The organism is Streptomyces sp. NPDC054770 (genome assembly GCF_053611985.1).
Window position 1 is genome coordinate 1 of record NZ_JBSHBL010000088.1, and the last position, 40,746, is coordinate 40,746.

The window sequence follows — 40,746 nt, forward strand, 5'->3', positions numbered from 1 at the left end:
CTCTACGGCCGCCGGACCGGACCCGGTGCTTCGTCGTGGGGTAATCGGCAGTCGGGCGGGAAATGGCAGGAGACGGTGTGGCCGGCGGCCGGTCCGGCCGGCCGCCCGCGGGGTGTCTCCTCCGCGCAGCGCCGCCGTTGCGCGGCGGAGAGCAGGGCCTGCACGGGACAGCGGGCCCGGAACCCGCACCCGGCGGCGCCGGGCGGGCCCGGCCCGGGATCACCGGGCAGCACGATCCGGCGCCGGGCGCGCTCGGCGACCGGGTCCGGCAGCGGGACGGCCGAGAGCAGGGCCCGGGTGTAGGGGTGGCGCGGCCGGCCGTACACCTCGGCCACGCCGCCCGTCTCCACCGTCCGGCCCGCGTACATCACCGACACCCGGTCGGCGAGCTGCCGGACCACCGCGAGGTCGTGCGAGACCAGCAGATACGCCGGGCCCTGCTGCCGCTTCAGCCGCAGCAGCAGGTCCAGGATCCCGGCCTGCACCGACACGTCCAGCGCGGACACCGGCTCGTCGAGCAGCAGCAGTGCGGGGCCGACCGCCAGGGCCCGGGCGATGGCGATGCGCTGCCGCTGGCCCCCGGAGAACTGGTGCGGGTAGCCGTCCGCGTCCGCGGGGCGCAGCCCCACCTGGGACAGCAGCCGCGGCACCCGCGCCGCCACGACGGCCGCCGGCACCCGCGCGGCGTGCAGCGGCTCGGCCACGATGTCGCCCACCGGCATCCGCGGATCGAGGCTCGACATCGGATCCTGCGGCACCAGCTGCACGGCCGTGCGCAGCTCACGTGCCGCGCGGCGGGACAGCAGCGCGGTGTCCTGCCCCAGCACCTCCACCCGCCCGGCCTGCGGCGCCGCCAGCGAGGCGATCTCCCGCAGCGTCGTACTCTTCCCGGCCCCGGACTCCCCGACGAGCGCCAGCGTCTGCCCGCGCCGCACCTCCAGATCCACCTGCTCGACGGCACGCACCACGGGACCCCGTCGCCGCGGTCCCGCCGCCGGGTACGACCGGCCGAGCCCGGAGACCCGCAGCACGACGTCGGCGGCCGGGCCGCCCGGGGTGCGGTCCCGGTCCGGGGGCAGCGCCGGCGGCCCGAACAGCTCGGCCGCGGTCCAGTGCCGGACCTCCGGGATCCGCCGGCAGGCCGCCTCGTGGGCGTCGGGTGCCGAGGCGTCGGCGCGGGAGGGGCTGTCCACCCCGGTGAGCGGGGGCTCGGCCGCCTGGCACTCCGGCTCCGCCAGCGGGCAGCGCGGGGCGAAGGCGCAGCCCGGGCCCGCGGTGCCCGGGGCGGGGGCGGTGCCCGGGACCGGTACCGGCGGGACCCGGGCGTCCAGGCGTGGCACGGAGCCGACGAGCCCGAGGGTGTACGGCATCCGGGGACGGCACAGCACCGCCTCCGCCGGGCCCGTCTCCACCACCCGCCCCGCGTACAGCACGGCGACCCGGTCCGCGGCGCCCGCGACCACCCCGAGGTCGTGGGTGACGAGGAGCAGCGCCGCCCCCGTCTCCCGCCGGGCGGCCCCGAGCGCCTCAAGGACCTGGGCCTGCACAGTAACGTCCAGCGCGCTGGTCGGCTCGTCCGCGACCAGGACCGCGGGCCGGTTCGCCACCGCCATCGCGATCATGGCCCGCTGGAGCATCCCGCCGGACAGCTGGTGGGGCAGGGCGCGGGCGGCGCGGGACGGCTGCGGCACCCCCACGAAGTCCAGCAGCTCCACGGCCCGCCGCAGGGCCGTCTCGCGGCGCGGGCGCGGGCGTTCGTGGATGCGCAGCGCCTCCGCGAGCTGGTCGCCGACGCGCAGTACGGGAGTGAAGGCGTGCAGCGGGTCCTGGAAGACCATGGCGATCCGGCGGCCCCGGAGGCCGGCCAGCTCCCGCTCCGGCCGCCCCAGCACCTCCTCGCCCAGCAGCCGTACCGAACCGCCCACCTGGGCGCCGGGCGGTGCCAGGCCGAGCAGCGACAGCGCGGTCAGCGACTTGCCCGCGCCCGACTCGCCCACCAGGCCCAGGACTTCACCGGGGCGCAGCACGAGGTCCACGCCGCGCACCACGGGGACGGCCGGCCGCCGTCGCCCGCCCCCGAAGGCGACCGTCAGACCGCGCACCTCCAGGACCGGGCCCGCCGGTCCGCGCGCCGCCGGACCCGCGCCCATCAGGCGAGCCCCGACACGGCACCGCGGGGCGGGCCGGCCTGCCGCAGCGTCGTGGGGTCCAGGGCGTCGCGCAGGGCGTTGCCGAGGAGGCTGACCGCCAGCACGAACGCGGTCAGCAGACCCGCCGGGAAGAAGAACATCCACGGATACACCAGGGCCACGTCGGACGCGTCCGCGATCAGCGTGCCCAGGGAGACGTCCGGCGGCTGGACGCCGAAGCCGAAGTAGGAAAGACCGGCCTCGCTGACCACCGCCCCGGCCACCGTGACCGTCGCGTCGGTGATCAGGAACGAGGCCAGGTGCGGCAGCACGTGCCGCCAGATGATCCGCACCGGCCCCACCCCCATCAGCTGCGCCATCACCACGAACTGACGCTCCTTCAGCGAGCGGGTCATGCCGCGCACCGCCCGCGCGGTGACCATCCAGCCCAGCAGGGCGAGCAGCCCGGCCAGCGCCAGCCAGCCCCACCGCCGCAGCCGCGGGGCGAGCACCACGAGCACCAGGAAGCCGGGGAGCACCAGCAGCAGGTCCGCCACGAACATCAGCGAACGGTCCGTCCAGCCGCCGAAGTACCCGGCGCAGGCCCCCACCGCCGCCGCAAGAAAGGTGGCGACCGCGGCCACCAGCAATCCGATCAGCAGCGACTTCCGCAGCCCGTGCGCGACCTGGGCGAACACGTCCTGCCCGATCCGGTTGGTGCCCATCCAGTGCCGGGCGTCCGGCGGCTGCCGCAGCGCCGTGTAGTCGACGTCCGTGTAGGACCACCGGCACACGTACGGCCCCGCGACCGCGAGCACCACCAGGGCCAGCAGCAGCGCGAGCCCGTACAGCGCCCCCGGGTGCCCGGCCAGCCGCCGCAGCACCGCCCGCCCGCGCCGCCCCGCTCTCACGGCTGCCGCACCCGGGGATCGAGCAGCGCGTGCAGGACGTCCGCGACCAGCCCCGCCAGCAGGACGACGGCCGCGGCGAAGCCGTCGACCGCCACGACCGAGTTCACGTCCCCTTTCTCCACCGAGTCGATCAGCCAGCTGCCCATGCCGGGCCAGCCGAAGACCCGCTCGGTGAACACCGCCCCGGTGACCAGGGTGAGGACGCCGAAGGAGAAGAAGACCGTCATCGGCACCAGCGAGATCCGCAGCCCGTGCCGCAGCAGCGCGCGGCCCGGGGTCAGCCCCTTGGCACGGGCGGTGCGCAGATGGTCCGCGCCGAGCACGTCCAGGGTGGCGGCCCGCTGGTAGCGGCTGTACAGGGCGATCGCCGCGAGCGCCACGCAGAGCGCCGGGAGCACCAGATGGGCCGCCGTGTCCCGCAGGTGGACGCTCCAGTCGCCCTGCAGCCCGGGGGTGTGCTCGCCGGTGTACTTGACGACGTTGCCGCCCGCGGCCCGGTTGACCGCGAGCGCCCCGGTCTTCAGGAGCAGCGCCAGCACGAAGGTGGGCACGCACAGCACCGCGAAGGAGAACCCGGCCAGCGCCCGGTCGCCGAGCCCGCCGCGCCGGACCGCCGCCCACATCCCGGCCAGCGTGCCGACCGCCGTACCGGCCAGCGTGCCCACCAGCAGCAGCCGTACCGACACACCGATCCGGCGGCCGAACTCGGCGCTCACGGACTGGTCGTCGATGGTGCGGCCCAGGTCGCCGTGGACGGCGCGGTCCGCCCAGTGCGCGAAGCGCTCCGGCAGCGGGGCCCGGTCGTCCATGCCGAGCCGGGCCAGCTCGCGGTCGACGACCCGGGCCGGCGGCGGGGGCGTGCGGTCCTCGAAATACGCGCGTGGATCGAGCGCGGTCGAGGCGAGTGCGTAGGACAGGACCAGGGAGACGAGGAACAGGACCATGCAGCGGACCAGGCGCCTGGCGATCAGGAAGACCATGGAACTCCTGACGGGGCACGGACGGTGACGGCCCGGGCGGAGCGCGGGCGTCCGCCCGGGGAGGGAGTCTGCCTTCTCTTCATTTGAGGGAAACATCGTGATGTTAAGCTCCGGCGCCACAATTCGCAGGAAAGTCAAGGCAGTTGGCGGTTCCGCGACGCCGGAGAGGCTGGCAGGTGGAGCGATTACGGGGATGGCCCGGGTGGCTGGCCGTCTGGGCGCTCATCGTCCTCACGGCCACCGGATGCACCGCGTCCGACGGGCACGACGATTCCCGGCGCCAGGCACTGCCGACGTACGGCACCTACGACATCAACGCCCTGCCGTCCGGGGACCTCCGCTCCGGAGGGACCCTGACCCTGCCGATCACGCAGATGATCACCCAGTTCAACTTCAACCACGTCGACGGCGCCCTGGACGACGTGTGGACGATCGACACGATGACGGAGCCGCGGCTCTTCACCCGGGACGCCCAGGGCGTCCCCCGCATCGTCCGGGACTACCTGGTCTCCGCCACCGTCTCCACCGCCGGCTCGCGCCAGGTCGTCACCTACCGGCTGAACCCGAAGGCCCGCTGGTCCGACGGCCGGGCCCTGAGCTGGCGGGACTTCGCCGCCCAGTGGCACGCGGTGGGCGGCGGCGACGACCGGTACCTGGTCGCCGACCCGAGCGGCTACGACCGTATCGCCGACGTCCGCCAGGGCGCCGACGCCCATCAGATCGAGGTCACCTTCAAGAAGCCGTACGCCGACTGGCGCCGGCTCTTCACCCCGCTCTTCCCGGCCGTCGCCTACGACAGCCCGCGCCACTTCGACTCCGACTGGCAGGGGCGGCTCCCGGTCACCGCGGGCCCCTTCGAGCTCGCCTCCGTCGACCGTACGGCGCAGACCCTCACCCTCGTCCGCGACAACGCGTGGTGGGGCACCCGGCCCCGGCTCGACCGGATCGTCTTCCGCGTCCTGGACCCCGACGCCGCCCTCCAGGCCTTCCTCAACGGCGAGGTCGACGTCGTCAACGCGGCCACCAGCGAGGCCTACGCCCAGCTGGCGAAGGCGCCGGACACCGCCGTCCGGATCGGCTCCGCCTGGGACGAGGTGCACATCACGCTGAACGGCGCGAGCGGGCCGCTGGCCGACCGGGCGGTGCGAAGCGCCCTCCAGCAGGCCGTGGACCGCCCGGCGCTGGCCGAGGTCGCGGCCGCGGGCCTGCCGGTGAAGGTGCCGCTGCTCGGCAACCACTTCTACATGACCAACCAGCCCGGCTACGCCGACGACTCCGGCGCCTACGGCCGCTTCGACCTCAAGGCCGCCGAGCGCGCCCTCGACCGCGCGGGCTGGCACAGCCGGGGCGCCGGGCAGCCGCGGGTCAGGAACGGCCGCAGTCTCACCCTCCGCCTGGTGCTGAGCGAGGGCACCAACCGGCTCGGCGAGGACCTGGCCCAGCTCGTCCAGCAGATGCTCGCCCGGGCCGGCGTCCGCGTCGACATCGAGAAGGTGCCCGCCTCCGCCTACGGCCCGCAGTACCTGGACAAGGGCAACTTCGACCTCGCGATCTTCCGCTTCACCGGTCTGACGTACCCGAGCTCCGCCTACGCCATCTACCGGCGCCCGGCCGGCGGCCAGGTCTTCGAGAACTACGGCCGGGTCGGCTCGGCGAAGGTGGACCAACTCCTGGACGAGGCCGCGGGCACCCTCGACACCCGGACCGCCCAGCGCCTCTACAACGAGGCGGACACCGAGATCTGGCGCCTCGGCCACGACATCGAGCTCTACCAGCGCCCCCAGATCCTCGCCGTCCGCAAGGGCCTGGCCAACTACGGCGTCCCGGGCCTCGGCGACATCGACTTCACGAAGGTCGGCTGGCAGAAGTAAGCGTGGGGTGGCCGGGGGCGGGAGCGGGGGCCCGGAGCGCCTGCGCGGGAGGGGAGAGCCGACGGGGGGTGTGTGAGGCCGGGGACAGGGGTTGTCGCGAGGGGGCATCCAGGGGCGGCTATCGCTTTCTTTGGGGGTGGTGGCGGGTTGCAGGACCTGCGCGGGTGAGTGGGGGCTGATCGCGCAGTTCCCCGCGGCCCTGACGGAGCGCTGTCCGGCCGTGGCTCTCATCCAGCCGCGGGCAGTCGTGCCGCTGTGGCGGCACGGGTGGGCGCGGGCGGCACCCTGCCGGCGCCGGTAAGCGTCCCCCCAGCCCCCACCTTCGGCGCCCACCGGCGGAAGCGCGCGCACGGCGGCCCCGTGCGGAGCTGTCCGCACGGGGCCGTTTCGGTCGGGACGGTGGTGCCGGTCAGGCATGCGGTGTGCTCAGGGCTCTCTCGGCCGCCTGCTGGCGGACCATGTCGAAGCCGAGGGCGGCCGAGGCCAGGGTCACGTGGTGGTGCCAGCCGCGGAAGGAGCGGCCCTCGAAGTCGCCGAGGCCGAACTCCTCGTGCATCCGGCCCAGCGCCTCCCCGGCGAACCTGCGCAGCCGGGCCAGCAGCACCAGCTCCGCCAGCCGGCGGACCGGCAGGTTGGTCAGCCAGTAGGCCCGCGGCTGCGGCCGGCCGTAGGGCCAGTCCGCGAGGAGCATCCGCGGCCGCGGCGCCGTGGCCGGGCAGCCCTCGGGCGAGCGCTCGGCCCGCAGCAGCACCGGAACGGTCAGGAACTCCGAGTGCCACATGCGTTCGGTCACCGGGTCGTGCCAGGTCACCGACGTCCGCTCGGTGTGCCGGACGGCGTGCGCGGCGAGTTCGGCCAGGGTGCCGCCGGCGCCCCGGGCGGCGGCCCGGCCGCGGGGGAGGAGTACCGGCGTGTGCGGCGATGCCTGGACCACATAGCCGAGCCCGCGGGCCTCCAGGCCCCGTAACAGGGGGTCCGGGTCCCCGTCGCCGCGCCAGTCGGCCAGCACCGGCAGCGGTTCCAGGGACCACTCGTCGAGCATCTCGTCGAGTGCTTCCAGTACGTAGCTCCACCGCGGACGGCAGCGCTCCTGGTCCGGTAAGTGCGCCTGGCCGCGCAGGCCCTCGTCGCGGTCCCAGCGGGTCGGCAGCACCAGCCGCCAGTTCACCGGGACCCCGCCGGCGTGCCCCACCAGCGAGGTCGCCAGCGCCAGCTGGCAGTTGACGGTGCGTTCCTGGGAGGCCGCGTACTGGCGGGCCACGCCGACCGAGCGGTCGCCGTTCTTGGCGAAGACGACCTCGTCGACCGACCAGGCCTCGGCCCGGAAGGCCCGGACCATCTGTCCGGCCAGCCGGCCGCGCACCGGCGCGGACGCCCAGGGGCTCTGGTTCACGAACTGCTGGATCTGCTGCACCGCCCGCCGCCCCAGCACCTGTTCGGTGATCCGGGCGGGCGTCTTGCGGCCGGGCACGGCCAGCAGGCCGCGCAGGTACACCTCGCCCCAGCGCCGCTGGTCGGCCCGGGTGAACTGGCCGAACAGCTCGCCGCAGTAGGCAGGCAGGTCGTGGGCACCGGGCGGGGCACCCGGCGTACGGACGGACGGTAACGGGAGGGTGATGGTCGCGAGATCACTCATGGTTGCAGTCGTCACCACCATCCAACAGGAAGGCGTCCGTGGCGAGCAGCGCGTCCGCGACCTCCGGCAGGGCACAGCCCACGATCACGAAGTCGACGTCGAGCCCCGCCTTGGTGCGCTGGAACAGCAGCTCGTTGATGGCCGAGCGGCACATCTCGCTGGTCTCGCACAGGTGGAACTCCACCCGCGCCGGAGCGGCCGCCATGACCTCGGCCAGGATCCTGCGGAACTTGCCCAGTTCGGCGGCGTCGATCACACCGCGGCAACTGATGTGGGCGGTGCCGCCGTCGAACTCGCTGCGCATCCGCAGCCGCATCTGCGCGGGCTCCAGCTCCACCCGCACCCGCACCGGTTCGGTGCCCTGGGGCAGCCGTACGGTCAGGTCCTTGGCGTCGAAGTTCTGGTACGGCTGCCCGTCCACCCACACCCGGGTCAGCTCCGCGGAACCGGCCGGCAGCAGGTCCGGCGCCACCCGCAGCAGCCGCTCCGGGAGGTCGTCCGGGCACGGCCGGAAGTGCAGGGTCACCGGGTCGTTGCCGAGCAGCAGGCCGGTGTAGGTCGCCGACAGGTAGCACAGCTCCAGCGCGTGGTAACCCGCCATCGCGTGGCTGCCCTTGAGCCGCTCGGTGCCCAGCAGGTACGGGATGCCGTTGGCCAGGACGTTGAAGTAGACGCCGCCGTCCTCGTAGTCGAGGAAGTACGCGTTGTAGAACGACGCCGCCTCCCGGGCCAGCCGCAGGTGCTCGGGGTCGTCGGTGGTGCCGGCCAGGATGAGGTAGGCGAGGATCGCCTGCTCCTGCTGCCACCAGGCCTTGCGGTCGTGCCAGACCATGCGGTGGATGCCGCTGTCCGGGTCGGGCTGCCGCTCCACCACGTCGTACCAGCCGCTGCGCAGCCCGTCGCTGCCCACCGAGGGCATCAGCTCGGCGATCCGCTCCGCCGTGGTGCCGTACTCGGGCTTGTCGTGCAGGGCCTTGATGCGGGTCAGGTTCCAGGTGATCTTGAGGTTGTGGCCGACCACCGCGCGGTCCTGCTGCCAGCCCCAGGTGCGGTCCGGGCTCCAGTCGGCGTGGAACCGTTCCTGCACGAACGGGGAGTTGGGCTCGTCCGGGAACCGCTTGACGATCGTGTCCGCGGTCTCCTCCAGGAAGGCCGCGAAGTCCGAACGGCCGGTCGCCAGATAGGCGTTGATCAGGTACGCCGGGGCGTGGTCGCCGACGGAGTTCCAGTTCTTGCGGGACCGGTTGCGGCCCAGCGAGTCGGCGCCCGGGTCGAGGGCGATCGGGTCCAGGTGCGAGAAGAACCCGCCCTCGACCGGGTCGCGGAAGTACTTCTGGAACAGGGCGACCGTGCGGTCGATGTCGTTCAGGATCTTCGGGTCGCCGGTGATCCGGAAGGTCTGGGTGGGGCCGGCCAGCGCGTAGATCTGCTCGTACATCGGGATCGCGTCGTAGTCGTCCCCGAACTCCGAGGCGAAGACCGGCCGGTGGCCGTTCGGCGTGATGTCGATGCCGTGGTACCAGTAGGTGATCCCGTCCGCCTGGTCGTCCACCCGCATGTGCTCGCGCAGGTACTCGGTGCCGGACTGGGCCGCCTCCAGGAAGCGGTCCTCGCCGGTCAGCAGGTAGGCGGTGGCCAGCCCGTACACCAGCCGGGAGATGGTGTCGGTCTCCTGGCGCACGTCCTTGCCGTGGAACTCCGGTAAGTGGGTGCCGCTCAGGGTGAGGTGGGTGCGGAAGTTCCGCCAGTCGTACACCCCGTCCGGGAACTGCCCGCGCAGGTAGAAGTCGGCGATCGCGGCGGCCTGCTGCACCCACCAGTTCGGGTGCTCGAAGACGTACTGGCCGCGGCTCTCCTCCGGGAAGGTGATCTCCTTGGCGTCGAAGCGGGCGCCGCCCTCCCACTCGTAGAGGATCCCGTACGCGAACAGGAACCGGCCCTCGGCCAGCATGTCGACGGTGTCGGCCGTGGTGTCGTGGTAGGAGTCGCCGAGGTTGCGGACGATGCGGGAGACGGCGTTGTGGGTCAGGTGGACCGTGAACTCACGCCCGTCCGGGCTGCGCAGACCGAACATGCGCCTGGTGGGGCTGTAGTGGGTCACGTATCCCGCCAGGGTGTCGGAGGTGATACGTCGTCGGGAGAGTGCGCTCATCGTCGCGTGCCCTTCTCGTCGGGCAGGGCCGCCAGCAGCACGACGCTGCGGCCCTGGGCGTGATAGGTGGGACCGTCGACCGGCTCCTCCGCTCCGGGCGGGAGGATCTCGTAGGGGGCCGGCCGGGCCGTGTCCAGGACGCGGTGCCAGCGGTGGCCGGCGAGGACGGGCAGCTCGAAGTCGAGGCCCAGGTGGTACATGTTCAGGACCAGGTGCAGGTCCGGGTCACCGTCGAAACCGCCGTACGTGCAGGCCAGTACATGGGCGTCGGCGTTCTCCCAGCCCGGCTGGTGCAGTCGCGTGCCGTGCCAGGTGATGTCCGGCAGGAAGCGGGGGTTGAGCCGCTCCGAGAAGAACTGCGGCTCCCGGAAGGTGCGGTAGCGCTTGCGCAGCCCGATGACACCCCGGGTGAAATCGAGCGTCTCCCGCTCCGTGCCGGCCTGGTCCCAGTCCAGCCAGGAGAGCGGGCCGTCCTGGCAGTAGCCGTTGTTGTTGCCGGCCTGGCTGTTGCGGAACTCGTCACCGGCCAGCAGCATCGGCACGCCGCGGCTGAGCATCAGGATCGACAGCAGGTTCTTGACCTGCCGCACCCGCCGCGCCTCGACCTCGGGATCGTCCGTGGGCCCCTCGAAGCCGCAGTTCCAGCTGTAGTTCTCGTTCGCCCCGTCGGCGTTCGCCTCACCGTTGGCGTGGTTGTGCTTGGTGTCGTAGCTGACCAGGTCGTTGAGGGTGAAGCCGTCGTGGCAGGTCACGAAGTTGATGCTGTTGGTGGGCAGTTCCTCCTGCGGGGCGAACAGGTCGGCCGAGCCGCCGAGCCGGGAGGCGACCTCACCGGAGATGCCCGCGTCACCGCGCACGAACCGCCGTACGTCGTCCCGGAACGGGCCGTTCCACTGCGCCCAGCGCTTTCCGGGGAACCGGCCCACCTGGTAGAGCCCGCCGCCGTCCCACGGCTCCGCGATGATCTTCGTCTCGGCCAGGATCTGCGACAGCTCGATCGCCCACAGCGCGGGCGGCACCGCCATCTCGTAGCCCATCGGACCGCGGGACAGCTCCGAGGCGAGGTCGAAGCGGAAGCCGTCGACGTGGTGCTCGGAGACCCAGTACTCCAGCGACTCCAGGATGAACTTGGTGACGATGGGGTGGTTGGCGTTGACCGCGTTGCCGCACCCGGTGAAGTCCATGTAGTGGGAGCGGTCCTGCGGCCACAGGTGGTAGTAGGCCTCGTTCGCGGCGCCCCGGAAACTGATCGTCGGCCCGAACTCGTTGCCCTCGCTGGTGTGGTTGAAGACCACGTCGAGGATGACCTCGATGCCGGCCTTGTGGAACGCCTTCACCATGTCGCGGAACTCGGTGATGTGGGTGGCCAGATGGGGGCTCGCGCAGTAGCCGGTGTGCGGGGCGAAGAACCCGTACGGGTCGTAGCCCCAGTAGTTGCGCAGCGGGGTCCCGTCCGGTCCGGTACGCAGCACCTGGGTCTCGTCGAAGTCGAAGACCGGCAGCAACTCCACCGCGGTGACGCCGAGTTCCTTCAGGTGCGGGATCTTGTCGATGACGGCCGAGAAGGTCCCCGGGTGGTCCGCACCGGAGGTCGGCGAGGCGGTGAAGCCGCGGACGTGCATCTCGTAGACGACGGTGTCGGCCATCGGGGTGCGCAGCGGGGTGTCGCCCTCCCAGTCGTAGTCGTCCAGGTCGACCACCAGGCTGCGCATGGAGTGCTCGACGTTGTCCCCGGGGCCGATCGCGCGGGTCCGCTCCCAGCGGCTGTTGACGTTGGCGCGGGCGTAGGGGTCGAGCAGCACCTTGCGCTGGTCGAAGCGGCTGCCTCCGGAGACCGGGTCGCGCGGCCCCTCCATGCGGTAGGCGTAGACCTGGCCGGCGCCGAGGCCCTGCACATGGCAGTGCCAGAAGTGGAAGCTGCGGTGCCGCTCGGGGTGCAGCCGGATGGTCCGGTAGGGCTGCGGGCTGTCGCAGTGCTCGAACAGCAGCAGGTCGACACGGGTGGCGTGCTCGGAGAAGACCGAGAAGTTGACCCCGTCGGCGTCGACGGTGCTGCCCAGCGGCTGCGGGTGGCCCGGGGTGACGCCGGGCTGGGGGACGTCGGAGGCGTCGGCCCCGGTGTCGTGGTCGGCGGGCAGGGGCATGTACGTGTTCGTGGCATCCGTCGTCGTGGCGTCGGCCGGTGTGGCATCGGCCGGTGCGGTGGCGGTCGTCGTGGTGACGGCCGGCTGGTCCTGGGCCTCGGTCGAGACGCTCATACGAACACCGCCCTCGTCCCGGCCGGGGCGTCGGCGCGCAGCCCGGCGAAGAGCTCGTCCCAGGGCACGGGGCCGGAGGCCGGACCGGACTCGCTGCGCATCTCGAACGTCACGCCGCGCGCCGCGGGCGAGTCGATCGCCCGCACGCAGGCCTCGGCGACGTGCGCGCGGGCCACGTATCCGTCGCCCACGTCGCCCTGCTCCAGGTGCAGCACGCCGTGTCCGGGCTCGTCGGTCAGCCAGCCCGGCCGGATCACCGTGTAGGGCAGGCCGGAGGAGCGGACCGCGTCCTCGCCGGCCAGCCGCCAGTCCAGCATCCGGCCGTAGGCGTTCATGGGGTGGTCGCGGCGGGTGACGTGCCGCTGGCTGACCAGCACGAAGTGCCGGTCGGTCAAGGTGTCGCCCAGGACGTCCAGGACGTGCCGGACACCGCCGTGCAGGGTCGACTCCGGGCTGTCCGGGCCGGCGGCGTCGGTGCCCGGCTCCACGGCGTAGACGACGGCGCCGCACCCGTGCAGGGGAATGCGGAGCGTGGCCGGGTCGCGTACGTCGGCCGTGAAGTACTGCGCCTGCGCGGGCATGTGCCGCCGGGCGCGCTGGGTGCTGCGGCCGATGACCCGGACGGTCTCGCCCCGGGCCAGCAACTGCCGGGTGACGAGCCGGCCGACGCGGCCGGTCCCTCCTATGACTGCGATCGGGCTGTCCATCGTGTCCATCGAGAAAACTCCCCAGGGCGGTAGCCGAGCCGGACGTATGGGGTGCGGGAAGGAGCGTGGGCGGATGCGCAGGTGCCTAGGTGTGTGCCGGGTCCGGTCAGATCCAGCGCAGGATGTCGTCGGAGCTGGTCAGATGGGTGCCGGTGGGCAGACCGGTGACGGCTGGCACCCGCAGCCGCGGATAGACGCTCACCCCCGAGAGCCGGGTGCCGGGACGCAGGTCGGCGGCCTCCCCGATCGCGGAGTGGACGAGCCGGACGGGGTTGTCGCGCGCGGAGTGCACCTGCGCCATGGGCCCCACGTACGAGTCGGTGATCCGGGCGTACGGTCCGACGACGGCGCCGTCGCCGATCGCCGTCCGGCTGAGCCGGGCCCCCTCGTCGATGTCGACGTCGTCACCGACGTCCGTGTACCGCAGCTTCACCCCGGGGCCGATCTCGGCGTTGCGCCCGATGCGCACGGCGGGTCCCACCACCACGCTGCCCTCGGCGATCTTCTGGGCGAGGGTGGTGCCGGTCGCGCTGTCCTTGGTGCGCAGGCTCGACTCGTGGATCCAGTACGGCGGGTCGGTGCTCACCGGCGCGCCCATGGCCCGGCTCATCCAGCGGTAGTGGCCGCGCAGCACGTCGCCGAGGGTGGTCAGGTAGTCCGGGATGCTGCCGAGGTCGCCGAGCCGGTCGATGGGCGCGGCCGCGACCGGCAGCCCCCGCCGGACCAGCCAGGGCAGCAGGTCGCCGCCCCAGTCGAGGCGCTGCTGGGCGAGCCGGATCATCTCGGGGGTGCGGGCCGCCAGCCGCAGGCGGCCGCAGTCGACCAGGTACATGCCCGCGTTGGTCGGCAGGGTGAAGCCGGTGCCCGGCAACGATGTCTCGGGGAAGAGACGGTGGACGTGGTCGAGGTCGGGTTTCTCCAGGAAGCCCGAGACGGTGCCGTCCGCGGCCGTCCGCATCACCCCGTACTTGCCGGCGATCTCCTCGGCCGTACGGCCGACCGACGCGACGGTCACCACGGCGTCGGCGGCGTGGTGCGCGTCGGTCAGCCGGGGGAGCGAGAACTCGAAGACGGAGTCGACCGGCAGCACCAGGGCGCGGCCGGTGAGGTCCCACCGTTCGAGGTTGTGCAGGGTGGCGGCGCCCGAGCCGACGTTGTAGCGGTCCAGCCGGGCCCGGGAGTAGTGGATCTCGACGCCGAACCGCTCGCCGGTGCCGAGCACGAGCTTGATCTGGCTGTGGTTCTCGGCGCCCTGGGCGACCACGTAGAAGCGGCGGATGCCCTGGTCCCGGCAGTTCTCGACGAGCCATTCGATGACCGGCCGGCCGGCGAACGGGATCAGCGCCTTGCTGCGGATGTAGTCCGAGGAGGCGAGGGTGAGCGGCTTGGCACGTTCGCCCCGGCCTCCGGCCAGGATTATCCCTAACGTCTCGTCCCCCATGACTGCGCTGCCTCCTCGGCCGACGAATCAACGCCATTCAGTCAACTGAGGCTGTCATTGGGAGTCAAGTAAAATGTAAAGAAAATGGGCGGGGAAGAGCCGTGCCGGACCCTGACGGACCTTTGGATCATGGCTCTGAGCTGGGAATGTATGAGTCGGGTATCGATTGACTCACGGAGTCAATGGGCTAGTCATCCCGACAGTCATGTCACTCGCGTGGGCGGGTCACTTCAGCTCGTCGGGGCAGGGTGTGCCCCGCGGCAGCTGGTACGGCGCGGCCAGCCGGTACGTCCCGGCCCGCGGGGCCAGCAGCATCGTCCACTGGTCCCCCTTGGCGTCCTCCGGCGTCTCCGCCAGGCAGCCGTTGACGTTGGTGTACGTCTTCGGACTGCCGTCGGACCGGTGCTTGGAGGCCTCGGTCTCCTGCGGCGGCTTCAGGCTCTTGCCGTCCGCGTCGACGATGCTCAGCCAGGGCGAGTACGGGATCCGGATCAGGATGCGGCCGGCCTTGCGGACCTCGATGGTCAGCTCGCCCTGCTCGGCGCTGTCCACCACCGCGTTGGGCTCCGCAAGGGGCACCGGATCGGTCACCCGGAACAGCTGCCAGTTGGCGTCGCCCCAGATCTGCTTCAGGTACGGCATCCCGCGCTGCACCAGCGCCCGCTCCCGCTCCCCGCCGTCGCCGTCGGGCTCGTCCTTCGGCAGCACCACGAAGTGCACGGCCCAGCGCTGGAGCCACTCGTGGTAGTTCGCGGAGTTCAGGGTGTCGTCGTAGAAGAGCGGGTTGCGCTCCATGTCGGCCTGGCGGTTCCAGCCGCGGGCCAGGTTGACGTACGGCGCGAGCGCGGAGGCCTCGCGGTGCGAGCGGGCCGGGACCACCTCGACGCGGCCCTTCTCGGCGCCGACCTGCTGGAGCTGGTGGACGAGCGGGGCGAGCTCACGGGCCCAGGACGCGGCCGGGGTCGTGTGGAGGATGTCGTCGACCGACTTGAAGCCGATCCAGCCGACGAAACCGAGGAAGGCGAGGACCGTGACGTAGTACTTGCGCGAGCGCGGGACCGTGTACGGCAGGGCCGCGATCAGCGTCGCGCCGGCGAACAGCATCGGCAGCCGCGAGATGTTGGAGCCGATCTGCGAGCTGACCAGCCACACCAGCACCACGCTGAGGCTGTACACGGCGGCCGTCAGCCGGACCGTCTTCCACTCCTTGGGGACCAGGAAGAGGCAGAGCAGCCCGTACGCCAGCGGCATGATCACCGAGCCGAAGCCCATCGGCTGGGTGCCGGAGAACGGGAACAGCCAGGCGGAGACCGCCACCACGGCCGCGGGCGCCAGGCCGAGCGCCCAGGCGCCCGGCCGCCGCTTCTGGAGGAACAGCGCGACCGCGACGAAGCCGACGAAGAGCCCGGCCACCGGGGACGACATCGTGGCGAGGGCCGCGAACGGGGACGCGACCAGTGCCTTCGCCCACCGTTTGTGGCGCCAGCGGTACGGCCAGCAGAACACCGCCCCGACCGAGGCCAGCGCGAACACCGTGCCGAGACCGAAGGTGACCCGCCCGGAGATGGCGTTGCACAGCAGCGCGAAGACCCCGGCGAGCGCGGCCCACAGGGGGTTCTTCACCGCGCGGCTGCGGATCAGGAGCAGGGTCAGCAGACCGGCCGAGACCGTGCCGGCGATCATCATCGTGGTGCGGACGCCGAGCACCGACATCAGATACGGCGACACCATGCTGTACGACACCGGGTGCATCCCGCCGTACCAGGCGAGGTTGTACGCCGAGTCCGGGTGCCGGCCGACGAACTCGGCCCAGGCGTCCTGCGCCGCGAGATCGCCGCCGCTGTTCGCGAACGTGAAGAACCAGAGGATGTGCAGGAGGCCGGCCAGGGCCGTGACCGACAGCACCGGGTGACGCAGCAGCCGCAGCCGCAGCGGCTCGGCGGCCCGCCGCAGCCGGTCGCCGACCTTGCGCTCGGTACCGTCGCCGCCCTTACGCTCCGTGCGGTCGGCCTCTGCCGGCGGCAGGGCTATTCGCGGCCCGGATACCGGGCCCGGATCGGCGTTGTCGGCGCGTGTCGGCTCCGCTGTGGCCACCTGAAGGCACTCCCCGTGTCCCGTCTTCTGTTCTCGGCCGTGTTCCACGGTGTTACCGGCCGCTTCTCGTCCAGTTCGCGGTCGTGTCCCGGCGACCGGCGACCTGCCCCGATTCGCGACGCTAGCACGCACCCCGCCGCGGGGCCCTGGGGTGGGCCGCCATCGGCGGGGTGCAGTGACGGAATGCCGGTTATGGGTCAGCCGATGCGGGTCAGCTTGGCCGCGAACCCGGGCTCGGCGAGGTCCTTCTCCAGGGCGACCGGAATCTGGACGGCGGAACCGGAACCGTCACCCACGGTGAGGGTGCCGACCTTGGTGCCGGCCTTCGCGGTGTGCGGCACGTCGTCCGCCTGGAACGACAGCTTCACCCTCAGCTTCGACCAGCCGACGGCCGTGACGTCCTTCGTCGCCACCACCGGGGTGCGGCCGCCGAGCCCGTCGTCCACGTACCCGACGACTTCGCCCTTCTTGTAGATCGTCGCCGACTTCAGCGCGCCCTGGGCGGCCCGGATCAGCGCGTCGCCGGCGTTGAGGGCGGCCTTGAGGATGCTGTTGCCGTTGCTGGCGTCGGCCGGCTGCCGGATCACCGCGCCGATGATCGTGCGGGTCTCGCCGTTCACGTCCTTCTTCGCGGCGAAGACCAGGTTGCCGAGGGCGGAGGTGGTGGTGCCGGTCTTGATGCCGACGACGTTGTTCTGGCCGACCAGCTGGTTCCAGTTGCCGTGGTTGACGCCCTTGTAGTCGTCGTACGACATCATCGCGGCGACCTCGCGGAAGGCCGGCTCGCTCGCCATGGCGGCCTTCGCCAGCTTCACCTGGTCCACGGCGGTGGACACCGTGGAGTTCGTGAGCCCCGACGGGTCCGTGTACGTCGTGTTGGTCATGCCGAGCTTCTTCGCGGTGGCGTTCATCTTCGCCACGAACGACTTCTCGGAACCCGCGTCCCAGCGCGCCAGCAGCCGCGCCACGTTGTTGGCGGAGGCGATCAGGATGCTCTCCAGCGCCTCGCGCTGGGTGATCGAGTCGCCGGCCGTCACGTCGACGGTCGACTCCTGGCCGGCGTTCGCCTGGTCCTGGGCCGCCTGGTCGATCTTGATCTTCGGGCCGGCGGCGCCGCTCTTCAGGGGGTGGTCGCGCAGGATGATGTACGCGGTCATCACCTTGGCGACGCTCGCGATCGGCACCGGCTTCTGGTCGCCGGAGGAGCCGAACGTGCCGATGCCCTGGACGTCGAGGGCCGCCTGGCCGTCGGCCGGCCAGGGGATGTCCACCGCGCTGCCGTCGAAGGTGTACGTGTCCTTCGCGGAGAGGGAGAGGGTGGGCTGGGGGAGCGGACGCAGGGTCTGTATGACCGCAAAGATGATCAGGACGAGGATGACCAGGGGCGTCCAGATCTTGACCCGGCGGAAGAGGGTCCGGACCGGGGTCTCCGGCGGCGGGGGCGTGTTGGTCAGCTCGGCGAGCAGGTCCAGCGGGGGCTTCGGGGGGAGCGGCTGCTGGGTGGTGCGCTCGGGGCCGATCTGGGGCAGGACGGTGGTGCGGGTGGTGGAGGCGGCCTCGGGCTTGGGGCCCTTCCCTATGTCCGACTTGAGAGCGACGAACCTGCTGGTGCGCTCGGCGTCGGCCTCGGGGGTCTTGGGCTTCGGCTGCGACTCGGGCTGCGGCTTGGGCTGCGGCTTGGGCTGCGGCTTGGGCTTGGTGTCGCCGCCCAGCTTGAGCATGGTGGTGGGCTGGTCGACCTGCGGGGGGCGGGGGGCCTTGAGCATGGTCGTGGGCTGATCGACGGCAGCCGCGGGCTCGGCCTCGGCTTCGCCTTCGGCACCACCCGATTTCCCACCCGCACCACCCGTGCGGCCATCGTCGTCGGCCGCGGGTGGCCCCTGCGGTCCCTCCCCGCCGTCGGCGTCCGCGGGTCCGCCCGCCGCCTTCGGTTCGTCCTCGGGCGCTGCGTCTTCGGGTTCGGCAGTCGCCTTCGGCTTGTCCTCGGGCGCTGCGTCTTCGGGTTCGGCAGTCGCCTTCGGCTTGTCCTCGGGTGAGGCGTCTTCGGGTTCGGCCGTCGCCTTCGGCTTGTCCTCGGGTGAGGCGTCCTCGGGTTCGGCTGTGTTGGCCTCGGGTTCGGGCTTGGTGTCCTCGGGTTCGGTGGCGGGTGCCGACTCGGCCTGGGGGGTGGTGTCTTGGGGGTCGGCGGTCGCCTCGGGCTGCTCGGCGGGCTTGGCGTCCTCGGGCTCGGTTGTCGCCTTCGGTTCGTCTTCCGGCGCTGCGTCCTCGGGTTCGGGCTTGGAGTCCTCGGGCTCGGCGGAGGGCGCCGACTCGCCCTGGGGCGTGGCGTCTTGGGGTTCGGCGGGCTCGTCCGCCGGCTCCGGGTCGTCCTCGGGGTCCGGGATGGTCGTTGCCTCAGGCGCCGTAGCGGTCCTGGGGGCGTCCTCCGGGGGTTCCGGGGTCTCCTGCCGCTCCTCGGGCGTCTCAGGGCCCTCCTCGGGCTCCGTAGCCGCCTCGGGGGCCTCCGGGGCGGCGTCCTGCTCGGCGTCGCCCGTGCGTACCCACGCCGCCACCGCGTCGCGGAGCTTCGCGTCGTCCTTGTCGGTCCCGTCGGCCGGCGCCGTCTTCCGGTCCCGTACCGAGAAGATCCGGGTCGCGGTGTCCACGCCGCCGGCGGTCTCCTTCTCGGCGGCCACCGCCACTCGCGGGTCGCGTGCTTCGGGAACCGTTCCCTCGTTCCCCGACGTCGGTTCTTCCGACGACTCGCGCTGCTTCGACCTGTCGGGGGACTCGCCCGCCACCGATGCCTCCTCCACGCTTCGCACGTTTCCGTGCGCTGTCCGAACCATGTACCAGTGTCCTGTGTGCGGGCTTAGCCCCTGCGGTAGACGAGAACGACATACCTACCGGTTCCCTTACGAACCGGTCACGCACCCTCGACAGACCAATGTGAGAGGGGTCACCCTGTCATTCATCCACGCGGGGAGGCATGGATGGGCAGGAGCCGCAGAACACTTCCGGAGGAGCTTCTGCTGCTGGCACTGGACCCGGCCACGGGTACCACTGCACAGCCGCAGTCGCTCGACCTCGGTCTGGCCGGAGCACAGCTAGTAGAGCTGGCGCTGGCCGGACGGATAGCCCCAGACGGGGATCGTATCGCCGTGGTGCAGCCACGGCCGACTGGAGATCCGACTTTGGACTGTGCGTTGGAGTTGCTGCGACGGCGTGGCGCTCCCGTACGGGCTGTTCACTGGATCGGCGGGCCGCGTCTGGGCCTTCGCCAGATCTATCTCGCGCATCTGGAGCGGTGCGGCATGGTTGCCGCCGTAGCGGGCCAGATGTGCGGGGTGCTGCCGACCACTCGGTACCAGGCGACGGACAACGCCGTCACCCGGGAGATCCGTGGCCGGCTGGATTCGGCGATCCGTACCGGCGTACCGCCGGACCCGCGGACCGCAGCGCTCGCCGCCCTGGCCCACGCGGTCGGTCTCGGCAAGCACCTGTATCCGGGCAACGAGGGACGGTCCTCTCGTTCCCGGCTGCGGGACCTGATCCGGCACGACCCGATGGGCGGGCTCGTGGCCCACGCCGTCATGGACGTGCAGAGCGGTGCGGCTGCCCAGCCGCGCCGCAACCCCGCCGCCCCCGCCGGGCGGCAGGCCGGACCAGGCGCCAGGCCCGGTGCGCCGGAACCCGCACGCGGTGTTCCGATGCAGCCGCGCCGCGGCGCGATGGCACGCGCCGTGGTGCACTGAGCCGCAGTTCCACGGCGGCGACAGCCGACGGCAACACAGCACCCCTGAGACCCGGTTCGGGAGCCGCTGGTCCGAGCGGGGCGGTGAAGGCGTACGCAGTACGCGCCTCCACCGCCCCGCTCGGCATTTCCGTCCGGAGAATCCGGAACGCGCCCGAACTGACGCGTACGCGCCGCATATCCGCTGTTTCCCAGCGGTAGGAAGCACCTTGGTGGCAGTCTGCTCAACAGCAGATACGCAAAGTGGTAGTTACAGGCAGGCAGCCGGAGGTGCACGTCCCGTGGCGTCCAATGTCAATCCCACCGTCAGGCGACGCCGGCTGGGCCAGGAGCTGCGCAGGCTCCGCGAGCTCAAGGGCATGACGGCGGAGGAAGTGGCGGAGCGGTTGCTCGTTTCGCAGTCGAAGATCAGCCGGCTGGAGAACGGGCGCCGGAGCATCAGCCAGCGCGACGTCCGCGACCTGTGCGGGGTGTACGAGGTCGAGGACCAGCGGGTCGTCGAGTCCCTGATGGAGATGGCCAGGGATTCGCGGCAGCAAGGATGGTGGCACGCGTTCGGGGACATCCCGTACAGCGTCTACATCGGTCTGGAGACGGACGCCGAGTCGCTGCGGGTGTACGAACCCCAGCTGGTCACCGGCCTGTTGCAGACCCGGGCGTACGCCGAGGCCCTGGTGCAGGGCGCGTTGCCGGAGACCTCCGCCGCCGACATCGAGAAGCGGGTCCAGGTCCGGATGCGGCGACAGGAACGTATCACCGCCGAGCACAACCCCCTTCGGCTCTGGGTGGTGCTCGACGAGGCCGCGCTGCGCCGGCTCGTCGGCAACCGGCTCGTGATGCGCGAGCAGCTGGAGTACCTCCTCGAGATGTCCCAGCAGCCGCACATCACCGTCCAGGTGCTGCCCTTCGAGTGCGGCGCCCATCCCGGCCTCAACGGGCAGTACGCGATCCTGGAGTTCGCCGACGCGGCCGACTCCAGCGTCGTCTACCTGGAGGGCGTGACCAGCGACCTCTACCTGGAGAAGGCCCACGACGTGCAGAAGTACGCCGTGATGTACGAGCACCTGCGCGCCCAGTCGCTGAACGTCGAGCAGTCCCGGCAGTTCATCGCCGACGCGGCGAAGGAGTACGCCCGCTGAGGAAGTGGCGGACTGTACACCGGTGCCACGGTCCAGGGGAAGTCTCCAGGGGAATATGCCATCCGGACGAGTGAACGGGTACTCCAGGCGAGGAAGTTGGCTAGTAGCGTCGATCACGCCAACCGGTCAGCAAGGTTGGCGTGATTCGCACTACAGCAAGCACCACAGCAATCTCGCAACAGGAGTGGACATGGCACTGCTTCAGGGCGCCACGGAGACGTGGACGAAGTCCTCCTATTCCGCAGGGAACGGGGCGTGCGTCGAGGTCAAGTCGCCGACGACCGCGGGACTCGCCGTACGCGACTCCAAGGTCGAGGAGGGCCCGGTCCTCGCATTCCCGGCCGGCGCGTGGAACGCCTTCGTGACCTCGGTCAAGGCGTAAGGGGGCATTCGCTGACCCACGCCCACGCTCCCGACTACGACAACTGCACAAGCGTTACCCAGAGCCCTCTCGACCAGCCCGCCGTCCTTGCCGAGGGGGCTCGGCTTGTGCCCGTCGGCGGTCACCTCACGGGGAAGGCCACATCGCAGACCGGGTCCTCGGGTCCGGCCGCGTCCCAGTCCGCGAAGTAGACCTCCCGGCACGGGCCGTCGTACTCCAGGCTCTCCCGCCCCTCCAGACCCTCCCGGCCGGCGATCCACCGCTCCACCGCCTCGAAGGCCGCCAGGATCTGCGGATGCGCCACCTGCGCCTTGCTGATCCGCGTGTACGCCAGCGTGCGCGCCGGCTCCACCCGCACCGCCGTCTCCCAGGCCCGCCCGTGCCGCCCGGCCCAGGCCCGGGCCGCCGCCTCGTCCGCCACCGGGACACAGGCCTCGGCCGGTCCGTCGCTCTCCATGGACACCTCGGCGTGGTACACCACGAAGGGCGCCCCGGCCACGCCCCCGCACTCCCGGGCCGCCGCCTCCAGCCGCCCCAGCGAGGCGCCGATCCAGGCCGGCAACTCGTCCGCCAGCGTGTGCCGGGTCTCGGTGATCACCACCTGCGCCGGCACCTCGACCGTCTCCACCACGAACGTCCCGTACATCTGCGTACTCCCTCCGGACAGCCGGTCACGGAGGTATGCGGCGAGCGTCCGCTGCCCGGCGACCCGCGCCTCGACGTCCGCCCAGTAGCCGGTCAGCAGCCCGGCGGCGGTGTCACCGTCGGCCGCCTCCGCCGCCTCGACCACCTCGGCGATCCGGGCCAGCGGCATGTCCAGCTGGCGCAGCAGCGCCACCAGCCGGGCGCGCTCGACCTGGCCGGCGCGGTAGTAGCGGTAACCGCTCGCCTCGTCGACGTGCGCCGGGGCCAGCAGCCCCAGGCGGTCGTAGATGCGCAGCGCCTTCGCCGAGAGCCGGGACCGCGCGGCGAACGCGCCGATCGTGAGCAGCTCCTCGTCCACGATGTCCACGGCGTCCTCCACGGCCACATCCTCCGTCACCGGGCGGAACCGTTCCGCCCGGTGACCAGGAGGTTCGTCCCTGCCCCAGGGGCAAGGTCAACCCGCGACCGGCCCCGCGGTCAGGCGAGGGCGGCCTCCACCGCGGCCACGACCTCCGCCGACTCCGGCTCGGTCTGCGGCGCGAACCGGGCGACGACCTGCCCGTCCCGGCCGATCAGGAACTTCTCGAAGTTCCAGCGGATGTCCCCGGTGTGCCCCTCGCCGTCGGCGAACCCGACCAGACGGTCGTAGAGCGGGTGCCGGCCCTCCCCGTTCACCTCGACCTTCTCGGTCAGCGGGAAGGTCACGCCGTACGTCGCCGAGCAGAACTCGGCGATCTCCTCGGCGCTGCCGGGCTCCTGGCCCATGAACTGGTTGCAGGGCACCCCGAGCACGGTGAAGCCCTGCGCCGCGTACCGCTCCTGGAGCTTCTCCAGGCCGTTGTACTGCGGGGTCAGACCGCACTTGGAGGCCACGTTGACAATGAGCACGGCCTTGCCGCCGTAGCCCGGCAGATCGGCCGAGCCGCCCTGCAGCGCATCGATCTCCACGTCGAGCACGGACCCGTTGTTCTCAGAAGTCGTCATAAGCGGATGCTAACGCCGCTCGGTGGCGGACCGGGTTCCGGCCTCGACCAGCACGTCCCCGGCCGCCGTCCGCACGTACAGCACCGACCGCCCGGCCCGCCGCCGCTCCACCAGACCGGCATCGAGAAGGACCTTGAGGTGACGCCCGACGGAACCGAGGCCCTGGCCGGTCACCGCCGTCAGATGGGTGGTGCTCATGGGGGCGTCCAGCAGCACCAGCACCCCGGCGCGCGCGCCGCCCAGCAGCGCGCTGAGGCCGGTCGGAACCGTCCGCCCTGCGGGGTCCGCGAGCGCGCCGGCGCACGGGTAGACCAGCGCGTAGCGGTCCGGCTCCTCCCAGGAGACCCAGCCGTTCTTCGGCGTGACCGGGACGAGGAGGAGGTCGGCGCCGGAGATCTCGCGGGGCGGGTACTCGTGCAGATTGACCTGGAGCCGGTTGTCCCCGAGCCAGCGGGTCCGCCCCGGCCGCACCGAGTCCAGCACCTCGGCCCAGCCGCCCCGGCTCACCCGCGTGGTCCGGGCCACGACATCCGCCTCCAGGATCCGCCGCCGGCGCGCCCAGTACGGCCGTACGGTCTCCTCCCACACGTACGTCAGCAGATCCGCCGCCCGCCCGGGCAGGTCGTCGCGGTCCAGGGCGGCGGGGAGCGGACCGTCGCGGGCCACCCGCAGCTGCGCCCGGGCCGGGGCGGGCGGCGCCGACCGCACCCGGGCGATGCCCTCCGCGGCGCTCTCGCCGTCCCGGGGTGTGGGGGTGAGGAAGTCCGCGGTCCAGACCCGGCCGAGCCCGGCGCGGACGAGCAGCGCGGTGACGGGGTCGGCGGCGAGGCGGGCGCGGTAGCCGGGGAGGTGGTCGTCCAGCCAGCGGCGCTCACCGGGGTGGGCGGCGGTGCCGGCGTGCAGCAGCCGCAGACTCGCGAAGGTCTCGGCGAAGGGGGAGACCACGAACCGGCTACGGGCCAACGTGTCGGCGTTGAGCTGCCACCAGCCCAAGAGGGTCTCCCTGTTGTTAGAGCTTCTCGCGCCGGTTAAGGCATCGTGCGGGCGCGGGCGGCCTCGCGCCGGTTAGAGCATCTCGCGGCTGCTGGGGGCTTCGCGCCGGTGAGAGCATCGCGCGACTGCTGGGGGCTTCGCGTCCGTTAGAACGTCTCGCGCCCGCAAGGACCCCCGCCCCCGCGACAACCTTTCGCGCACCCGAGAAACAATAACGCCGGCCGCCCCGCCCCCCGAGACTCCCGACCATGCCCAGCTACCAAGCCCTCTTCCGCACCCCGGAGTTCACCCCGCTCTTCCTCGGCGCGGCCGCCCAGAACGCGGCCGGGACCGTCGGCGGGCTCGCCCTCGGCACGCTCGTCTACCGCAGCACCGGCTCGCCCCTCCTCTCCGCGCTGAGCATGTTCGGCCCCTCGCTCGCCCAGGTGCTGGGCGCGACCTTCCTGCTCTCCGGCGCCGACCGGCTGCCCCCGCGCACCACCCTCGCCGTGATCTCCCTCGCCTTCGCCGTCGGCACGGCCGGCATGGCGCTGCCCGGCCTCCCGGCGGGCGCGCTGCTCACCCTCGTCCTCCTCCTCGGCCTGGTGTCCGCGCTCGGCGGCGGGGTCCGCTGGGGGCTGCTGAACGAGATCCTCACCAAGGACGGCTATCTGCCCGGGCGTTCGCTGTTCAACATGATGAGCGGGCTGGTGCAGATCGCCGGTTACGCCACCGGCGGTGCCCTGCTGGCCGCCGTGTCCCCGCGCACCTGTCTGCTGCTCGCCGCGGCCCTGTACCTGGCCTCCGCCCTGGCCCTCCGCCTCGGCCTGAGCGCCCGCCCGCCCCGCTCCGCCGGCCGCCCCTCCGTCGCCGCGACCTGGCACACCAACGCCCTGCTGTGGTCCGCCCGCCCGCGCCGCCTCACCTACCTCGGCCTGTGGCTGCCCAACGGCCTGGTCGTCGGCTGCGAGTCGCTGTACGTGTCGTACGCCCCGAACGCGGCCGGCACCCTCTTCGCCTGCGCGGCGCTCGGCATGCTGGCCGGTGACGTGACGGTCGGCCGGCTGCTCCCGCCCGCCGTCCGCAGCCGGATGGCGACCCCGCTCCTGCTGCTCCTGGCCACCCCCTACCTGCTGTTCGCCGCGCAGCCGCCGCTCGCCCTGGCGGCCGGCTGCGCCGCCGTCGCCTCGGTCGGCTTCGGAGCGAGCCTGGTCCAGCAGGAGCGGCTGATGAACCTGACCCCCGACGAACTCAGCGGCCACGCCCTGGGGTTGCACTCGGCGGGCATGCTCACCATGCAGGGCGTCGGCGCCGTGCTGGCGGGCTCGGTGGCTCAACTCACCTCGCCCGCCCGCGCGATGACCCTGGTCGCGGCCGCGTCCCTCGCGGTGACGCTGTCACTGGCTACGGCCGCTCGACGGGGGCGGAAGGCGCCGGCGCCGGCTCCGGCGCGGCCGTGAGCTCCGCGGCCGGCCCGAACTTGTCGGCGACGGCGGCGATCTGCTCGATCCCGGCCTTCAGGCCCGTGCCGAGCTCGTCCGCCGCCGTCCGCTCGTTCTTCTCGACCTCCTGGTCGAGCCGCTTGGTCGCCCGCTCGAAGTAGCGCAGCAGCTCCACCGGGAAGGGCATGACGAGCGTGGAGTTCTTCTCGGCGGCGACCTCGACGACGGTCTGCAGGAGGCGCAGCTGCATCGCCTCCGGGGTCTCCGACATGATCTTGGAGGCGTTGGCGAGCTGCTGCGCGGCCTGGAACTCACCGTCCGCGGTGATGACCCGGGCCCGCCGCTCCCGCTCGGCCTCGGCCTGCCGGGACATGGACCGCTTCAGCGACTCCGGGAGCTGTACGTCCTTGATCTCGACGCGGTCGATGTGGATGCCCCACTGCGCGGCCGGGCTGTCGATCATCAGGGCGAGCCCCTCGTGCAGCCGCTCCCGGTCGGTCAGCAGGTCGTCCAGGTCGCTCTTTCCGATGATGGAACGGAGCGAGGACTGGGCGACCTGCCCGACGGCGAAGACGTAGTCCTGCACCTCGATGGCCGCGCGGATCGGGTCGGTGACCCGGAAGTAGACGACGGCGTCCACCTTCACCGACACGTTGTCCTTGGTGATGCCCTCCTGCGTCGGCACCGGCATGGTGACCACCTGCGTGTTCACCTTGCGCATCCGGTCGACGAAGGGGATGAGGAAGGTGATCCCCGGCCGCCGGAACTCCGGCAGCGCCCTGCCCAGGCGGAACACCACCCCACGCTCGACCTGGTTGACCACCCGCATCCCGCTGCGCAGCACGAGCAGGGCCGCCACGACCACCAGTACGACCCCTACAACGGCGCCGTCCATGGGCACACTCCATTCTCGACGTGATCCGGACAAGAAACCGGACAAGGATGAGGACACGTCCCGGCCTTCCGGGGATGCGGGTGCCGGCGTCAGGAGTGCGTAAAGAAACCGGTGCCCGGGAGAGTTGGGGAATCATGGGGGGGGCGAGGCGACGGCGGGGGAGGCAGCGTGAGCGCGACGGGCGAGTCGGTCTTCATCAGTTACGCCGGACCGGACCGGGTCTGGGCGGAGTGGGTGGCCTGGCATCTGCATGACGCCGGGCTCCGGGTCGTGCTGGACGTGTGGGACTGGTCGGCCGGCGACAACTTCGTGGCGCGCACGGACGAGGCGCTGGACGGCGCCGCCGCGGTGGTGGCCCTGTTCTCCCGGCACTACTTCGACGCGTCGCGGTGGACCCGGCAGGAGTGGGCGTCGGTCGTGGCCCGGCGCGAGCGTCTGGTCCCGCTGGTGATCGAGCCGCTCGACGACACCGACGTCCCCGCCCTGCTGGCCCCGCTGATCCGCAGGAACCTCCACGGCCTGGACGAGCAGCAGGCCCGCGCCGCCCTGCTCGACGCGGTCGCCGGCGCCAGGGGCCCGCGCAGCAGACCCACCTTCCCCGGCGGCCCCTCGTCCCAGTCCCAGTCCCAGTCCCAGTCCCAGTCCCCGGCTCCCGGCGTCCCCGGCCACCGCCCGCCCCTGCCGGGCACCTCACGGCTCCCCGAGCCACCCCTGTTCTCCTCCCCCGAGGAAAGAGCGCGGGCCCGCGACCTGGCCAGGGCGCCCCGCTCCCACCCGCATGGGCTATGATCAATACAGAGCTGGCCGATCCAATCGGGGTCGCCCGGTACTGCGTTGGTGGTCCAAGGAAAGACGCTCCGCTTCCTGCGGGGAAATGCAGGTGCAAGGCCTGCCCGGCGCTCCGAAGACGAGGCCCGTCCACCCGGTGGACGGGCCTCGCGCTTTCCCCGTCAGCTCTCCGGTCCCCACCGCTCCGGCCCCCCGCCCCGCCAGTCGATCCACGGCGCCTCCGCGACATCCGCCGGGTCGATCTCCAGCCCGGCACGGCGAAGGAACTCGGCGACGTCGGCCACGTTGTGGGCCAGCCCGAGGATCTCGCCGTCCACCCGCACCCGCCGGCCGCCCGTCGGCGACGGCGGATGCACGATCACCCGTATCGGTCCGGACATGCCTTCAGGATCATCCGGGACGTACGGTCCCGCACTCCAGCCCGTCATCCGAGGCCTCTCAGTTCCCTGCCCTGTCCGATCGTCCGAGGGCACGCAGCTCCCACCACGCGGCGGAGCTCGGGCGCCGTTGCTGCCAGTAGGGATGGAAGAACACCTCGGCCGACAGCCGGTACAGCCGCCGGCGCAGCTCGGTACGCCCGGGCCGCGCGGCGAGCTGCCGGTAGGTGGCGCTCCATTCCTGCTGCGCCCGGGCCAGGTCCGCGGGAAACGATCGCATGACCGGATTCAATCACGTGTTCGATTTTTGGGTCGAGCCCGTCGAGCCCGTCGGAGCCGTCGAAGAGGGACCGGCCGCCGAACGACAGACGGCGCGTCCACCCCCGCAAGGGTGAACGCGCCGGTCTGTCGTGCCTAGTCGACGTCGACCGGGCCGTCGTCCGACTTCCGGCTCTTGCTGGTGGGCAGCTGGAGCAGGCCGCTGCCCTCGCTGTCCCCGGAGCGGCGGCCGTCGGGGCGCTGCCCGTCGGAGTCCGAGCCGCTCAGGTTCTGCCGCACCGAGTCGAGGATCGTCAGCCCCTGGGAGACCAGGCCGGCGGCGATCTCGCCCAGGCCGTCCGCGCCGTTGAGGACGTTGACGTTGGCACCGGCGAGGCCGCCGGCGGCCTCCTTGACGATCTGCGGGAGCTGGTCGATCAGCATCCGGTCGAGCGCGACCCGGTCGTACGAGGCGGCCGCCTCCGCCTGGATCTTCATCCGCTGCGCCTCGGCGGCCGCGAGGATCCTGACCCGCTCGGCCTCGGCCTCGGCGGGCTTCACGACCTCGGCCACCAGCTGCTGCTGGCGCAGCTTGGCCTGGCGCAGGGCCAGCTCCGTCTGGGCGGCGAGCACCTCCTGCTGGGCGTGCGCCTGTGCCAGCGGTCCGGCCTGCGCGGCCTGCGCCTGCGCGCGGTCCACCTCGGCCGAGTACTCGGCCCTGACGATCGCGGTCTGGCGGGCGTACTCGGCCTGGTTGCGGGCCGCCACCTGCTCCGCCTCGACCGAGGCCTGGGTGGCCTGCGCCTGGGCGATCTGGGCCTGCCGCTGGATGGCCGCCTTGTGCGGGGCGGACATCGCGTCGATGTAGCCGGTGTCGCCGTCGTCGATGGACTGGATCTGCAGCGAGTCGACGATCAGGCCGATCTTCGCCATCTCCGTCTTCGAGGTGTCCAGCACCTCCGCGGCGAGCTTCTGCCGCTCCGTGACGATCTCCTCGACCGTCATCGAGCCGATGATGGCCCGCAGGTGACCGGCGAAGATCCGGCCGGTGAGCACCGACATCTGCTCCTGGTCGGAGAGGAAGCGCTGACCGGCGTTGATGATGCTCTCGTGGTCGTTGCCGACCTTGAAGGCGATGACCGCGCGGACGTGCAACGCGATGCCCTGCTTGGTCACGCAGGTCTCGGTGACCTCGGACTCGCACATGGAAAGGGTGAGGAACCGGACCTTCCGGAAGACCGGCAGCACGAACTTCCCGTGCCCCGTGACCACTCGGAACGGCGCGCCCCCCAGTCCCCGCCTGCCCCCCGAGATCAACATCGCCTCGTCGGGAGCGGGTACGCGGTATCCGAACATTCCTGTTACTCCTCAGCCGGCCTCGGCACTGTCGCCGAGCGCGTCCAATGGATCCACCCACTCGATGACGCCGACCTCGCGGCATCCCCGTGATTCGATCACGAGCACCGTCGCACCGACGGGCAGGGGCTCCTCCGACCAGGCGAGGAACGTCTCCGAGCCGCCTCTGACCCGCACCAGGACTTCGCCGGGGCCGGTGGCACCGCGGGTTCCTATGATCACTGTCCCCATGCAGCCGATCACGGCCTCGTCCTGCGGCATCACCGGCCGTCCCCTTCCTCCACCTGGCCCCATGATTCCGACGATAGACCCGTTCTGTGCGGGACCCAACGGTCAGGGGAGGTCGTCCTGCACCACGGCCGGCCACTGAGCCGCGCTCCGGGGCCCGTACGCCCGTAGGTCCGTAGGTCCGTAGGTCCGAGGCGCCCTCGGCCGGGGGCGCCTCGGAATCGGATCGGAAGCGGTTGGCGGGTACCGGCGGAAGCGGCCGGGGTGGTGTCGTGGACAGCGGTGAGGCCGGGCGAAGCGGCGCGCGGCGCGGCCGGCGGGATGATGCCGCGAAGGGGGAGCCGAGAGATGCGGAGCAGCCCGCCGGTCCGGGGGACACGTCCGAGCCGCCGCCCGGCCCCACCTTCGCCGTCAGTCCGCCGCGGGCAGCCCGAGCACCAGGTCCTCGAAGCGCCTCTCCACCGGGGCCAGATCGGTCCGGGCCAGCTCCTGGGGCAGGATGACGATCCGGAGCTCGGGCGTCAGGGCGGGGTGGTGACGGCAGGCGTCGATGAACGAGTCCACGATCAGGGCGGCCAGCTGGCCCCGGTCCAGGTCGGTGACGCGGGCGAGGCCGGAGCCGATCAGCGGCACGGCGACCGGCTTGAACAGGCCGTTCACCGCCACCGAGGCCCACAGGTGCGCCAGGCTCAGCCGCAGGTCGTGGTGGCTGGACCTGGCCACCAGGTCGTTGCCGAGCCGCGAGTAGGCGGTGGCGAACACCCGCCGGCCGTCGACCGGTACGACCACGGTCGTACCCACCGGATACCGGACCCGCCGGCCCAGCGGCTTGGTCCGTACGCTCTCGGTGCCCGCTGCCTTCACTGCCCGCAGCCCCGCCCGCAGCCGGTCGTCCAGCAGCCGTCGCCGCCCGGCGAACAGCCGGTCCACGAGCTGGCTCTGCAGGCTCTCGCGGCTGATCACCAGGTCTTCGGCGGTCTCCGTGTCGAAGGTGTCGGAGAACCCGACCACCAGGTTGCAGTCCACCTGGTCGAACAGGTCGCCGCGGACCAGCACCACATCGGCCCGCTGGTCGGGCAACGGCACCCGGTGCCGCAGCAGTTCGGCCCCGTGCCGGGCGCGCAGCTCCGCGCGCAGCGCGTCCAGGACCCGCGCGGCCTCGGCGTCGTCGGGATGCTCGTGGGCGATCAGCTCGGCGACCGGCAGGGCGAGTTCGGGCCGCCCCAAGTCGGTCTGCACGCGGACCAGTTCACGGCGGGCGGTGTCCTGGAGGGTGGTCAGGCGGCGCACGGAGGGCATCGCGAACCCCTCGCCGTCGACCTCGGCCAGCGGCCGGCCGCGCACCAGGGACAGCGCCTCGGCCAGCCGGTGCGCCGCGGTGGCCGGCGGTGCGAGCAGGGCGCCGCTGACGATCGCGGTGAACCTCGCGCTGTCCAGTTCCTCGGGCCGCAGCACCAGGCGGTAGGCGGTCTCCGGGCCCTGCACGGTGACCCGCTGCTCGGTGCGCAGGACCTGCGTGCCCACGCTGTCCTGGCCGGGGGCCAGCGCCCGCCGCAGTTCCAGGACCCGTTTCTGGACCTCGTTGCGGTTGCGCTGGTCCAGGTGGCGCGGCTCGTCCGCGAGCCCCCACACGTCGCGGCGCAGCTGCCGTACCGGGACCGCCTCGCCCTCGGCCGCCACCAGGCGGACCAGCAGCCGTACCGTCAGCGGCGTCAGCCGGACCGGGACCCCGTCGACCTCGAGCTGGACCGGGCCCAGTACCTTCACCCGGATTCTTGCTCTCGCACCGGCCATCCGCGTCGCCCCCCGGCGGTTCTGCGTCACTCTGCGTCAGCCATAAGTGACTGAAAGATTATCATGATGCCTTGGGGAATCCATGAGTTCGGGTGATTCCGGTGGACTGGACCCGATACGGCACCCGCGGGGCGCGCGGCGGGCCCGGCAGGTCTTCGTGCGCGACACGATGGTGGCGTTCGGCGGGCTGTCCGCCGTGTCCCAGGTGGTGGGCCCGTTCGTGCCGCACAGCGCCTCCGGCGCGGTCGTCGGTCTGTCGGTGGGAGCCTGCCTGGGCTGGGGGCTGCTGCGGTCCCGCCCGGCGGCCCGGGTACGGCAGGTGTTCCGGCGGCCCGACATGACGGTGGTCGTCGAGACCGGCGACGTGTTCGACCAGCCGGCCCATCTCGTCGTCGGGTTCTGCGACACCTTCGACACCCTGTCGGCCGGCGGCCGGGTCATCAACGGCGACAGCGTGCAGGCACAACTCCTCGACCGCCGGTACGGCGGCGACGTCGACCGCCTGGACGCGGAGCTGGGCGCGGCGCTCGCCGCCGCCCGGCCGGTGGCGCGGGAGGAGCGGGCGGACAAGCCGCTCGGCAAGCTCGACCGCTACCCGGTCGGCACGGTGGCGGTGCTGGGCACCCGGCCGCGGCTGGTGTTCGGCGTGGCCTACAGCCGGATCGGCAACGACTACGTGGCCGCCTCCGGCGTGGAGGACCTGTGGCGGGGCCTGGGCGGGCTGTGGGACGCGCTGCGGGTCCACGCCCAACTGGAGCGGGTGGCCATGCCGTTGGTCGGCTCCGGGCTCGCGCGGCTCGGCCACCTCGACCGGGACAGCCTGCTCCGGCTGATCCTGATGTCCTTCGTGGCCCGCTCCCGCGAGGCCGCGATCTGCCGTGAACTGCACCTGGTCGTACGGCCCGGGGAACTGGACGGCATCGACATGCGCGAACTGGCCGCGTTCCTGGCGGCCCTGGCCTCGGACCCGGAGCGGTAGCGCACCGGTAGGCAGAGGGAAGGGCGGAAGGCCCGCGGCCCCCCGCCCCCCTGCCGTGCCGTCCGTCCGTCAGGCCAGTCGGCGGTAGGCCGCCAGATTCTCGAAGTGCGAGGTGTCACGCCAGTCCGGCCGGGTGTCGTCGAGATCGCACTCGGCGCCCTTGAGCCGTTCGACGATCTTCGAGACGGCGGTCTCGGAACCGTCGAAGCGGATCACGTTGCGGCCCCCGAGGTCCGCGGCCGGCCGCACCTGGCCGACCTCCACGATGATCGTCCGCTCCGGGTAGGCCATCAGCGCCATGCCGAGCTCGATCAGCACGTTCTGGCGCGGTTGACCGGTCAACTGGGTCTCGTACGAAGGCTCGTTGTCGCCCAGCAGGCGCGGATGGAGCTTGGCGACGTCGTCCGGGGTGAGCAGCACGAGCGCCGCCTGCGCCTGCGACAGTGCCTTCTCGATGACCTCGCCGAGGAACGGCGCGGTCCCCCCGGTGGCCCGGACCAGCCGCTCCCACTCCAGCGGGCGCAGGTCGAGCCGGCGCAGCAGCCCGAACATCGCCGTGCGGACCTCCTCGTCGCGGCCGTGCACGACGAAGACACTGCGACGGCGGCCGTGCTCCGCGCGCGCCGCCTCCCGCTCGGCGGACCGCTGTTCGGCGGACCGCTGCTCGGCGGACTGCCGGTCCTGCGGCGGGGTGTTGTGGACGTTGTACCCGAAGCCGCTGTTCTCGCCGCCGAAGACGTTCTGGTTGTTGTCGCCGAAGGTGTGGCCCTGGCTCATGGTCACTTCCCCGCCTTCCCCGATGAACCGCCCTCCGGCGGCTGGTAGTTGTACCCGAAGTTGCTGTTCTCGCCGCCGAAGACGTTCTGGCTGTTGTCGCCCAGCAGGATGTTGGTCTGCGCGCGGTCGTGCTCGACGAGGTCCACGTCGTGCTCGTCGAGGAACGCGCGGACGTTCTGCAGCAGCCGGCGCTCGATGATCTGCATGTACTTCACCGCGTCGGACTGCTGGAAGAAGTGGTGGAACGTCTCGCTGGTGGCCAGCTCCCGGACGCTCGCCAGGGCACCGCAGTTGAGCCAGCGGTTGACGTAACGGCCGAGCCGGAACTCGCTGGTGTCCGCCGCCCGGTCCGCCAGCAGCACGGCCATCGCGGCCCGCTTGGCCCTGCGGTCCCGCCAGGGCCGGACCCAGCGGAGTGTCCACGTCGGCAGGAACCGCTCCGGGACCAGCCACAGCGGCCACACGCACAGCGCGATCCACCAGCGCACCAGGGCCGTGAACATGTCCCACGCCACCCGCACCGCCAGCCGCCGGTCGACGGCGGCGGGCAACTGGTCCACGAGGTGGAAGTCCTCCACGAGCGGCCCGAGCACATAGGTGTAGAACTCGGTGTGCAGCGTGTTGCCCTTGATGTCGAACCCGACGAAGACCGAGGTCACCAGCTCCTCGTTCCAGGACCCGACGCGCACGCACAGGTACTCGCGGGCCGCGTCGTAGTCCTCCCGCCAGTGGATGCCGGGCAGGTCGTCGACGCTGGGCAGCTGGGACCAGCCGGCGCCCCTGGAGCGGTCGTTGGTGCGGATCGCGGTGGTGAAGCGGCGCTGCTCGACGGTCAGTCCTTCGATCCGCTCGTCGGGCCGGGCCTCGTCGCGCAGGTCGGCGTTGAGCCGGGCGGCGACCTCGCTGGTGATCTCGTGCACGCTGAACGGGACGACCTGCCGGCGCTCGACGGTGTCGAGATCGGGCGGTTCGCCGTCCGCGCTCTTGCGCGCCATGATCCGGGTCTTCGGAGCGCCGAGCAGCAACTGCGCGTTGGCCCAGTCGCGCAGCGGCAGGCCCGCGCCGACGAAGGGCCGGTAGCCGCCGTAGAAGACCAGTCCGCTGCGGCTCGCCTGCTCGTGGTCGATCTTGCGGGCGAGTGCGTCGGTCAGCCTGGCGTGCGACGGGCAGCCGCCGTCGAAGCCGCCGTCGGGGCCGCTCTCCCGCACCCGGGTCATCAGGATGTGCAGGGTGGCGATCCGGCGCAGATAGGCCGCCGCCCACGGCACCCAGCACAGCAGGACGACGCCGAGGAACGGGTTCAGCACCCCGTTGCTCAGCAGCAGGAGGACCGCGAAGTCCAGGCCGGCCGCGACCCCCCACTGGATGCGGCGCAGCCGGCGCGCGGCGAGGGCGTGGGCGAGGACCGACACGGCGTCGTAGCCGTAGGAGGGCGCGACGACCCGGAAACGCCGGTGGAGCAGTTCCCGGATGACGGCGCGCCGGTAGCCGGGGTCGAGGTAGGTGCCCGCGGACAGCAGCCGGGTCGCTCTGGTCCGCGCGTACGCGCGCCGCTCCGGCGGCTCCTGCGGCGCCGGTCCCGGCGGACGGGGATCAAGTACTTGTGTGGCCATGGTGGTTCAGCGCTCCGCTCGTGCGGGCGCACCCCGGCGGGCACGCCCCGGTGGGTGTCAGCCGGTCTGGGTGGCCGTGCCGCTGGTGATCACGCCGTCCTGGACGGTGTAGGTGGCGTCGTACGACTTCGACGTGCCGTCGGTCTGCAGCGCCTCGATGGTCACCTGCACCTCGTCGCCCGCCACGTCCACGACGTCGACGGTGTCCTGCCGGGTGGTGGCGTAGCCCGAGACGAAGCTGCCGTAGCTGGAGTCGAGGTTCTTGCCGCCGAGGTTCCAGGCGGTCCGGTAGTCGCGGGCGGAGATCGCCGCGAAGTAGGCGGTGACGACATCGCCCGGCCCGCCGGTCGGGCTCGCGCTCGGGGTGTCGGTGGCGGTGTCCGTCGGGTAGGCGTCGTAGCCGTCGGTGGCGGTCGCCGCGGGGGTGCCGGTGTCGCCGTACGGCCATGCGGACGCCGTCGTCGGGTCGGCGTAGGCCGGCTGGCCGGCGGTGCCACCGCTGTCGTCCGAGCCGGAGGCGCCCGAGCCGAAGAAGCCGGAACCGGAGCCGGACGACCCCGATGACCCCGACGACCCGGACGAGCCGCCGGCCAGGCCGCCGATCAGGGCCACGAGCACGGCGAGCAGCAGGGGGGTGGCGATGACCACGAGCCCCCAGGTGCGGGCGGGGCCGCCCGGCGGTATCAGGCCGGGGGGCTGGTAGGAGGGCGGTGCGCGGTGGGAGGACAGCGGGTCGGGACGCTCGGCGGGCGGCGTCAGCCCTGGGTCGGCCATGGGGTTCTCCAGCGGTCACGGCAGTGCACCGCACCCGCCCCCGGCCGGCCTCGCGGCGGGCCCGTACGCGACGGACCTGCCCGGGGCCGACCGTGAACAGCGGGACGCGGCAAGGTGGTTGACGCTTCCGATGCGACCAGCGCCACCGCTTCCGTGACCAGAACCGAGCTGCTTCCGATCCGCTTCCGGCCCCCCTCCGCCACCCCACGGCCCCCTCATTCACCGCCCGGCCCGCCACCCGCGCCCCAGCCGCTGACCGCCCCCGGCCCACCGCCACGACATCACCGAATCCGGCCACCGGACCACCGGCCCTCCACGGGAGCCCGCTCCCCGCCGAAGGCGCTCCCTTGTCGATGCCGGACGCGGACGCGGATGACGATGCGGATGTCAGGCCGGCCGAAGCACTATGTTCACCGCCCGGTAGGAGTAGCCGTCCTGATTGCAGCGAGGGGCCTCCCACTGGAGATCCACACGCTGTCCCGGCGACAGCGTGTAGAGGCCCTTCTGGAGGTGGGAACAGTGGCCCCAGCAACCGCCCGGTGTCTCAGGAGAGTCGAGCACCCCCCACCCTTCCTCGCCGTGCCACTCACGGACAGCCGCAGTCACCATGCGGCGACTCTACGGGCGCCGGGGGCGGGACAGGCCATGGGGCAACTCGCTGTCGTCCATGCACAGGGCTCCGCGACGGTAGTCACCGCCGTACCACCCAGACCTCGACAGCGATGTTCGCCAGGATCCACAGCGAGGCGACCGCGAGGATCGAGCGGTTGACCAACCGGGACCGGCGCCGCACCACGGCGGCGATCTGTTCCGCGTTCCTGCCGTCAGCGCGCGGGTAGTCCCGCCACCGGCCTGTCGCAACCCAGACTGCCGCCAGGCCCAGGGCGATCCAGACCGTCCACTGTCCCTCCGCGTAGCCCAATCGGTACGCCGTCACCTGCCGTCTCCTCCCCGTCGGCGGAGGCAGACCCTACCGTGGCGGCGCGACCCCACTTCGGGGGTGCCGCCACCAGGGCGGGGCACAGACGACCTGACGGCATGACCATCAGCAGCGCGAGGCTAGGCGCCGGGCTGATCCGTGGTCTCGGCGACCGGGGCCGCGAACATGGCGCCGAGGTTGTTCCACGTGAAGCCGCTCTGCCAGTCCGGCTCACCGGCCGCCCAGTCGAGCAGTGCCTGACCGGCCTTCTCCCGGTCGGTGGTGAGGGTCTGGTAGTGCTCCGCGGGGACGCCGTCCCGGTACTCCAACTGGTAGGTGTCGTTGTCCCGGAACAGCACCTGGATGTACCAGTCACCCTCGACGTCCTCGTCCTGCCGCTCAAGGATCAGATGGCCGCCCTGTCGAAGGTCCGCGAGCATCGCGGCCATCGCCGGCTCCGAGGGGTTCTTCAGCACGTGGCCCTGGTTGTTCGTCGCTATCAGCATGGGCAGAGCATGCCGGAAGGGTCTGACAACGACGGCTCTCAGGAAGCTTCTGCGCCACCCGGCTGCACGACAGACGGCCGACGACCTTTGCGTTCCGGTGACGGGAGTTGCGCCGCTGACCCCGTCTGGCCGATCTACCACGATTGGGTGAATCCACCAGTTAAGCGGCAAACGCCCGTCATCTCCACATGTCACACATCTTGTTTTCAGCAGCAGACGCCTCAGGGGGACCCGTGAACAACCAGCAGCCGCAGCAGCCGTACGGGCAGCCGCCGAAAAAGGGACCCGGTGCGGGGAAGGCCATGGGTCTCGGCTGCCTCGGCCTCGTCGGCCTGACCGTCGTCCTTGGCATCGCCGCCGCGGCCGTCAGCGGCGGCGGCTCGAACGGCTCCGGCAGCAGTACCTCGAAGTCCGGGTCCACCACCACGACCCGCAACAGGACGGCCGCCGGTGCCAAGGACGACAGCAAGAAGGCCGGCGCCCCGAAGACCGCCGTCTTCAAGGTCTGGGGGACCGCCCCGGCCGGAGTGCTGGGCGGTCTCGACATCAACTACGGCTCCGACAGCGACACCCGCAAGGGCGTGTTCGAGGACGGCAGGTTCGAGGCCGCCCTGCCCCTCGAGAAGGGGGCGATGTACTACACGCTCAACGCCCAGCTGCAGGGTTCGGGGGACATCAACTGCAGCGTGACCGTGGACGGGCAGACGAAGTCCGGGCACGCGTCGGGCGGCTACAACATCTGCGACGCCCAGCTCAGCAGCGACTTCACCGGCGGCTGGCGGTAGGGGCGACCGCGGATTCCCGCCCGCTCCGCCCATCCTCGAACCGACCGAACACCCCAGGGGGAGCCATGACCGCCGCCGGCCCACCGCCGATGCCGTCGTACGGCCCGACACGACCGGTGAAGAAGTCCCGCACCGACCTGATCAGCACTGCCTCGGCGGGCACCGGTCTGTCCGTGGAGATCATCGACGTCACAGCCCGCGGAGGATGAGGTGGGGCCCCGAATCGACCGACAGGGCCCCTGACCGAGCCGCTCCGGGATGTCCTTCGGCCGGGCAGCCGGACCCGCGGCAGGACGATCTCCTCGGGCGGCTCGACATGGCGGTCGCCCCGCGGCCTCACGCGGCCGAAGCGGGCAACGACTCGGAGGTCGTGCGAGCTCCCGGCCCGGGGCCGGCACCGGCCCCTGTGTCGCTCTCCGCGCCGGGTCCCCGGTCAGGAGCCGCTTCCGGTAACTGGTCCGGTGCTGCCGCGATCGCCGCAGAGCCCATCATGATCAGGGCGAAGCTCCACAGGCCCATCGTCACGATGATGCCGATGTGCAGGGCCAGATCGAGCCCGAACGCCATGCGCCGCCAGCGCGTCGGGCTGAGCAGGAACACCGCGATGACGATCTCCACGAGGATGGCGCCCCACGACATCCCCGCCACCACGAGGGAGTTGTCCGACATCCACAGCAGGAGCGGCTTCAGCGGGCCCGCCGCGCCGAACAGGGGGCTGCGCAGGATGTAGAACTCGGCCGAGCCGTTCAGCCAGTCCGGGACACCCCACTTGCTGACACCGCTCTGCATGTAGAGGATCGCCAGCTGGAGCCGCACTCCGAGGAAGGCGGCGAACGCCATGCCCCTTGATCCCGGGTGCAGTTGCGTGACCGGCCGGCCCCAGTGCCACACCCGGTCGTCGGCGAGGCCCATCGGGATGATCAACAGGCAGACGATCCGCGCGATGGCCTCACCGCCGTCGGGCAGCGAGATGCTGACGCCGATGGAGAAGGTGACCCACGCATGCGGAAGCACGGTCCAGCGTGGCCGGTAGCCCGATGCGACGAGCAGCAGCAGCGCCACCATCACCCAGCGCCGCCACTCCTGCCCGATGGCGTCGCCGCCCAGGCAGTACGCGGACACGGCTCGTACCCCACCGCACTGCGGAGGCGCCCCCTGGTCGATGACCGGCGGCATCAGATAGGCGGGCGGGGTCAGCGCAAGCGTCAGGACGTGCGCCAGGGCGATGACCGTGCGGCCCCAGCCGAACCAGACGCTGCGCGGGTCGAAGCGGCGCGCTGCGTGCTCCAGTACGTCGAGCGGGTTCACCGGCCGCGCTCCTTCGCGTGGCAGCGCACCCGTATGTGGACGGTGTCCTGGACACGGGTGGTGTCCTTCGTGAAGTTCCGGTACGCCCACGGCGTCGGCCGCTGCTCGGCGAGCACCAGGTCGCCGCAGAGCGTCGGGGTGGGCGAGTCGTTGTCGACGCTACGGACCGGGCGGCCGAACGCGGCCTGGAGGCACGGGGTGATCTGCTGCTCCGGGCAGGCGTCCCAGTGGGCCACATAGCGGGCGAGGCCGGCGAGTTCGGGCCCCTGGGCGCGCTGCTCGCGGCTGAGCCCGAAGTAGTTCGACGGCTTGACCTGGGGGGTCTTGAGCAGGCTCGGGTAGCCGTGGCCACTGTCGCGGTAGGCGTAGAGGTCGATGCTCTGCGGGCTCTTGGTGAAGAACGCCCAGCCTTGCGGGGCGGTGATGGTGAACGCGCTCTTCAGGCCGCCCATCCAGGAGCGGGTGAGCACATTGCCGGGCATGGCGAAGAAGATCGTCAGCAGGAAGAAGGCGAGTACGGCGGTACCCGTCGCACGGAAGGCACGCCGGCATGCGGCGGCTTCCAGCGCGTCGGTGTCAAGGGCGGTCATCCGGGGTTCCTCCACGGTGGGGTGCCGGTGCCGAAGCCACGGGGCTCCGGCACCGGCCGCTCACTTGGTGCCCAGCCGGGCCTGGGTCAGAAGGCGTTCACCACGCTCGCGGCAATCGACTCCTGGGTGAACTGCGACTGGTCGTCGTTGTGCGCGTAGGCGACCACGGTGACGACGCCCACCTCGGCGACGGCCGCGACGGTCGTGGCGACGGTCCCGGTCTGGACGAGCGCGTTGTCCGTCCACACGAACCACGAGCCGTTCGGGTTGACGGCGGTGCCCTTGGTCGCGGCGAGCTGCTTCACGTCGGATCCGTACGTCTTGAGGGCGGCCTGCACCTGGTACGGGTTGCCGCTCTGCAGGCCCTCGGTGACGACCGTGTGGTACGTGGGGTCGACCTTGGTGAGGGCTCCGGTCAGCTCGTCGACGGCCTGGCTGGTTGCCGAGCGGGGCTTCTCGCCCAGCGCCTTGAGGGTGGCAGGGTGCTGCTGCGCGATCCGGCCGGTGCCGAAGGCGAGCAGCGAGGTGACGTCCTTGTCGGTGTACGTGGGCGCGGTGGCATGGTGCTGCTGCGTGTCCGCGAGGGCCGGGCCGATGCCGATGCCGATGCCGACCGCGGCAAGGGCGCCGACGGCGATCGCGTAACGCGCGTTCTTGCGCATGATGAATTCCCTCCACGAAAAAATGGGATGCTTACTCGCTTTCGAGTACTGCGGGGTCGTTTCTCTGCACATCGACCCCTTGCAGTCGATGAGGAGGCTATGAAGCGGAAAGCGCCCCACGCAAGGATTCAGCCGCGTCTCCGGTGGTAGATACTCTGCGTGATGCAGAAAAATATGGAACTCGTGGACGAGCGTTACTCGTGGTTTGCTCCGGCTCAGTTGTGGAAGCTGGCCGCTCCACTTGTACCTGCGCCGGTGCGGCGCCCGCAGGGCGGCGGATCGGCTCCGGCCGACAGTGAATCCGTCTTCGCCGCCATCGCGTTCGTGGTGGTCACGGGTTCGCCCTGGAGGGAATTACCCAGAATATTCGGTGTGTCCTGGCAGACCGCGCACCGGAGATTCGGACAATGGGCGGAAAGCGGGCTCTGGTGGGAACTGCTGCAGGCGGCGGCGCGTACGGGTGTCCGGACCGTGCAGTACGAGTGGGCCGAAAAACTCTATCGAGAATCCGGAGCAAGAGGTTCCTTTTCGGCCATGCGATAACCACCTAAGACAATCTCCACTCTTAAAGGGTGGGTAATCTATCTTTGATGGTTTCTTGACTCTCCGGAACGGGGGCGGGCCGGGACGGAAAAAAGAAAAGGGAGGGGGTTGTGTCAC

The 40,746-nt window shown here is 71.8% G+C and carries 38 protein-coding genes; 10 read left to right on the forward strand and 28 right to left on the reverse strand.

The features are described from left to right. Positions 1-2: 2 nt before the first annotated feature. From ACWGKQ_RS43835 to ACWGKQ_RS43845, 3 genes are read right to left on the reverse strand one after another with little or no spacing between them, the layout of a single operon-like run. The gene (locus ACWGKQ_RS43835) at positions 3-2,150 is read right to left on the reverse strand and encodes a dipeptide ABC transporter ATP-binding protein (RefSeq protein WP_453297656.1); all 2,148 of its coding nucleotides are present in this window, start codon (positions 2,148-2,150) and stop codon (positions 3-5) included. Then, positions 2,150-3,040, reverse strand: a complete 891-nt coding sequence (locus ACWGKQ_RS43840) for an ABC transporter permease (RefSeq protein WP_453297657.1) — start codon at positions 3,038-3,040, stop codon at positions 2,150-2,152. Before ACWGKQ_RS43840 ends, ACWGKQ_RS43835 begins: the two co-directional genes overlap by 1 nt. After that, the gene (locus ACWGKQ_RS43845) at positions 3,037-4,020 is read right to left on the reverse strand and encodes an ABC transporter permease (RefSeq protein ID WP_453297658.1); all 984 of its coding nucleotides are present in this window, start codon (positions 4,018-4,020) and stop codon (positions 3,037-3,039) included. The genes ACWGKQ_RS43840 and ACWGKQ_RS43845 overlap by 4 nt, the downstream gene beginning before the upstream one ends. Positions 4,021-4,196: 176 nt before the next feature. Here ACWGKQ_RS43845 and ACWGKQ_RS43850 point away from each other — a divergent pair, with 176 nt between their 5' ends. Further along, on the forward strand, positions 4,197-5,891 hold the full coding sequence (locus tag ACWGKQ_RS43850) for an ABC transporter family substrate-binding protein (protein ID WP_453297659.1): 1,695 nt from the start codon (positions 4,197-4,199) through the stop codon (positions 5,889-5,891). 409 nt (positions 5,892-6,300) lie between these two features. Here the strand turns inward: ACWGKQ_RS43850 and ACWGKQ_RS43855 are convergent, their stop codons facing one another. The 7 genes from ACWGKQ_RS43855 to ACWGKQ_RS43885 all read right to left on the reverse strand — a co-directional run bounded on the left by ACWGKQ_RS43855 (position 6,301) and on the right by ACWGKQ_RS43885 (position 18,974). After that, a complete protein-coding gene (locus ACWGKQ_RS43855) occupies positions 6,301-7,527 on the reverse strand; it encodes an IS701 family transposase (protein ID WP_453297660.1) in 1,227 nt (408 codons plus the stop codon). After that, the gene (locus tag ACWGKQ_RS43860; RefSeq protein WP_453297661.1) at positions 7,520-9,679 is read right to left on the reverse strand and encodes an AGE family epimerase/isomerase; all 2,160 of its coding nucleotides are present in this window, start codon (positions 9,677-9,679) and stop codon (positions 7,520-7,522) included. The genes ACWGKQ_RS43855 and ACWGKQ_RS43860 overlap by 8 nt, the downstream gene beginning before the upstream one ends. After that, positions 9,676-11,937, reverse strand: coding sequence for a glycogen debranching protein GlgX (glgX, locus tag ACWGKQ_RS43865; protein ID WP_453297662.1), 2,262 nt, complete (start codon positions 11,935-11,937; stop codon positions 9,676-9,678). The genes ACWGKQ_RS43860 and glgX overlap by 4 nt, the downstream gene beginning before the upstream one ends. Then, positions 11,934-12,653 carry an SDR family oxidoreductase gene (locus ACWGKQ_RS43870; protein ID WP_453297663.1) on the reverse strand — a complete coding sequence of 240 codons (720 nt, stop codon included), beginning with the start codon at positions 12,651-12,653 and terminating at the stop codon, positions 11,934-11,936. Before ACWGKQ_RS43870 ends, glgX begins: the two co-directional genes overlap by 4 nt. A 97-nt stretch (positions 12,654-12,750) precedes the next feature. Further along, on the reverse strand, positions 12,751-14,085 hold the full coding sequence (locus ACWGKQ_RS43875; protein ID WP_453297664.1) for a sugar phosphate nucleotidyltransferase: 1,335 nt from the start codon (positions 14,083-14,085) through the stop codon (positions 12,751-12,753). A gap of 225 nt (positions 14,086-14,310) precedes the next feature. After that, positions 14,311-16,179, reverse strand: coding sequence for an MFS transporter (locus ACWGKQ_RS43880; protein WP_453297665.1), 1,869 nt, complete (start codon positions 16,177-16,179; stop codon positions 14,311-14,313). A 197-nt stretch (positions 16,180-16,376) separates the two neighbouring features. After that, positions 16,377-18,974 (reverse strand): serine hydrolase, encoded by a 2,598-nt coding sequence (locus tag ACWGKQ_RS43885; RefSeq protein WP_453297666.1) that lies wholly within the window; start codon positions 18,972-18,974, stop codon positions 16,377-16,379. 177 nt (positions 18,975-19,151) lie between these two features. Here ACWGKQ_RS43885 and ACWGKQ_RS43890 point away from each other — a divergent pair, with 177 nt between their 5' ends. From ACWGKQ_RS43890 to ACWGKQ_RS43900, 3 genes are all read left to right on the forward strand, one after another. Then, positions 19,152-19,913, forward strand: a complete 762-nt coding sequence (locus tag ACWGKQ_RS43890; RefSeq protein ID WP_453297667.1) for a GOLPH3/VPS74 family protein — start codon at positions 19,152-19,154, stop codon at positions 19,911-19,913. A 280-nt stretch (positions 19,914-20,193) separates the two neighbouring features. After that, a complete protein-coding gene (locus tag ACWGKQ_RS43895; protein WP_089102094.1) occupies positions 20,194-21,051 on the forward strand; it encodes a helix-turn-helix domain-containing protein in 858 nt (285 codons plus the stop codon). 190 nt (positions 21,052-21,241) lie between these two features. Then, on the forward strand, positions 21,242-21,433 hold the full coding sequence (locus ACWGKQ_RS43900; RefSeq protein WP_089102095.1) for a DUF397 domain-containing protein: 192 nt from the start codon (positions 21,242-21,244) through the stop codon (positions 21,431-21,433). Between the two features lie 121 nt (positions 21,434-21,554). Here the strand turns inward: ACWGKQ_RS43900 and ACWGKQ_RS43905 are convergent, their stop codons facing one another. The 3 genes from ACWGKQ_RS43905 to ACWGKQ_RS43915 form a co-directional block, all read right to left on the reverse strand. Next, on the reverse strand, positions 21,555-22,475 hold the full coding sequence (locus ACWGKQ_RS43905) for a MerR family transcriptional regulator (protein WP_453297668.1): 921 nt from the start codon (positions 22,473-22,475) through the stop codon (positions 21,555-21,557). Positions 22,476-22,555: 80 nt separating this feature from the next. Next, positions 22,556-23,062 (reverse strand): glutathione peroxidase, encoded by a 507-nt coding sequence (locus ACWGKQ_RS43910; RefSeq protein WP_453297669.1) that lies wholly within the window; start codon positions 23,060-23,062, stop codon positions 22,556-22,558. A gap of 9 nt (positions 23,063-23,071) precedes the next feature. After that, positions 23,072-24,055, reverse strand: a complete 984-nt coding sequence (locus ACWGKQ_RS43915; protein ID WP_453297670.1) for a transcriptional regulator — start codon at positions 24,053-24,055, stop codon at positions 23,072-23,074. Positions 24,056-24,303: 248 nt separating this feature from the next. On the opposite strand from ACWGKQ_RS43915, the gene ACWGKQ_RS43920 reads away from it, so the two are divergent. Continuing rightward, complete coding sequence (locus tag ACWGKQ_RS43920; RefSeq protein ID WP_453297671.1) at positions 24,304-25,494, forward strand: MFS transporter; 1,191 nt, start codon at positions 24,304-24,306, stop codon at positions 25,492-25,494. On the opposite strand, the gene ACWGKQ_RS43925 is transcribed toward ACWGKQ_RS43920, so the two are convergent. Beyond that, complete coding sequence (locus ACWGKQ_RS43925; protein WP_453297672.1) at positions 25,439-26,371, reverse strand: slipin family protein; 933 nt, start codon at positions 26,369-26,371, stop codon at positions 25,439-25,441. The two genes, ACWGKQ_RS43920 and ACWGKQ_RS43925, sit on opposite strands and share 56 nt — an antisense overlap. A 168-nt stretch (positions 26,372-26,539) precedes the next feature. On the opposite strand from ACWGKQ_RS43925, the gene ACWGKQ_RS43930 reads away from it, so the two are divergent. Further along, positions 26,540-27,160: a toll/interleukin-1 receptor domain-containing protein gene (locus ACWGKQ_RS43930; protein ID WP_453297673.1), complete on the forward strand. Its 621-nt coding sequence runs from the start codon at positions 26,540-26,542 to the stop codon at positions 27,158-27,160. 161 nt (positions 27,161-27,321) lie between these two features. Here ACWGKQ_RS43930 and ACWGKQ_RS43935 read toward each other — a convergent pair whose 3' ends face one another. The 5 genes from ACWGKQ_RS43935 to ACWGKQ_RS43955 form a co-directional block, all read right to left on the reverse strand. After that, on the reverse strand, positions 27,322-27,540 hold the full coding sequence (locus ACWGKQ_RS43935; RefSeq protein ID WP_453297674.1) for a hypothetical protein: 219 nt from the start codon (positions 27,538-27,540) through the stop codon (positions 27,322-27,324). Positions 27,541-27,598: 58 nt separating this feature from the next. Further along, on the reverse strand, positions 27,599-27,817 hold the full coding sequence (locus tag ACWGKQ_RS43940) for a hypothetical protein (RefSeq protein WP_453297675.1): 219 nt from the start codon (positions 27,815-27,817) through the stop codon (positions 27,599-27,601). A 134-nt stretch (positions 27,818-27,951) separates the two neighbouring features. Next, complete coding sequence (locus tag ACWGKQ_RS43945; RefSeq protein WP_453297676.1) at positions 27,952-29,151, reverse strand: SPFH domain-containing protein; 1,200 nt, start codon at positions 29,149-29,151, stop codon at positions 27,952-27,954. Between the two features lie 12 nt (positions 29,152-29,163). Then, positions 29,164-29,412, reverse strand: coding sequence for a hypothetical protein (locus ACWGKQ_RS43950; protein WP_453297677.1), 249 nt, complete (start codon positions 29,410-29,412; stop codon positions 29,164-29,166). 378 nt (positions 29,413-29,790) lie between these two features. Further along, entirely contained in the window at positions 29,791-31,146 is a 1,356-nt protein-coding gene (locus tag ACWGKQ_RS43955; protein WP_453297678.1) for a macro domain-containing protein, read from the reverse strand. Between the two features lie 109 nt (positions 31,147-31,255). Here ACWGKQ_RS43955 and ACWGKQ_RS43960 point away from each other — a divergent pair, with 109 nt between their 5' ends. After that, on the forward strand, positions 31,256-32,152 hold the full coding sequence (locus ACWGKQ_RS43960) for a macro domain-containing protein (RefSeq protein WP_453297679.1): 897 nt from the start codon (positions 31,256-31,258) through the stop codon (positions 32,150-32,152). A 69-nt stretch (positions 32,153-32,221) separates the two neighbouring features. Here ACWGKQ_RS43960 and ACWGKQ_RS43965 read toward each other — a convergent pair whose 3' ends face one another. The 6 genes from ACWGKQ_RS43965 to ACWGKQ_RS43990 all read right to left on the reverse strand — a co-directional run bounded on the left by ACWGKQ_RS43965 (position 32,222) and on the right by ACWGKQ_RS43990 (position 36,741). Continuing rightward, on the reverse strand, positions 32,222-32,929 hold the full coding sequence (locus tag ACWGKQ_RS43965) for a TIR domain-containing protein (RefSeq protein WP_453297680.1): 708 nt from the start codon (positions 32,927-32,929) through the stop codon (positions 32,222-32,224). A 2-nt stretch (positions 32,930-32,931) separates the two neighbouring features. Further along, positions 32,932-34,542 (reverse strand): hypothetical protein, encoded by a 1,611-nt coding sequence (locus ACWGKQ_RS43970; protein ID WP_453297681.1) that lies wholly within the window; start codon positions 34,540-34,542, stop codon positions 32,932-32,934. A gap of 57 nt (positions 34,543-34,599) precedes the next feature. Then, complete coding sequence (locus tag ACWGKQ_RS43975; RefSeq protein ID WP_453297682.1) at positions 34,600-35,316, reverse strand: hypothetical protein; 717 nt, start codon at positions 35,314-35,316, stop codon at positions 34,600-34,602. A 387-nt stretch (positions 35,317-35,703) separates the two neighbouring features. Continuing rightward, positions 35,704-35,925 (reverse strand): cold shock domain-containing protein, encoded by a 222-nt coding sequence (locus tag ACWGKQ_RS43980; RefSeq protein WP_453297683.1) that lies wholly within the window; start codon positions 35,923-35,925, stop codon positions 35,704-35,706. An 82-nt stretch (positions 35,926-36,007) separates the two neighbouring features. Further along, the gene (locus ACWGKQ_RS43985; protein ID WP_453297684.1) at positions 36,008-36,253 is read right to left on the reverse strand and encodes a hypothetical protein; all 246 of its coding nucleotides are present in this window, start codon (positions 36,251-36,253) and stop codon (positions 36,008-36,010) included. A 122-nt stretch (positions 36,254-36,375) separates the two neighbouring features. Next, the gene (locus ACWGKQ_RS43990) at positions 36,376-36,741 is read right to left on the reverse strand and encodes a hypothetical protein (RefSeq protein WP_453297685.1); all 366 of its coding nucleotides are present in this window, start codon (positions 36,739-36,741) and stop codon (positions 36,376-36,378) included. 233 nt (positions 36,742-36,974) lie between these two features. Here ACWGKQ_RS43990 and ACWGKQ_RS43995 point away from each other — a divergent pair, with 233 nt between their 5' ends. Together ACWGKQ_RS43995 and ACWGKQ_RS44000 are read left to right on the forward strand one after the other, a co-directional pair. Continuing rightward, positions 36,975-37,526 carry a hypothetical protein gene (locus tag ACWGKQ_RS43995; protein ID WP_453297686.1) on the forward strand — a complete coding sequence of 184 codons (552 nt, stop codon included), beginning with the start codon at positions 36,975-36,977 and terminating at the stop codon, positions 37,524-37,526. A 65-nt stretch (positions 37,527-37,591) separates the two neighbouring features. Then, positions 37,592-37,735 carry a hypothetical protein gene (locus ACWGKQ_RS44000; protein WP_453297687.1) on the forward strand — a complete coding sequence of 48 codons (144 nt, stop codon included), beginning with the start codon at positions 37,592-37,594 and terminating at the stop codon, positions 37,733-37,735. 127 nt (positions 37,736-37,862) lie between these two features. Here ACWGKQ_RS44000 and ACWGKQ_RS44005 read toward each other — a convergent pair whose 3' ends face one another. The 3 genes from ACWGKQ_RS44005 to ACWGKQ_RS44015 form a co-directional block, all read right to left on the reverse strand. Continuing rightward, entirely contained in the window at positions 37,863-38,834 is a 972-nt protein-coding gene (locus tag ACWGKQ_RS44005; RefSeq protein WP_453297688.1) for a sporulation-delaying protein SdpB family protein, read from the reverse strand. Continuing rightward, positions 38,831-39,424, reverse strand: coding sequence for an SdpA family antimicrobial peptide system protein (locus tag ACWGKQ_RS44010; protein WP_453297689.1), 594 nt, complete (start codon positions 39,422-39,424; stop codon positions 38,831-38,833). The genes ACWGKQ_RS44005 and ACWGKQ_RS44010 overlap by 4 nt, the downstream gene beginning before the upstream one ends. A gap of 86 nt (positions 39,425-39,510) precedes the next feature. Further along, positions 39,511-40,086: a hypothetical protein gene (locus ACWGKQ_RS44015; RefSeq protein ID WP_453297690.1), complete on the reverse strand. Its 576-nt coding sequence runs from the start codon at positions 40,084-40,086 to the stop codon at positions 39,511-39,513. A gap of 162 nt (positions 40,087-40,248) precedes the next feature. On the opposite strand from ACWGKQ_RS44015, the gene ACWGKQ_RS44020 reads away from it, so the two are divergent. After that, positions 40,249-40,629: a transposase gene (locus ACWGKQ_RS44020; protein WP_453297691.1), complete on the forward strand. Its 381-nt coding sequence runs from the start codon at positions 40,249-40,251 to the stop codon at positions 40,627-40,629. Positions 40,630-40,746 lie beyond the last annotated feature (117 nt).

What these genes read in the sequence shown, in the direction of transcription:
- ACWGKQ_RS43835 (WP_453297656.1), bottom strand. Translation starts at nt 2,150, where the DNA reads ATGGGCGCGGGTCCGGCGGCGCGCGGACCGGCGGGCCCGGTCCTGGAG.
- ACWGKQ_RS43845 (WP_453297658.1), bottom strand. Translation starts at nt 4,020, where the DNA reads ATGGTCTTCCTGATCGCCAGGCGCCTGGTCCGCTGCATGGTCCTGTTC.
- ACWGKQ_RS43855 (WP_453297660.1), bottom strand. Translation starts at nt 7,527, where the DNA reads ATGAGTGATCTCGCGACCATCACCCTCCCGTTACCGTCCGTCCGTACG.
- ACWGKQ_RS43860 (WP_453297661.1), bottom strand. Translation starts at nt 9,679, where the DNA reads ATGAGCGCACTCTCCCGACGACGTATCACCTCCGACACCCTGGCGGGA.
- glgX (WP_453297662.1), bottom strand. Translation starts at nt 11,937, where the DNA reads ATGAGCGTCTCGACCGAGGCCCAGGACCAGCCGGCCGTCACCACGACG.
- ACWGKQ_RS43870 (WP_453297663.1), bottom strand. Translation starts at nt 12,653, where the DNA reads ATGGACACGATGGACAGCCCGATCGCAGTCATAGGAGGGACCGGCCGC.
- ACWGKQ_RS43875 (WP_453297664.1), bottom strand. Translation starts at nt 14,085, where the DNA reads ATGGGGGACGAGACGTTAGGGATAATCCTGGCCGGAGGCCGGGGCGAA.
- ACWGKQ_RS43890 (WP_453297667.1), top strand. Translation starts at nt 19,152, where the DNA reads ATGGGCAGGAGCCGCAGAACACTTCCGGAGGAGCTTCTGCTGCTGGCA.
- ACWGKQ_RS43900 (WP_089102095.1), top strand. Translation starts at nt 21,242, where the DNA reads ATGGCACTGCTTCAGGGCGCCACGGAGACGTGGACGAAGTCCTCCTAT.
- ACWGKQ_RS43910 (WP_453297669.1), bottom strand. Translation starts at nt 23,062, where the DNA reads ATGACGACTTCTGAGAACAACGGGTCCGTGCTCGACGTGGAGATCGAT.
- ACWGKQ_RS43920 (WP_453297671.1), top strand. Translation starts at nt 24,304, where the DNA reads ATGCCCAGCTACCAAGCCCTCTTCCGCACCCCGGAGTTCACCCCGCTC.
- ACWGKQ_RS43925 (WP_453297672.1), bottom strand. Translation starts at nt 26,371, where the DNA reads ATGGACGGCGCCGTTGTAGGGGTCGTACTGGTGGTCGTGGCGGCCCTG.
- ACWGKQ_RS43935 (WP_453297674.1), bottom strand. Translation starts at nt 27,540, where the DNA reads ATGTCCGGACCGATACGGGTGATCGTGCATCCGCCGTCGCCGACGGGC.
- ACWGKQ_RS43940 (WP_453297675.1), bottom strand. Translation starts at nt 27,817, where the DNA reads ATGCGATCGTTTCCCGCGGACCTGGCCCGGGCGCAGCAGGAATGGAGC.
- ACWGKQ_RS43945 (WP_453297676.1), bottom strand. Translation starts at nt 29,151, where the DNA reads ATGTTCGGATACCGCGTACCCGCTCCCGACGAGGCGATGTTGATCTCG.
- ACWGKQ_RS43950 (WP_453297677.1), bottom strand. Translation starts at nt 29,412, where the DNA reads ATGCCGCAGGACGAGGCCGTGATCGGCTGCATGGGGACAGTGATCATA.
- ACWGKQ_RS43960 (WP_453297679.1), top strand. Translation starts at nt 31,256, where the DNA reads ATGAGTTCGGGTGATTCCGGTGGACTGGACCCGATACGGCACCCGCGG.
- ACWGKQ_RS43965 (WP_453297680.1), bottom strand. Translation starts at nt 32,929, where the DNA reads ATGAGCCAGGGCCACACCTTCGGCGACAACAACCAGAACGTCTTCGGC.
- ACWGKQ_RS43970 (WP_453297681.1), bottom strand. Translation starts at nt 34,542, where the DNA reads ATGGCCACACAAGTACTTGATCCCCGTCCGCCGGGACCGGCGCCGCAG.
- ACWGKQ_RS43975 (WP_453297682.1), bottom strand. Translation starts at nt 35,316, where the DNA reads ATGGCCGACCCAGGGCTGACGCCGCCCGCCGAGCGTCCCGACCCGCTG.
- ACWGKQ_RS43980 (WP_453297683.1), bottom strand. Translation starts at nt 35,925, where the DNA reads ATGGTGACTGCGGCTGTCCGTGAGTGGCACGGCGAGGAAGGGTGGGGG.
- ACWGKQ_RS43990 (WP_453297685.1), bottom strand. Translation starts at nt 36,741, where the DNA reads ATGCTGATAGCGACGAACAACCAGGGCCACGTGCTGAAGAACCCCTCG.
- ACWGKQ_RS44000 (WP_453297687.1), top strand. Translation starts at nt 37,592, where the DNA reads ATGACCGCCGCCGGCCCACCGCCGATGCCGTCGTACGGCCCGACACGA.
- ACWGKQ_RS44010 (WP_453297689.1), bottom strand. Translation starts at nt 39,424, where the DNA reads ATGACCGCCCTTGACACCGACGCGCTGGAAGCCGCCGCATGCCGGCGT.
- ACWGKQ_RS44015 (WP_453297690.1), bottom strand. Translation starts at nt 40,086, where the DNA reads ATGCGCAAGAACGCGCGTTACGCGATCGCCGTCGGCGCCCTTGCCGCG.
- ACWGKQ_RS44020 (WP_453297691.1), top strand. Translation starts at nt 40,249, where the DNA reads ATGCAGAAAAATATGGAACTCGTGGACGAGCGTTACTCGTGGTTTGCT.